58 protein-coding genes and 1 tRNA gene (2 of these 59 running past the window's edge) are annotated in these 57476 nt (G+C 60.2%); 33 read left to right on the top strand and 26 right to left on the bottom strand.

The features are described from left to right. The 11 genes from rfbB to BV911_RS02400 all read left to right on the top strand — a co-directional run. Positions 1-185, top strand: the 3' end of a protein-coding gene (rfbB, locus tag BV911_RS02450) for a dTDP-glucose 4,6-dehydratase (RefSeq protein WP_086052032.1). Its footprint begins 856 nt before the window's first position; 185 of the gene's 1041 nt are visible here — the last part of the coding sequence; its start codon lies beyond the left edge, outside the window; it ends in the stop codon at positions 183-185. Then, positions 182-1045, top strand: coding sequence for a dTDP-4-dehydrorhamnose reductase (gene rfbD / locus BV911_RS02445; protein ID WP_086051971.1), 864 nt, complete (start codon positions 182-184; stop codon positions 1043-1045). The genes rfbB and rfbD overlap by 4 nt, the downstream gene beginning before the upstream one ends. Further along, entirely contained in the window at positions 1042-1920 is an 879-nt protein-coding gene (rfbA, locus tag BV911_RS02440; protein ID WP_086051970.1) for a glucose-1-phosphate thymidylyltransferase RfbA, read from the top strand. Before rfbD ends, rfbA begins: the two co-directional genes overlap by 4 nt. A gap of 99 nt (positions 1921-2019) precedes the next feature. After that, positions 2020-2811 carry an ABC transporter permease gene (locus tag BV911_RS02435; RefSeq protein WP_240512110.1) on the top strand — a complete coding sequence of 264 codons (792 nt, stop codon included), beginning with the start codon at positions 2020-2022 and terminating at the stop codon, positions 2809-2811. Between the two features lie 357 nt (positions 2812-3168). Further along, positions 3169-4386 (top strand): capsule biosynthesis protein, encoded by a 1218-nt coding sequence (locus BV911_RS02430; RefSeq protein ID WP_139840017.1) that lies wholly within the window; start codon positions 3169-3171, stop codon positions 4384-4386. 31 nt (positions 4387-4417) lie between these two features. Further along, a complete protein-coding gene (locus BV911_RS02425) occupies positions 4418-5068 on the top strand; it encodes an ABC transporter ATP-binding protein (protein ID WP_371587758.1) in 651 nt (216 codons plus the stop codon). Beyond that, on the top strand, positions 5065-5994 hold the full coding sequence (locus BV911_RS02420; RefSeq protein WP_168183957.1) for an NAD(P)-dependent oxidoreductase: 930 nt from the start codon (positions 5065-5067) through the stop codon (positions 5992-5994). The genes BV911_RS02425 and BV911_RS02420 overlap by 4 nt, the downstream gene beginning before the upstream one ends. Next, positions 5991-6602 carry a sugar transferase gene (locus tag BV911_RS02415; RefSeq protein ID WP_086051965.1) on the top strand — a complete coding sequence of 204 codons (612 nt, stop codon included), beginning with the start codon at positions 5991-5993 and terminating at the stop codon, positions 6600-6602. The genes BV911_RS02420 and BV911_RS02415 overlap by 4 nt, the downstream gene beginning before the upstream one ends. Before the next feature lie 288 nt (positions 6603-6890). After that, positions 6891-8711 (top strand): nucleoside-diphosphate sugar epimerase/dehydratase, encoded by a 1821-nt coding sequence (locus tag BV911_RS02410; protein WP_240512109.1) that lies wholly within the window; start codon positions 6891-6893, stop codon positions 8709-8711. A gap of 59 nt (positions 8712-8770) precedes the next feature. Further along, entirely contained in the window at positions 8771-10924 is a 2154-nt protein-coding gene (locus BV911_RS02405; protein ID WP_139840016.1) for a YjbH domain-containing protein, read from the top strand. Next, positions 10903-11613, top strand: a complete 711-nt coding sequence (locus BV911_RS02400; protein WP_086051962.1) for a YjbF family lipoprotein — start codon at positions 10903-10905, stop codon at positions 11611-11613. The genes BV911_RS02405 and BV911_RS02400 overlap by 22 nt, the downstream gene beginning before the upstream one ends. A gap of 22 nt (positions 11614-11635) precedes the next feature. On the opposite strand, the gene BV911_RS02395 is transcribed toward BV911_RS02400, so the two are convergent. From BV911_RS02395 to fliF, 8 genes are all read right to left on the bottom strand, one after another. Continuing rightward, complete coding sequence (locus BV911_RS02395; RefSeq protein WP_086051961.1) at positions 11636-12199, bottom strand: membrane integrity-associated transporter subunit PqiC; 564 nt, start codon at positions 12197-12199, stop codon at positions 11636-11638. Positions 12200-12203: 4 nt separating this feature from the next. Further along, positions 12204-14582 carry an MlaD family protein gene (locus tag BV911_RS02390; protein WP_086051960.1) on the bottom strand — a complete coding sequence of 793 codons (2379 nt, stop codon included), beginning with the start codon at positions 14580-14582 and terminating at the stop codon, positions 12204-12206. Next, positions 14579-15136 carry a paraquat-inducible protein A gene (locus BV911_RS02385; protein ID WP_240512108.1) on the bottom strand — a complete coding sequence of 186 codons (558 nt, stop codon included), beginning with the start codon at positions 15134-15136 and terminating at the stop codon, positions 14579-14581. Before BV911_RS02385 ends, BV911_RS02390 begins: the two co-directional genes overlap by 4 nt. A 44-nt stretch (positions 15137-15180) precedes the next feature. After that, positions 15181-15825 carry a paraquat-inducible protein A gene (locus BV911_RS02380; RefSeq protein WP_086051959.1) on the bottom strand — a complete coding sequence of 215 codons (645 nt, stop codon included), beginning with the start codon at positions 15823-15825 and terminating at the stop codon, positions 15181-15183. A gap of 65 nt (positions 15826-15890) precedes the next feature. After that, a complete protein-coding gene (gene fliP / locus BV911_RS02375; protein WP_371587756.1) occupies positions 15891-16664 on the bottom strand; it encodes a flagellar type III secretion system pore protein FliP in 774 nt (257 codons plus the stop codon). Beyond that, positions 16651-16953: a FliM/FliN family flagellar motor C-terminal domain-containing protein gene (locus BV911_RS02370; RefSeq protein ID WP_086051958.1), complete on the bottom strand. Its 303-nt coding sequence runs from the start codon at positions 16951-16953 to the stop codon at positions 16651-16653. The genes fliP and BV911_RS02370 overlap by 14 nt, the downstream gene beginning before the upstream one ends. Continuing rightward, entirely contained in the window at positions 16946-17554 is a 609-nt protein-coding gene (locus tag BV911_RS02365; protein ID WP_086051957.1) for a hypothetical protein, read from the bottom strand. The genes BV911_RS02370 and BV911_RS02365 overlap by 8 nt, the downstream gene beginning before the upstream one ends. After that, positions 17554-19191, bottom strand: a complete 1638-nt coding sequence (gene fliF, locus BV911_RS02360) for a flagellar basal-body MS-ring/collar protein FliF (RefSeq protein WP_086051956.1) — start codon at positions 19189-19191, stop codon at positions 17554-17556. The genes BV911_RS02365 and fliF overlap by 1 nt, the downstream gene beginning before the upstream one ends. A 372-nt stretch (positions 19192-19563) precedes the next feature. Between fliF and fliL the strand changes: the two genes are divergently transcribed. From fliL to BV911_RS02315, 9 genes are all read left to right on the top strand, one after another. Then, the gene (fliL, locus tag BV911_RS02355; protein ID WP_086051955.1) at positions 19564-20043 is read left to right on the top strand and encodes a flagellar basal body-associated protein FliL; all 480 of its coding nucleotides are present in this window, start codon (positions 19564-19566) and stop codon (positions 20041-20043) included. 12 nt (positions 20044-20055) lie between these two features. Further along, positions 20056-20451 carry a hypothetical protein gene (locus tag BV911_RS02350; protein ID WP_086051954.1) on the top strand — a complete coding sequence of 132 codons (396 nt, stop codon included), beginning with the start codon at positions 20056-20058 and terminating at the stop codon, positions 20449-20451. A 38-nt stretch (positions 20452-20489) separates the two neighbouring features. Continuing rightward, positions 20490-21044: a MotE family protein gene (locus BV911_RS19940; RefSeq protein WP_240512107.1), complete on the top strand. Its 555-nt coding sequence runs from the start codon at positions 20490-20492 to the stop codon at positions 21042-21044. A gap of 72 nt (positions 21045-21116) precedes the next feature. Next, on the top strand, positions 21117-21986 hold the full coding sequence (gene motA, locus BV911_RS02340; protein ID WP_086051952.1) for a flagellar motor stator protein MotA: 870 nt from the start codon (positions 21117-21119) through the stop codon (positions 21984-21986). Next, positions 21983-24379 (top strand): hypothetical protein, encoded by a 2397-nt coding sequence (locus BV911_RS02335; protein ID WP_086051951.1) that lies wholly within the window; start codon positions 21983-21985, stop codon positions 24377-24379. The genes motA and BV911_RS02335 overlap by 4 nt, the downstream gene beginning before the upstream one ends. 178 nt (positions 24380-24557) lie before the next feature. Continuing rightward, on the top strand, positions 24558-26033 hold the full coding sequence (locus tag BV911_RS02330) for a SulP family inorganic anion transporter (protein ID WP_240512117.1): 1476 nt from the start codon (positions 24558-24560) through the stop codon (positions 26031-26033). 23 nt (positions 26034-26056) lie between these two features. Next, entirely contained in the window at positions 26057-26905 is an 849-nt protein-coding gene (locus BV911_RS02325) for a universal stress protein (RefSeq protein ID WP_086051949.1), read from the top strand. 54 nt (positions 26906-26959) lie between these two features. After that, positions 26960-28102 carry a hypothetical protein gene (locus BV911_RS02320; RefSeq protein WP_086051948.1) on the top strand — a complete coding sequence of 381 codons (1143 nt, stop codon included), beginning with the start codon at positions 26960-26962 and terminating at the stop codon, positions 28100-28102. Positions 28103-28174: 72 nt separating this feature from the next. Further along, the gene (locus BV911_RS02315; RefSeq protein ID WP_086051947.1) at positions 28175-29197 is read left to right on the top strand and encodes an aspartate-semialdehyde dehydrogenase; all 1023 of its coding nucleotides are present in this window, start codon (positions 28175-28177) and stop codon (positions 29195-29197) included. 55 nt (positions 29198-29252) lie between these two features. On the opposite strand, the gene BV911_RS02310 is transcribed toward BV911_RS02315, so the two are convergent. Continuing rightward, a complete protein-coding gene (locus BV911_RS02310; protein WP_086051946.1) occupies positions 29253-29939 on the bottom strand; it encodes a carbonic anhydrase in 687 nt (228 codons plus the stop codon). Between the two features lie 123 nt (positions 29940-30062). Here BV911_RS02310 and BV911_RS02305 point away from each other — a divergent pair, with 123 nt between their 5' ends. From BV911_RS02305 to BV911_RS02295, 3 genes are all read left to right on the top strand, one after another. Further along, on the top strand, positions 30063-30446 hold the full coding sequence (locus BV911_RS02305; RefSeq protein WP_139840015.1) for a hypothetical protein: 384 nt from the start codon (positions 30063-30065) through the stop codon (positions 30444-30446). 87 nt (positions 30447-30533) lie between these two features. Continuing rightward, positions 30534-31928, top strand: a complete 1395-nt coding sequence (locus BV911_RS02300) for a M17 family metallopeptidase (RefSeq protein ID WP_086051944.1) — start codon at positions 30534-30536, stop codon at positions 31926-31928. Between the two features lie 53 nt (positions 31929-31981). After that, on the top strand, positions 31982-32746 hold the full coding sequence (locus BV911_RS02295) for a C40 family peptidase (RefSeq protein ID WP_086051943.1): 765 nt from the start codon (positions 31982-31984) through the stop codon (positions 32744-32746). A gap of 21 nt (positions 32747-32767) precedes the next feature. Here BV911_RS02295 and BV911_RS02290 read toward each other — a convergent pair whose 3' ends face one another. The 3 genes from BV911_RS02290 to BV911_RS02280 all read right to left on the bottom strand — a co-directional run bounded on the left by BV911_RS02290 (position 32768) and on the right by BV911_RS02280 (position 35663). Then, positions 32768-33112 carry a DUF2794 domain-containing protein gene (locus BV911_RS02290; protein ID WP_086051942.1) on the bottom strand — a complete coding sequence of 115 codons (345 nt, stop codon included), beginning with the start codon at positions 33110-33112 and terminating at the stop codon, positions 32768-32770. 329 nt (positions 33113-33441) lie between these two features. Beyond that, positions 33442-35127 carry a DNA polymerase Y family protein gene (locus tag BV911_RS02285; RefSeq protein ID WP_086051941.1) on the bottom strand — a complete coding sequence of 562 codons (1686 nt, stop codon included), beginning with the start codon at positions 35125-35127 and terminating at the stop codon, positions 33442-33444. 233 nt (positions 35128-35360) lie between these two features. Further along, positions 35361-35663 (bottom strand): I78 family peptidase inhibitor, encoded by a 303-nt coding sequence (locus BV911_RS02280; protein ID WP_168183956.1) that lies wholly within the window; start codon positions 35661-35663, stop codon positions 35361-35363. Positions 35664-35815: 152 nt separating this feature from the next. Here BV911_RS02280 and BV911_RS02275 point away from each other — a divergent pair, with 152 nt between their 5' ends. From BV911_RS02275 to BV911_RS02265, 3 genes are read left to right on the top strand one after another with little or no spacing between them, the layout of a single operon-like run. Then, the gene (locus BV911_RS02275; protein ID WP_086052029.1) at positions 35816-36928 is read left to right on the top strand and encodes an S-(hydroxymethyl)glutathione dehydrogenase/class III alcohol dehydrogenase; all 1113 of its coding nucleotides are present in this window, start codon (positions 35816-35818) and stop codon (positions 36926-36928) included. Then, positions 36925-37419 (top strand): N-acetyltransferase family protein, encoded by a 495-nt coding sequence (locus BV911_RS02270; protein WP_371587754.1) that lies wholly within the window; start codon positions 36925-36927, stop codon positions 37417-37419. Before BV911_RS02275 ends, BV911_RS02270 begins: the two co-directional genes overlap by 4 nt. Continuing rightward, the gene (locus tag BV911_RS02265; protein WP_086051938.1) at positions 37419-38159 is read left to right on the top strand and encodes an NYN domain-containing protein; all 741 of its coding nucleotides are present in this window, start codon (positions 37419-37421) and stop codon (positions 38157-38159) included. Before BV911_RS02270 ends, BV911_RS02265 begins: the two co-directional genes overlap by 1 nt. Positions 38160-38182: 23 nt before the next feature. Here the strand turns inward: BV911_RS02265 and BV911_RS02260 are convergent, their stop codons facing one another. Then, positions 38183-38800 carry a TetR/AcrR family transcriptional regulator gene (locus BV911_RS02260; RefSeq protein ID WP_086051937.1) on the bottom strand — a complete coding sequence of 206 codons (618 nt, stop codon included), beginning with the start codon at positions 38798-38800 and terminating at the stop codon, positions 38183-38185. A 145-nt stretch (positions 38801-38945) separates the two neighbouring features. Here BV911_RS02260 and fghA point away from each other — a divergent pair, with 145 nt between their 5' ends. The 5 genes from fghA to BV911_RS02235 all read left to right on the top strand — a co-directional run bounded on the left by fghA (position 38946) and on the right by BV911_RS02235 (position 42658). Continuing rightward, positions 38946-39785, top strand: coding sequence for an S-formylglutathione hydrolase (gene fghA, locus BV911_RS02255; RefSeq protein ID WP_086051936.1), 840 nt, complete (start codon positions 38946-38948; stop codon positions 39783-39785). Further along, positions 39782-40240, top strand: coding sequence for a YaiI/YqxD family protein (locus BV911_RS02250; protein WP_086051935.1), 459 nt, complete (start codon positions 39782-39784; stop codon positions 40238-40240). The genes fghA and BV911_RS02250 overlap by 4 nt, the downstream gene beginning before the upstream one ends. A gap of 104 nt (positions 40241-40344) precedes the next feature. Continuing rightward, on the top strand, positions 40345-40755 hold the full coding sequence (locus tag BV911_RS02245; protein ID WP_086051934.1) for a CopG family transcriptional regulator: 411 nt from the start codon (positions 40345-40347) through the stop codon (positions 40753-40755). A 32-nt stretch (positions 40756-40787) separates the two neighbouring features. Next, positions 40788-41972 carry a PHB depolymerase family esterase gene (locus BV911_RS02240; RefSeq protein ID WP_086051933.1) on the top strand — a complete coding sequence of 395 codons (1185 nt, stop codon included), beginning with the start codon at positions 40788-40790 and terminating at the stop codon, positions 41970-41972. Positions 41973-42019: 47 nt separating this feature from the next. Next, positions 42020-42658 carry an HAD family phosphatase gene (locus BV911_RS02235; protein ID WP_086051932.1) on the top strand — a complete coding sequence of 213 codons (639 nt, stop codon included), beginning with the start codon at positions 42020-42022 and terminating at the stop codon, positions 42656-42658. A gap of 24 nt (positions 42659-42682) precedes the next feature. Here BV911_RS02235 and aroC read toward each other — a convergent pair whose 3' ends face one another. From aroC to petA, 4 genes are all read right to left on the bottom strand, one after another. Next, complete coding sequence (gene aroC / locus BV911_RS02230; RefSeq protein WP_086051931.1) at positions 42683-43804, bottom strand: chorismate synthase; 1122 nt, start codon at positions 43802-43804, stop codon at positions 42683-42685. Between the two features lie 369 nt (positions 43805-44173). Further along, entirely contained in the window at positions 44174-44974 is an 801-nt protein-coding gene (locus tag BV911_RS02225; RefSeq protein WP_086051930.1) for a cytochrome c1, read from the bottom strand. 19 nt (positions 44975-44993) lie between these two features. Then, on the bottom strand, positions 44994-46343 hold the full coding sequence (gene petB / locus BV911_RS02220) for a cytochrome b (RefSeq protein WP_086051929.1): 1350 nt from the start codon (positions 46341-46343) through the stop codon (positions 44994-44996). Between the two features lie 14 nt (positions 46344-46357). Next, complete coding sequence (petA, locus tag BV911_RS02215; RefSeq protein WP_086051928.1) at positions 46358-46918, bottom strand: ubiquinol-cytochrome c reductase iron-sulfur subunit; 561 nt, start codon at positions 46916-46918, stop codon at positions 46358-46360. Between the two features lie 325 nt (positions 46919-47243). Between petA and BV911_RS02210 the strand changes: the two genes are divergently transcribed. Continuing rightward, positions 47244-47897, top strand: coding sequence for an outer membrane beta-barrel protein (locus BV911_RS02210; protein WP_086052028.1), 654 nt, complete (start codon positions 47244-47246; stop codon positions 47895-47897). A gap of 18 nt (positions 47898-47915) precedes the next feature. Here the strand turns inward: BV911_RS02210 and BV911_RS02205 are convergent, their stop codons facing one another. The 3 genes from BV911_RS02205 to dapF all read right to left on the bottom strand — a co-directional run bounded on the left by BV911_RS02205 (position 47916) and on the right by dapF (position 50817). Continuing rightward, on the bottom strand, positions 47916-48524 hold the full coding sequence (locus tag BV911_RS02205) for a glutathione S-transferase (protein ID WP_086051927.1): 609 nt from the start codon (positions 48522-48524) through the stop codon (positions 47916-47918). A gap of 191 nt (positions 48525-48715) precedes the next feature. After that, positions 48716-49981 carry a tRNA (N(6)-L-threonylcarbamoyladenosine(37)-C(2))-methylthiotransferase MtaB gene (gene mtaB, locus BV911_RS02200; protein WP_086051926.1) on the bottom strand — a complete coding sequence of 422 codons (1266 nt, stop codon included), beginning with the start codon at positions 49979-49981 and terminating at the stop codon, positions 48716-48718. Continuing rightward, positions 49981-50817, bottom strand: a complete 837-nt coding sequence (gene dapF / locus BV911_RS02195; RefSeq protein WP_086051925.1) for a diaminopimelate epimerase — start codon at positions 50815-50817, stop codon at positions 49981-49983. The genes mtaB and dapF overlap by 1 nt, the downstream gene beginning before the upstream one ends. A 184-nt stretch (positions 50818-51001) precedes the next feature. On the opposite strand from dapF, the gene BV911_RS02190 reads away from it, so the two are divergent. Continuing rightward, positions 51002-51077: transfer RNA gene (locus tag BV911_RS02190), tRNA-Lys, on the top strand. An 87-nt stretch (positions 51078-51164) separates the two neighbouring features. Here BV911_RS02190 and BV911_RS02185 read toward each other — a convergent pair. The 6 genes from BV911_RS02185 to BV911_RS02160 form a co-directional block, all read right to left on the bottom strand. Then, positions 51165-52001 (bottom strand): shikimate dehydrogenase, encoded by an 837-nt coding sequence (locus tag BV911_RS02185; protein WP_086051924.1) that lies wholly within the window; start codon positions 51999-52001, stop codon positions 51165-51167. Positions 52002-52069: 68 nt separating this feature from the next. Beyond that, on the bottom strand, positions 52070-52849 hold the full coding sequence (locus tag BV911_RS02180) for an SDR family oxidoreductase (RefSeq protein WP_086051923.1): 780 nt from the start codon (positions 52847-52849) through the stop codon (positions 52070-52072). 22 nt (positions 52850-52871) lie between these two features. After that, on the bottom strand, positions 52872-55103 hold the full coding sequence (locus BV911_RS02175; protein ID WP_086051922.1) for a molybdopterin-dependent oxidoreductase: 2232 nt from the start codon (positions 55101-55103) through the stop codon (positions 52872-52874). A gap of 4 nt (positions 55104-55107) precedes the next feature. Next, positions 55108-56049, bottom strand: coding sequence for a dihydrodipicolinate synthase family protein (locus BV911_RS02170; protein WP_086051921.1), 942 nt, complete (start codon positions 56047-56049; stop codon positions 55108-55110). Between the two features lie 12 nt (positions 56050-56061). Then, the gene (locus tag BV911_RS02165) at positions 56062-57351 is read right to left on the bottom strand and encodes a TRAP transporter large permease (RefSeq protein ID WP_086051920.1); all 1290 of its coding nucleotides are present in this window, start codon (positions 57349-57351) and stop codon (positions 56062-56064) included. Further along, a protein-coding gene (locus BV911_RS02160) for a TRAP transporter small permease (protein ID WP_086051919.1) crosses the window boundary here: on the bottom strand, positions 57348-57476 show its 3' portion. It continues 342 nt past the right edge of the window; 129 of the gene's 471 nt are visible here — the last part of the coding sequence; its start codon lies beyond the right edge, outside the window — the gene reads right to left on this strand; the stop codon is at positions 57348-57350. The genes BV911_RS02165 and BV911_RS02160 overlap by 4 nt, the downstream gene beginning before the upstream one ends.

Here is a 57476-nt window from a genome sequence, read left to right as displayed (position 1 = left end):
CCGGCCACGATTTGCGCTATGCCATTGATCCAACCCGGATCAGGACCGAATTGAACTGGCGACCATCGGTTACGCTGGAGCAGGGGTTGGACAAGACCGTGCAATGGTTCCTCGACAACGAGGACTGGTGGCGCGCGCTGCAGGAACGCGCCGGCGTTGGCGAAAGACTGGGAAAAACAGCATGAAGATATTGGTATTTGGCGAGATTGGCCAAGTCGGGCAAGAACTTCAGCGCCGCGCCGGCGATATTGAGCTTGAAATTCGCGGGTTGGATGAGGCGAATTTCGAAGACCCCGCCGCCTGTGAAGCCTTCATCCTTCAAACCGATGCCGATGCGGTGATCAATGCCGTCGCTTTCACGGCGGTGGACAAGGCCGAAGAGATGCAGGATCTGGCCGAGATCATCAATGGCAGCACGCCGGCGCGTCTGGCGGCTGCTGCCGCGTCGCGCGGCCTGCCATTCGTTCAGATTTCGACCGATTATGTGTTCGACGGCAGCGGCGATCAGCCGTGGTCCGTGGACAGCATGTCGGGGCCGCTTGGCGCCTATGGGCGGACCAAATTGTCGGGCGAATTCGGCGTCCGCGCCGCCGGGGGTACGCATGCCATCCTGCGCACGTCTTGGGTCGTGTCGGCGCATGGCACCAACTTCATCAAGACCATGCTTCGCCTTGGTGCCGACCGCGATCAACTGACGATTGTGGCCGATCAAATCGGTGGGCCGACGCCTGCTGCTGATATCGCCGATGCCTGCCTCAGCATTGCGGCGCAACTGGTGGCGGATCCGTCCAAGACCGGCACCTATCATTTCAGTGGTGGTCCCGATGTCAGCTGGGCTGATTTCGCGCGTGAAATCTTCCGCCAATCTGGACTCAACTGCGACGTGATCGACATCCCGTCGACGGACTATCCTACGCCGGCAAAACGGCCGTTAAACTCTCGCCTCGACAACAGCCTGACGGCAGCGGTTTTTGGTATCCCACGCCCGGATTGGCGGGCCGGCCTTGCCGACATCCTGAAAGACCTAGGAGCAAGCACACAATGACCGATCGTAAAGGTATCATTTTGGCGGGTGGCTCCGGCACCCGCCTGTATCCGATTACCAAGGGTGTCTCGAAGCAACTGCTGCCGATCTATGACAAGCCGATGATCTACTTTCCGATCTCGGTTCTGATGCTGGCGGGGATTCGCGAGATTGCGATGATCACCACGCCGCATGATCAGGCCCAGTTTCAAAGCACCCTCGGGGATGGCAGCCAGTGGGGCGTGTCGATCACCTATATCGTGCAGCCATCGCCTGACGGGCTGGCGCAGGCCTATATTCTGGCCGAAGATTTTCTGGATGGTGCCCCGTCCGCGATGGTCTTGGGGGACAATATCTTCTTCGGACACGGTCTGGTGGACATTCTGGCCAACGCCAGCGCCAAACCAACCGGAGGAACGGTATTCGGGTATCACGTCGCCGATCCCGAGCGCTACGGCGTTGTGAAATTCGACAGCGACGGTCGCGCCGAACAGATCATCGAAAAGCCCGAGGTGCCGCCGTCCAGCTATGCGGTGACGGGCTTGTATTTCCTCGACGGGACCGCGCCCGAGCGGGCCAGAAAGGTACAGCCGTCTGCGCGCGGTGAGCTTGAAATCACCACGCTGTTGGAAATGTATCTGCACGACGGCGCCTTGAGCGTGGAAACCATGGGGCGTGGCTATGCGTGGCTCGATACCGGCACGCATGGCAGTCTGTTGGATGCGGGCAATTTCGTCCGGACCCTCACCTTGCGTCAAGGTCAGCAGGTCGGCTGTTTGGAAGAAATTGCCTTCGACAATGGATGGATCAGCCGGGATGACCTGCTGGCCGCCGCAGAGGTCTATCGCAAGAATGACTATGGGCGTTATCTGGCTGCGATCGCGGCAGAGCACTAACATCCCATCACGGGCAGCCCATTTGAAACTCTTGCCATTGGGGCGTATGGACAGGACTGGGTGGCGCGACAGCCACCCGGAATACTGTCTGGACCGGATATGACATCACGATTGATGCGACGCTTGGATTTCCGCACGCCCCGGGTGATCGCGGCCTTGGTGCTGCGCGAAATGTCGACCACCTATGGACGGTCGGCGGGGGGGTATTTCTGGGCGATTGCGGAACCCGTCGCGGGCACGGTCCTGTTGACTGCGGTGTTCAGCTTTCTTGCTAAGTCACCGCCGTTGGGGAACAATTTCGCGCTGTTCTATGCGAGCGGGTTGGTGCCGTTTTTGATGTATTCGACCGTGGCCAGCAAAGTCGCAATGGCGGTGAAGTTCTCCAAACCCTTGTTGGTCTATCCGAGGGTTACTTATCTGGATGCGATCATTGCGCGGTTTTTGTTGGCGGCTTTAACTCAGATTCTCGTGATGTATCTGCTGTTCACATATCTATTGATGTCGTCGGATACCGCCACGGTGATTGATTTCGATGCCATTGGTCTTGCGATTCTTATGGCGATGGCCCTGGGAGTGTCGATCGGAACCCTGAACTGTTTGTTGTTCTCGGTCTTTCCCGTCTGGGCGAATCTGTGGTCGGTTCTAAATCGACCGCTTTTTCTGCTGTCGGGGGTGATTTTCACCTATGAGTTGCTTCCGGAATCAATGGCAAAAGTGCTGTGGTTCAATCCGTTGCTGCACCTGACCGGCAAGATGCGGGAAGGCTTCTATCCGACGTATTCGCCCAATTACATCTCGCTGCCCTACTATGCGGCTTGGTGTTTTGTGCCGCTCGTGATCGGGCTGTTTTTCCTGCGCCGTTATCACAAGAAAATCTTGAATGAACTATAGCCTGCCTAGCCCCGTCATGATCAGATATTTTTCTTCTTTGACCGGACATGATAGAGCGCGTGGACGGGACGATGATGCCAACGAAAAGGGTGCACAGACGTGACAGGGCCACAACGCGCTGATCAACAGGCCGATGGCGGTCCTGAGGCTAAGGCACCAACTGCTGCGGAAGCTGGGCCTGCGGCGCAGGCTGCGGCAGGTCCGAAGCAAGGCACAGGAGCCAGCCAAAATCCGCCTGCTGCCCGGCCCGCAACTGCGCCGAATGCAGCGGGTCGACCGGCAGCAAAACCAAACCCCAATGTGCCTGCTAAGCGGGCTGGCACGCAGGTCGGTTCGCCGAACAAGCCCGGGGGCAAAATGCCCGCATCTCGGCCGCAGGGTGGTGCGCCATCGCCCGTTCGAAAGGTGCCGTCGCAGATTTCTCTGACGTCGCTGGATGCACAAGCCGGCGTGGCCAAAGCCCGCCCCAAGAAGCGCCACTTCTTTCTGCTGATCAGCTTCGTCCTGATGGTGCTTCTGCCCAGTCTTGCTGTGGTCTCGTATTTGTATTTTCTAGCCGCGGATCGATATGCCTCCAACGCCGCGTTCTCGGTTCATAAGGAAGATGGCGGGGGGGCCGCCGACTTGTTTGCCGGAATGCCAACCATGGGCTTAACCAGCGGTTCAACGCCCGACGCGGATATCTTGTATCAATTTATTCAGTCGCAGCAGATGGTGGAAACCGTCGACAGGGCGGTCGATCTGCGCGCTACGCTTGCCAAACCGTATTCTTCAGACCCAATTTTTGCGCTCGATCCGGATGCGACGCTTGAAGACCTTCTGGAGTACTGGGACCGGGTGGTTTCGATCATATATGAACCGGATTCGGGAATTATTTCCTTGGAGGTGACTGCGTTTGCGCCCGACAATGCGCAAGCGATTGCGCAGGTGATCCTTGATGAAAGCAGTACGCTTATCAATAAGTTGAGTAAGATCGCGCGAGATGACACCATCAGTCAGGCTCAGGAAGAACTGGACATTGCCGGGGGCCGTTTGAAGGAGACCCGACTGGAGATGTCGAAGTTCAGGGATCTGGAGCAGATCATCGATCCGACCGCCGATTTCGCTGGTCAGATGGGCGTCATCAGCGCATTGCAGCAAAGCCTTGCAACGGCGATGATCCGCCGGGATCTTCTGGTGGGCACGACAAGTTCAGCCGACCCCCGTATCCTACAAGCCGAACGCGAGATCGTTGCGATTGAGCATCGAATCGAAGACGAGCGAACCAAGGTCGGCACGCGCGCGACAGACCGTGATAAGGATGCGTTGTCCCGGATTGTGGGCGATTATGAAGGGTTGCTGGTCGATCGGGAATTTGCCGAAAAGTCCTATATCGCGGCGCTAGCGGCCTATGATGCCGCAGTGGCCGAGGCACGCCGCAAAAACCGGTATCTGGCGGTGCACATTGAGCCGACGCTGGCGCAAACTGCGATCTACCCGCGCCGGATGACCCTGAGCCTTGTGGCGATGGCCTTTCTGGCCATGGCTTGGGGGCTGTTTTCGTTGACGGTGTACTCCATCCGGGACCGTCGCTGACGAGGGCGGCAGAATGATTCGACTGGAAAAATTGACCAAATCATTTGCCACCTCAGGCGGTGGGCGAAAGTATTTGGTGCGTGACGTCACGGTGACCTTTCCGACCGGATCGGTCGTCGGGTTGCTTGGTCGCAACGGGGCCGGGAAATCCACTTTATTGCGGATCATCGCCGGAACGCAGGACCCCGACGAAGGCCGGGTCGTGCGGTCGGGAACGGTGTCTTGGCCAATCGGGTTTGCAGGGTCGTTCCATCCTGACCTGACCGGGGCCCAGAATACCCGCTTCGTTGCCCGGGTTTATGGCGCAGACACAGAATCGCTGACGGATTATGTCGAGGACTTCTCGGAATTGGGGGATTTCTTCTACATGCCGGTGCGCACGTATTCGTCAGGCATGAAGGCGCGTCTGGCTTTTGGCGTGTCGATGGGAATTCCTTTCGATACCTATCTGGTGGACGAAGTCACATCGGTTGGGGATCAGCGGTTTCGCGAAAAATGCGCTGAAGTCTTTGACACCCGCCTAAAATCATCCGGTGCTGTCATGGTCAGCCACTCGCTTGGCCAGATACGAGAGATGTGCCAATCGGGTGCTGTCTTAAACGGTGGGCAACTGCAGTATTATCCGGACATTGCCGAGGCGGTGGAGGCTCATATGCGAAATCAGCGCGAGACGCAGCCGTGAGTCCGTCCCAGCGGGTTCTGATTTTGGGCGGCGGGGGACGGGTTGGCCGGTTGCTATGCGGTGCATGGCGGCAGGACCCGTCATTGCCAGAGCTTGTGGTTCAGTCGCGCCACCCGGGGCCAGGCATCACATTTGTGCAAGATCCTGCGCCGGGCAATGAGGCGACGTTTTTAAAGGCGGTTGCTGCGGTTGCGCCGGATACGGTGGTGGCGTTGTGGGGGGTTACCCCGCATTCCACAACCAAAGACCTGTCGGAAAACAGTCGGTTGGCCTTGTTGGCCCTGAAAGCCGCGCAAGTGAGCGGCGCAAGACGGGTGGTGCTGACCTCGACGGGGGCGGTTTACTCGCCCTCCAGCCGCGGACATCGCGAAACAGACCGGGTTGACCCGCCCTCGGCCTATGGGCGGGCCAAATGGCAGATGGAGCAGGCTGCAGCCGACGGGTGCCGGGTTCAGGCGGCGGCCCCCACCGTCACGATTCTGCGTCTGGCCAATGTCATTGGGGCCGATTTGCTGGGCGATGTGGTGCGTCAAGCTGCGGGCCGGTGCGGGACCGACCCGCAGGCCTGCCTTACGCTCGACCGGTTTCCTGATGGCTTCGGTCCGCGCCGCAGCTATCTATCGCCGCGCACCCTTGCGCGCTGCGTGAGCCGCATCGCCGCGAGCGCCAGTTCTGTGGGTGGCGGGGTCTATAATCTCGCGGATGGCAACACGGTTTGGGATATGTCGGCGGTACTGCGCGCGCTGGAACGGGCAGGGTATCCGGTGGCATGGAAATGGGCCGCTGCGCCAGACACCGCTTTGCCGGTGCATGGGTTGAACACCGATCTATTGACGCGCGACTGGCCTGAACTGAAGGCGGATTTCTGCCAAACGCCGGACGCGCTGGTGGCTGACTGGCTGGCGGCAGGCGGCGGTACGCCATGACGTGGGGCAAGAGGTGTCTGGATGTCAGTGTGGCGGCGCTGATGCTGGTTCTGCTCAGCCCGGTCATTCTGATCGTGGCGGTGGCCATTGCCGTGCTGGATGGTCGCCCGATTTTTTACGCCTCCGAGCGCATGAAGACCCGGCATCAGGCGTTTACCTTATTGAAGTTTCGCACCATGCATGCTTCGGGTGCACGGCAAGGGGTCACTGGCGGAGACAAAGCAGGGGCCATCACCCGCACCGGACGCTGGCTTAGGGCCGTTCGGCTTGATGAATTGCCTCAGCTTTTGAACATCTTACGCGGAGACATCAGCTTGGTTGGGCCGCGCCCGCCTTTGCGGCTTTATGTCGAAGCTGCGCCAGAACTATATGATCAGGTTCTGCAAGCACGGCCCGGTCTGACTGGGCTGGCGACCCTGATGTACCACCGTCACGAGGCCGATATTCTGGCCGCCTGTACCACGCCCGCTCAGACACATGAGGCCTATTTGCGTCGATGTGTTCCGGCAAAAGCCCGGCTGGACCTGATTTATCTGCGTCATCAATCGGTCTGTTTTGATTTGTGGCTGCTATGGCGCACCATTTGTAGCGTGTTGCGATTGGGCTGAGGCAGCCCCATTGTCTGCTGCCCCCTGGCCCGCGGCGGTTTGAATGCCGCGGCGCACGCGCGGAAAATTGCCACATCTCCATTTTTTTTTTCGGCTCTATTGGTGTTGGCTAGTGGAAAGTGCTAGGGAAATGAAACGAATAGGGTTTTCTGTCTTTGCGCCAGCCTGGCACAGCCCGGAATTCGCAAGAATCCTTGGTCATAAGGCGGTCGAGATTTGCAGTTGAGTAGCCGGGTTGAACGAGCCTTCCGCTTTGCAACAGTTCTGTCTCGTAGGCAGAAGGCGGCGGTGCTTTTAACGGCAGATGTGTTGGTGGTTCCGCTGACCCTCTATCTGGCGCTGGCGGGGTATGAGAACAGCTTCGTCCTCGAACGCCAACTGCTCAGCGATTGGGAAACTGTGCCGATCCTGATGGGCCTTGCTGGGCTTCTGTCTTATGCCCTGAGTATGCCCTCCATCCAATTGAACGATTACGAAGCCGTCGGTCTACCGGCGGGTGCAGTCTTTGCGGTGCTGATCGGTCTGGCGGCCTTAGGTCTGAATGGGCTTGCCGATGGCGTGGCGCCGTTTTCGGCCTTTGTGACCTTCAGCGTGTTCCTGTTTCTCGGTATTCTTGCCGGACGGCTGACCATGCGCTTTTTGCTGCTCAAGCTGCTACATCTGCAGAATCCGCGCACCAATGTGCTGATCTATGGCGCTGGCCGGACGGGAATGCAGTTGGCCGCGGCACTGCGGCATGACCCGCGGATCATGCCGGTGGCCTTCGTCGATGATAATCCGGCACTGCGCCGGATGACTGTCGTCGGGCTTCCGGTCTTGTCCCCGGCGAAGCTGGAACAGACAATTGCAGAAAAAAACATCCGCCGGGTTCTGCTTGCAATGCCGTCCTTGTCGATGCCGCGCAAAATCCGTCTGTCACGGCGGCTGGAACCCTACGGGGTTGAGGTTCAGGCTTTGCCGTCATTTGCGCAGCTGGTTGGCGAAGAAGAGCTGGTTCATAAGCTGACGTCGGTGAAACCTGCCGATCTTCTGGATCGGTCGCAGTTCGACGCCGGGCTGGAGCATTCCGAGCATCTGTTCAACGGCAAGACAATTTTGATTTCGGGGGCAGGCGGGTCGATCGGGTCCGAGCTGTGCCGGCAAGTTCTGGCGTGTAGCCCGGCGCGGATGATCTTGCTCGATCACAGCGAACTGGCCCTTTACACGATCAACGCTGAGGTCGAAAGCCTGTGCAATTCGGTCGAGGTTGTCCCGGTCTTGGGGTCGGTCTGTGACGCGCGGATGGTTCAGAACCTTCTGGGGACAGAAAAAGTTGATGTGGTGCTGCACGCGGCCGCGTTCAAACATGTTCCGCTGGTTGAAAAAAATCCACTTGCCGGGCTGGCAAACAATGTCTTCGGTACCAAAGTTCTTGCCGATGCGGCCCGGGCATCTGGGGTGTCCCGGTTCATCTTGGTTTCGACGGACAAGGCTGTGCGGCCGATCAATGTGATGGGAGCCTCCAAGCGGATCTCCGAAATGATCGTGCAAGATTTGGCCTCGCGGTCAGAGGGGACTTTGTTCTCGATGGTGCGGTTCGGAAACGTGCTGGGCTCCTCCGGGTCGGTCATCCCGTTGTTTGAGCAGCAGATCGCGAATGGCGGTCCCGTGACCCTCACCCATGAAGATGTCACCCGATATTTCATGACGATACCAGAAGCGGCGCGACTGGTTCTTATTTCCTGCGCGTTGTCGCGCGGCGGTGATGTTTTCGTGCTGGATATGGGGAAGCCGGTTCCGATCCGAAAGCTGGCACACCAGATGATCCAGGCCGCTGGATATACGGTCCGGGACGCTGTGAATCCCGATGGGGATATCGAGATTCAAGTGACCGGTCTGCGCTCGGGCGAAAAGCTGCACGAAGAGTTGCTGATCGGCGAAGAACGTGTCACCACAGCGCATCCGAAGATCACTCGCGCGCTTGAGGATTGCTTGTCCGAGATCGAGATCGCAACCGTCCTTCGCGAATTGCGGACGGCCATCGATACGAATGATGCGATCACGGCGCATGCCGTCCTCAGCCGGTGGATCGAAGGGGCGATGACGCCCGAGAATGTAAAGCTGGGTTAGGCGGACAGTTTGTGAGAGCAGGAAAGACCGGGACGTCCACAGTCAAGAAAGTTGTGCCCTTGGCCAAAATACAGTCGAAGTCGCGCTGGCCGGTCGAAATGCGTTGTGCTGCGGGCGTTGCCTTGGCTGTGGCGGCTGTCTCCCCCGCTGTGGCGCAAAACGTGCCAGGCGCCCGGACGGAGCTAAGCTTTTACGGTCTGCCCGGACTGATCGACATGCCGACGGCGGATATGATGCCGGACGCCGAAATCGCGATGACGATCAGCACCTTTGCCGGCATGACCCGGGGCACATTGGCATTTCAGATTGCCCCCCGGTTGGTCGGTAGCTTCCGGTACTCATCTTTGGATGACTGGAACGCGGGCGGGTTCAGCACCTATTACGATCGCAGCTTTGACCTGCGTTTTCAGGCGATCACAGAAACGGCCACGCGGCCATCGGTGACCATCGGCCTGCAAGACTTTATCGGCACTGGTATTTATTCGGGCGAATTCATCGCCGCGACCAAGACCTTCTCGGAAAAATACAGCGCGACGGGCGGAATTGGCTGGGGCCGCTTGGGCAGTAACAATTCCTTCGGGTCGACCGGAACACGGCCTGAGATGAATTCGGAAACGATCGGGACCGGCGGCCAGTTTAATACTGATACTTGGTTTCGTGGGGACATGGCGCTTTTTGGTGGCATCGCCTACCGTCCCGCCCCGAAATGGACCCTGAAAGCCGAATATTCCTCGGATGCCTATACGTTGGAAAGTGACCAACGCGGCATTTTCGATGTGGATATGCCGTTCAACTTCGGGGTCGAGTATGAGCCGGGTGCCGATTTCCGGGTTGGGGCCTATGCGCTCTACGGCACAGAGGTCGGGGTCAACTTGCAACTGAGCCTGAACCCGTCGCGGCCCAGTTCCCTTGGCAGTCTTGATCGGGCCCCTGCGCCGGTGCTGCAACGCCCGTCCCGGGCCAGCGCGCCGGAATTCTACAGCACCGGTTGGACCGACTCTGACACCATCAAAACCAATGTGCGCGAGCAATTGACCGCGGCGCTGCGGGCCGATGGCATGGATCTTGAGGCGCTGGAGTTGGAGCCGTATTCGGTGACGCTGTATTTGCGGAACCTCAGCTATCAGGTCACACCGCAGGCCATCGGGCGTGCGGCGCGGCTGATGTCGCGCATCCTGCCGTCGTCGATTGAGACCTTCACGATTGTTCAGATGGCTGAAGGGCTGACGCTTCCGTCGGTGACCATGACGCGAACGGACATTGAAACCTATGAGACTCAGCCGGACGGCGCGGAACAGATGTTGCGGGCGGCGTCGATCGATCCACATTCCGTGCGTCCCAAACCCGACGCATACGCCCCCGGGCTGTTTCCACGCTATACGTGGGCCATTAACCCTTACGTGCGTACCAGCCTGTTCGACCCAGATAATCCGTTGCGCGCCGATTTCGGCCTGTCACTGGGCGGCAATATCGAAGTGGCACCGGGACTGTTGTTTGGTGCCTCAGTTCAAAAAAAGCTGGCCGGCAATCTGGATGAAAGCACCCGCGATTCAGATTCGACCCTGCCGCATGTCCGCAGTGATTTTCCGCTGTATGACAAGAACGGCGATCCATCGATGGCGCAGCTTTACGGCAGCTATTTCTTCCAGCCCGCCGACGATGTCTACGGCGCGGTGACGGTCGGCTATTTGGAACGCATGTATGCCGGCGTGTCCTCTGAAATGCTCTGGGCACCGGTCAACAGTCGTTTGGCGTTGGGCGCGCAGCTGAACTACACCCAGCAGCGCGACTACGATGGCGGGTTCGGTCTGCTTGATTACCAAGTGATGACCGGCTTCGGATCGGCCTATTGGCAGTTTGATGATCAGTATTTTGCGCAGGTCGATGTCGGACGCTATTTGGCCGGTGACATTGGCACCACGCTGTCGCTGGCGCGGGTCTTTAACAACGGCTGGCGGATCGGCGCGTTCGCGACGTTCACCGACGTTTCGGCGGAGGAGTATGGCGAAGGGTCCTTTGACAAGGGCATCACCATGACCATCCCGTTGAACTGGTTCCTCGGCAAATCCAGCCGCGTGTCGGAAACCTTCGGCTTCCGGCCTTTGACCCGGGATGGCGGCGCCAAGCTTGAGGTTCCACAGCGGCTGTATCCGTTGGTCGAGCCCGGCAACCGTCCGCGTCAGGACGACCAATGGGGGAGTTTCTGGCGATGATGTCCATGTTCGGCCAACTGCGCGCCGTGTCGCTCCTGCTTGCCGTGGGAGTGGGGCTTTCGGGATGCTCGTCCGAGAACGTGCCCGGCTCCATGGCGGAATATCTGGGCAAACAGGTCGGTGGTGGGGGCGCAGAGCCGGCTGCAGCTGGGCAGCCCAAGGGCCTGTCACAACTTAGCCGCGCGGCAATTGCGAATGTGAACGCTCCCTTCGCGCTGGTGCTGCTTCCCGAAATCGAAACGGCGTCGACAGTTGCCGTTGCGGCGGTGAAGGGCGATGCGGTCACGTGGGTGGGGGTCGATGGATCGACCCTGACCTTCATTGGACCGGTGCTGTTTTCGACGCGTGGGATTGGCCCCGACCTTTTGACCGCCGAAGCGGCGCCGTTGGCAGCGATGTTGCGGGCGAACCGAAGTGGTCAGATCACCCGCAACTTGCGGCACCTCGACACTTTGGGTCAGATCGTGATTTTGCCGCTCGATTGCACCGTTGATGCCCTTGGCCCGGCGACGATTGAAATCCTCGAACGACAGCATCAGACTCGGCAGTTCCGGGAAACCTGTGCTGGCCCAGACGGGCTGAGCGTAGAGAATCTCTATTGGCTGGGTGCGGATGGCACCCAATGGCAGTCTCGGCAGTGGGTCAGCAAAGCTGCGGGCTATCTGGTGTACCAGCGCTTGGTCAAATAGTGGCGCGTTGCGGCGCCACCCCTTATCGCGCCAAGCGCCGTGCGATAATTTCAGACAGTTGGGAAATGGCGGCCCCTTGAGCCCGCGCCAAGGCATCCGGTCCGGTGCCCTCTACCGGAACCACGATATTGAACGACCCCGACCGGTCTGAGATCGACGATGCCACAGCCGAGATCGCATATTGGCCGGTGAATTGCAGTTGTCCGCCCGGTTGTCCCAGCAGGCGGGTGACCGTGACCACAACCTGCGCTTCTGGCGAGGTAGAGAAGGGCCAAGGCTCAGACGCAACCCGCGCCCCGGTGATTGCCCCCAGATTGGTGGCCAAGGACAGCGTAATGCTGCGTTCGGGGGTGTCGGCCCACACAGTGTTTGTGACGGTTTCGACCACGCCATCTTCGCCCAGCACGACCAGATCGTCGGATGCGGCATAGCGGGGCAGGGACAGATCGCGGATTTCAACTGAGGCCACGATCGGACGGATGCGCAGCTCTGGTGCTGTCGAGGTCAAGAGAACCTGTTTCGCCGGCCCCGAGCACGCGGTTGCGACAAGGGCCAGTACCAGAATTGACGCTTTCGAAGTCCACATGAGATTATCGTCCGATCAGAAGGGAATTTGGTTTGCGCTCGATGGCGCGGGAAAGGGAAGTCACCGACCGGGCGGTCTCGCGTAGGTCGTTCAGAAGCGACAGGGTTTGCAGGTTAAACTGCGATTTGGTGCCGTAGGCCGACATCAGTGTTTCCCCCTGAACGACGAGGCTTTCCAATCGGGCAGAAAGTTCCGGCAGGCTGGCGGCGGCGGTCTCGACAGCGGCGGCCGCAGAGCGAGCCGATGCCAGCGTGGCGTTGGTGTTCTCGACTGCGCCACCTTCGCGCAGTTCGGCAAGCGCGGCACCCACTTCGTCCAAGGCCCCGGCAAGGGCCGCCGGTATCTTCGCGGTGTCGGGCGAACTGACCAAGGCATTGGCGCTTTGCACCAAGGTATCCGCCGAGGTCACAAGTTCATTCAGCGGCAGGTTTTCTGCGGTCGAGGCCACAGCGTTGATCCGTGCCATTAAGTCGGGCAGGCCGTCGGTGGCGGTCTCAATTGACTTGGCGATGGTGCCTGTGCGGTCAAGCGCGGCGATCAGGGTGGCCACGGCATCGCTTTGCGCAAACTTCCCGCTGATGTCGCGGACATTGGCAAGCGACGCATTCACATCGTCCATCGCGGTCGCCAGTTGGGTTGGCAGGGCGGTGATCTGGTCTGAGGCCATAAGCTGTTCGGCCGAAGCCACAAGATCGGTTGCCGAGGTCATCAATTGGTCAAGCGGCAGATTCTTGGCCTTGGCAGCCACCGCTTCGATCTCTTTCAGCAGGGGCGGAAGGCCGCTGGCGGTATCTTCGATGGATTTGGCAATCGCGTCACTGCGATCGAGCGCGGTCAGAAGCTTTTTCAAGCCTTCGCTCTCGGCCACTTGATCGACAATGGCCCGCACACTGGCGATGGTTTGGTCGGCCTGACCAGCCAGACTTGTGATCGACTCGGATGAGATCAGATCCCGGGCTTCTTTCAGCAGTGCCACAACTTCTTGCGGTGCTTCCTGAACTTGCGGTGAACTGACCACCTTGTTTAGGTTCTGCACGAGGTTGACGGCGTTCTGCACAAATTCCTCGATCGGAAGGTCATCCAGCCGCTGAAGTGCGCCCTTGGCGGTCACCGCGATATCAGACACCGAAGGGGCCGTGGTCGGCAAGACAAGGTTTCCGTCCGCCGTGGTTTGCAATGTGGCAGCAGGCGCATCGGCCACTTCCAGAATTTCAACTTGTAGGGTGGTGCCCAAGAGTCCCACGCTGGCCAATCGGGCGCGATAGCCCTGCGCCGCAAGATTGGTAAAGAACGCGGTCAGATCATCCTTGCTAGACCCCTCTGGCAGTCCCAGTCTGGCGGGCTGAACCGAGAGATCCGCCCGCATCTTGATGATGTCCTTGCCATCCACAGAATCAACAATCGGCTGCATGGCCGCCACGGTGCCAACCTGAAGCCCGTGAAACGCGACCGCAGACCCCACAGCAAGACCGCTGACGGATCCCTCGAACAACACGCTCAATGCAACATCGGAGACATCGTTCGCCACGAAAGAGGCGCTTTTGGCTTCGTTCTGGTCCTTGTAGACGGTGAAGACGTGGCCGTTCTTGATCGGAGATGCGTTGTGATAGTCGAAGGATGAAAATGTCGTGCCGCCCTGCACGAGGGCAGATAGGTTGGCAACGTCGACCGACAGGCCCTGCGCACCCAGATTGACCGAGAATCCCGAAGTGGCCCAGAAGCGGGACGCATCGGTGACCAAAGTGTCGTGTGGGGCCCGGACAAAGGCGCGGGCCGTCACGGCCGACCCATCCGCGGTCAATGATGGCATATCGATCAAGCCGACCGTCACCCCTTTGAAGACAATCGGGGCACCGGCTTGGATCCGGTTTGCATCTTGGGCCGTTAGATAAAATTCCACGCCCTTGTCGGTGCCGGTGATCAATGGTTGATTGTCGAGGCCTGTAAATGTCGTGGCCGTTGGGCCCGGCGTGTCGTCCCACGCCCCTTCCAGAAAGACCCCACCCAAGACTGTGGTCAGGCCGGTGATCCCGCGGGCCGAGACCTCTGGCCGTACGATCCAGAATTTTGCGTCTTCATTAATGAAGGGAGCAATCGATTTATCCACCCGGACCGACACGATCACCTTTTGCAAATTGTCCGCGAACCGGACGCTTTCGACGGTTCCGACCTTGATTTGGCGATACTTCAGGGCCGTCTCATTGGCCGCAACCCCGTCCCCGTTGGTGAAGGTGATTTCAATCAGGGGACCGCGGCTTGAATAGGTCTGCCACGCAATGAACAGAGAGATGCCCAAGGCAATAAGCGGCACCAGCCAGACGGCGGAGACACGCCGTTTCTTTTCTGGGTCGACGCTCAGTTCGTCAGGTGTCCGCGTGGTCACTGGTTCAGGTCCTCCGTCGCGTCCCAGATCAGGCGCGGGTCCAGGCTAATGGCAGCCATCATAGTGCAGATCACCGAACTGGCGAAGCAGATGGCTGCAACGCCGGGGAAAATATCCGCAACTGACCCAAGATGCACGAGTGCCGAAAGAATGGCCACGACGAAAACGTCAACCATTGACCATCGACCAATGAATTCTACCAGTTCGTGGATCTTGAGCAACGTATGGCTGTTTGCTTTGCGTGGGAACCGGATCGACAAAACCACGTAGGCGATCGCAATGAATTTGGATATCGGGATGATGACCGAGGCAAGAAACACGACGCCGGCAACGAAATAGGCATGATAATGGACCAGTTCGATGACGCCGCCGACAATGGTGCTGGCGCTTTTTGATTTGACGGTATCCGTGATCAGCATCGGATAAAGGTTTGCTGGAATATAGGCTAGAAACCCTGCCAGCCACCAAGCCAGAACCCGTTGCAGACTGTGTGGGGCGCGGCTAGATAACGTCCCGCCACAGCGGGTGCAACGCGCCTGATCGGCGGCCCACACCCGTCCGCAGTGGCGGCAGGCTACCAGACCCGAGTTCCGGGCGGTCAGCGTTTTTGATATGTGTCCAGAGTGCGCCACATTGTTCTTTCACAAAGGACCACGTCCTTGGCCACGATCAGCACGACAAATCCGACAAATGCCCAGAACGCGGGACCAAAACTGACTGTCGCTAGCGAGCCGATTTTCACCAAGGCCACTGCGACCCCAATAATGAAAATTTCCGCCATTGCCCATGGCCGAAGCCGCATGACGATCATGAAGACATTCTTCGCATAGGGCAGGAGTGGTCGATCGAAGAGCATCGGAACGGTCGTATAGATCATTCCGGAAATGCGAATAACCGGCAATAGCACGATCAAGGCCGCCACGACTGCCGAGAGGGGGGCCATCATGCCTGAGTTCTCGGCGAAAGCAAGGATCGCATCAATGACCGAGGCCTTACTGGACAGGCCAGACGTATGAATTTCCAGAAACGGATATCCGATTGCAACCACCATGAGGCTTAGGGCGGCCGCAGAATAGGCGACGATCTTCGCGATGGCGTTGTCCCGGGGGGCGTATAAAATGGCCCGGCAGCGGTTGCATCTGCCGACCCCGCCTGACGGCACCTCGCTGACCGTATAGAGCGCATCGCAGAATGCGCACGCGGTTAGGTCGGCTGTCGGACTGATTTGTATATGCCTGTTCACCCGCCAACAGTGAAGACAATGGTGGCGTTCCGCAAGGGTGCCCAGTTAGAGCAAGGGCTCCCTCGTTAGAAATAGCTGCGGACAAGCGCGCTCGACACCAGCGTCCAGCCATCGGCCACCACGAAAAATGCCAGCTTGAATGGCAGTGATACGATCGCGGGCGGAACCATCATCATGCCCATGGACATCAAGATCGCGGCGACAACCAGATCGATGATCAGAAAGGGCAGGAAGATTAGGAACCCTATTTCAAACGCGCGCGCGATTTCAGACAACAGGAAAGAGGGCACCAATACTGACAAAGGCGCGTCTGGTCCCGGCAAAATTGCTCCCGACGGGTCACGAAGAGCTGACAAAGTTGCGAACGTATCGGGGTCAAGTCTGTTCGACATAAAGCCGCGGAACGGGACGATCGCCAAGTCGAAGGCTTGCCGGACATCGGCAGTCCCTGCCAGAAATGGCTCGACGCCTCGGGCCCAAGCTTCGGTCAGGACCGGGTCCATCACGAAATAGGTCAAGAACAGCGCCAAGCTGACAATCAGCATGTTGGGAGGAGATTGCTGTAAGCCGATGGCTTGTCGCAGAATCGACAAAACGGTTACGATAAATGGAAAACAGGTCACCATGATCGCCAGCCCCGGCGCGAGGCTGAGGACGGTCACCAGTAAAAACAACTGCACCGTGCGTCCGGACACCGAACCGGGCTCAAGTAAGCCTAGGCCGGAATCCAGCCCGGATTGCTGCGCCATTGCCATCAGCGGCAGGCCCGCCAGACCGATGCTGAGCGCCACTAAACCGTACAGCCCCGCACGGCCATGACGACGTTTACAGATCGCCATTGTCCGCCGCGACCTCGGTCAATCTGACAGCCAATTGCCCGGCTTGGTCGCCGGACAATTCTTCCAGTTGCCCGCGGGCGATCAGTTTATCGCCGACAAATAAGTCGACCGGATCTTCGACGCGTCTGTCCAGTTGCAGGATTGAGTCGCGGGTGAGCTGCAACAGCTCCCGAACCGTCGGATGGGCGCGGCCCACTGATACGCGCACTTCAATCGGGACGCGCGTGAACGGATTTGCTGCCCGGTCCTGCCCTGACCCGCTTGCTCGGCTGTCCTGACTGTCACCCATGTGCCTTAAGTCCTTCGCTTAAAGAGAAAAAATCTTCGATTGATGCCCGGATCTCAGAAATGGCGGCTGCCGTGTCGATGGACTCTTCGACCAGGCCCGCCCGCAGGAATGCTTGTCCCTCGGCCAAGGTTGGTTCTTCGCGGATCAGAACTGGAAAGCCGGGGGTCTGCGGCATCGCCGCTTCGACGGCGGCGCGGGAGGCCGGAGCAACCATTAAAATTATCGGGGGCTCAACCGCGCTGGCGAGAAACGTGTGCAGGCGTTCGACCACCAAATCTGGCAGGGTTTGGCTGGCCAAGTCCGGCAGAACGGATTTGACGATCTCTCGTACCAGCGGCTCCACCCCTTTCAGGATATGAAGCCGCGCCTCTTGGAAGGTAAAGGACAGGTCGCGCAGATTGCCGGCAAGATCTGCAGAGATACTACCGTTGTCTTCGGATTGCGCGGTGACGGCGTCGTCCCAACCGGCTTTGTAACCGTGTTCGAATGCAACGAGGCGCTGTTCTTCTGGCAGGATGTGTCCGGGACCGGACGCAGTGCCCCCGGCGGCCGTTGCAGTAAACGGCACGGTGAATTCTTCCAAAATCAAAGGGCGTCCCACTAAACTGATTCCTCTAGGCTGTCGTCTTCAAGCCAACTGCGCAGGATTTCGATGGTGTCGGGGCGGCGATCCTCGATCAGTTTTTTCAGGTTCGCGACGGATTCATGACCGGCATCGATCGGCGTTAACGCGGCTTCAGGCCCGACAGGGTTTTGGATTTGGGCGATTGCTGGGATGCCGCGGTCGCCTGCTGCAGTCGCTGAAACTGCACTACCCTCGACGATCGAAGCGTCTTCGCCAGCGCCGTCCGAGGGCACCGAGCGCATGTTCGACAAAGAGAGTTGCTCTAAATCAGTCTGGGCTGCCTGGCCGGACAGAATCGGGCGTACCACGAACAGGCCCAAGGCTAACGCGACCAAACTTAGCACCCCAAGTTGAAGCAGCCGCATGGGCTCCAGCGCGAGGCGTCCCAGAACACCTGCAGTTGCCTCTGTTCCCAGTTGCGGAACCGCGCCGAACTCCAGCGATTTCAGTGTGATGACGTCACCGCGACTTTCGTCGAAGCCGACGGCCGAAGCGACGAGTTCTCTCAGTGAGTCCAGTTCTGCATCGGGCCGACCCTGCACGCCAGCCTCTGCCGGAAGGCCGTTCAGCAAGACGGCAACCGTAAGGCGTTTGATCGCCCCCGGCGTGCGCGTGATTTCGCGTGTGGTCTCTGAGACTTCATAGTTGGTGCGTTCGCGGGTTTCGCTGTTCTGGCTTTGCGAGTTTCCGTCATTTCCGGCGGCCGCAGCTCCGTCTGGAAGGTTGCTGGCGACCGTGACACCGGCGCCGCCGGCATTCGTTTCGGATGTCGAAATTTCTTCGACGTCGGTGCTGATAGCGACACGGCTTTGAGGATCAAATCGTCGTTCAAGAATTGATTCGCGATCCGTAACCGATTCGATGCTGACCTCGACAATCGCATTGCCCGGGCCGACCCGGGCTTCAAGCAGGCGTTCGACATTTGCCTTCAGGGCGGTCGCCTTGTCGTCACCGGAATTCTGGGCATCGGAGTCGGATTTTGGACCAAGAACGCGTCCCGTGGTGGCATCAATGATGGCAACGTCATCGGGAGAAAGGCCAGCCACGGCTGATGCCACGAGGTATCGAAATGCCGTCGCATTTTCATCTGTCAGCCCGGTTCCCGCGGTGGTGATCGAGACCGATGCCGTTGGATTTTGTGCACGCCGGAAGGGAGTCGCACTTGAATTGGCAATATGGACACGTGCGTTCCGAATTGTCCGGTTGGCCACAATCGTTCGTGCCAATTCACCCTCTTTTGCACGCCAGTATGCAGCATCGAACATCTGTGATGTCGTGCCGAAGCCGGACAGGGTGTCCAATAATTCATAACCTGCGCCCGAATCCGCCGGGAGACCATCACCCGCGAGGGTCATCCGCAGTTGGTCGCGCAGCGACGCGTCCACATAAATGGCGCCGCCGCGCACATCATAGGTCGCACCCTGCTGGTCCAATGCTTGGATGACGTCGCCCGCCTGAGCGTTGTCCAGCCCGGAATATAACAGCGCCATTGATGGAGTGGCGGCCATTCTCGATAGCCCTAAAACAGCAGCGAAAACCGCCACTGTGGCCAGAACCACCAGTCCACGGCGACGGAGATCAAGATGAGACCATAGGTTGAGTAATTGCTGCACGAATCTGCTCCCCGACGATGCGGTCTACGGTTTTACCACTGGGTCCAACCTGCGCGCAGTGAGCTTAACAATCGGTTATCCGTCATCGGCCAATCTTGCCAAACCGCCGTCGAGGGATCGAAGGTCGGGTTTCGGGCCGATCTTTAGCCGGTCTACAACACGAAGAAATTGGACGGCCCTGGCGTGGCTTTCCTGTGGCAGTTCGTTTTGGCCAGCGCATTTCAATGCAGAACTAGGCTGGTCATTGCGGTGCACGATCCGACCGTGCCTTAGCCAAACCTTAACCCTCCGGCCGGTAGTTTTAGACGCGAAGACACCACGTCTTTCGTAAGTTTGGTGACAGGCGGATAACAACTTGGAAGGATCCCGGTGATGGCCGATGACGAGACCCCGCCCAGCAAGAAATCTCGGCTACCTTTGATCCTTGGAGCGGTGATGGCGCTTGTCTTGGGGGGGGGCGGCTTTTTCGCTGTTTACACCGGGCTGGTTCTGGGGGTGTCCCCGGTTTCCGACCATGCTGAGGCTGCGGTTTCGCATCCGGACGCGCTTGAACCGGTCGCCTTCGTCCCGATTGCGCCACTCATGGTCAGCGTGAGTCGCAGCACGCCGGAACAGTTTCTTAGGTTTGAGGGCACTTTAGAGGTCGACCCGGCCTATGCCGCCGACGTCGAAGTGATGATGCCGCGCATTATGGATGTCATGAACAGCTATTTAAGGGCGGTTGAAGTGCGGGATTTGCGCGATCCCTCTGCACTATTGGTGCTGCGGGCTCAATTGCTGCGCAGGGTGCAAATCGTGACCGGAGAAGGCCGCGTGCGGGACCTTTTGGTCACCACGTTCTTGGTAAGCTAGAAAGGCAAGACAATGGCGCTGATCGCCGATTTTTTGATGATCGCCGGGGCTTTGGGAGCCGCGCTCTATTGCGTGGTTCTGTCCCGCCGCCTCAGCAAGTTCACAAATCTTGAAGATGGGATGGGGAGTGCAATCGCGCAAATGTCGGTTCAGGTCACAGAAATGACCACGACCCTCGACCGTGCTCAGGGCTCTGCCGAAACCTCGTCGCGGTCTTTGGAAGACAGCACGCGTCGTGCGGAAGCAGCGGCGCGGCGCCTCGAAATGTTGTTGGCATCGCTTCATGACCTGCCGGAACCTTCGGCAGGCGGTTCGTCAAAGACGGCTGAAAAAGACCCCGCCAAGGTCGCTGGGCCGACATTTCTTCGGTCTGCACGGTCTGACAAACGTGATGAGCCTGCGCGATGAGCTCCAACAGGATCACCAAAAAAAGGCGTGGTGCCAATGTGAGTTTGGTGATTGCCTCACTGTTTTGCGCTTCGGTGGTGGTTCGCCTGCTGGGCGGAACCGCAGAAGCTATCGCGAAAGAGGTGGCAGCGCTTACGCCTTCCGGGCCGAGCATTGATGCGACTACCGCGCCTGATATTTCCGCAGCAGAGGTCAATGATTTGCTTGCCGGGTTGACCCAGAGGGCGCAGGCGCTTGATCAGCGGCGGGATGCCTTAGATGAAAGAGAACGAGACCTTGATGTTATGGCGCGGCTGGCAACCGCCCAGTTGGCGGAACTGCAAAAGGCCGAGTCCAGTCTCTCTGCTATGATCGCCCTCGCCGAAACGGCAGCTGAGGGCGACATTGTGCAGTTGATAACGGTTTATGAGAATATGAAGCCGAAAGAGGCCGCGCAGGTCTTTGAGGAGATGGACCCGCAATTCGCCGCCGGCTTCCTTGGCCGCATGCGCGCGGATACGGCCGCGCAAATTTTCTCTGGGCTGCAACCGGCCACGGCCTATTCCATCAGCGTGATTCTGGCCGGGAGAAATGTCGATGTTCCGACAGAATAAATTTTTGAAGGATATTCTTCACCACTTTCTGACAGCCTGAACGCGTCTCATTAGATCCGTTGGAGAACATGAATGGTTGGCATTATCGGAATTATCGTCATCTTCGTGATGGTCTTCGGAGGATATCTGGCGGCCGGCGGCAAAATGTCGATTATCGTCAAGTCGTTGCCCTATGAACTTGCCATTATCGGCGGCGCGGCAGTCGGCGCGTTTCTGATCTCAAATGACATGGCGGCGGTACGCCACACGCTGAAAGACGTGGGCAAGGTATTCAAGGGCCCGAAATGGAAGGCGACCGATTATCGAGATCTGCTCTGTCTTTTGTCGGAACTGATCCGATTTGCACGGCAAAATCCGGTGGGGCTGGAAGAGCATATCGAAGCCCCGGACCAATCATCGATCTTCACCGGCTATCCCAAAATCCTTGCGGATCGTGAGGCCGTGGAGCTGATTTGCGATACGTTGCGATCAGCCTCGATGAATTTTGACGATCCACATCAGGTCGAGGAAGTTCTGGAGAAACGGATGGACGAAAATTTCCATCACGCAATGCATTCCAGTCATGCGCTCCAGACGATGGCAGATGGCTTGCCCGCATTGGGCATCGTTGCGGCCGTTCTGGGCGTGATCAAGACGATGGGGTCGATCGACCAACCGCCTGAGGTATTGGGGAAATTGATCGGTGGGGCGCTGGTCGGAACCTTTCTGGGTGTGTTCATGGCCTATGGTCTGGTCGGCCCTTTTGCCGCTCGGGTCAAAAGTGTGATCGAGGAGGACGGGCATTTTTATCAACTGATCCGCGAGGTTCTAGTGGCAAACCTGCACAATCACGCGGCGAACATTTGTATCGAAGTTGGCCGTCAGAATACGCCCAGCCATATCCGGCCGTCCTTTTCAGAACTGGAAGAGGCATTGAAAGATGCCCGTCAGAAAGCCGCATGACCCGTCTTGCGTTCCTACTTTCGTTCGTCGTTTTAGCATCGCAGGCCGGGGCGCAGAATGTTGTGACGGTCCGGTCAGGCGAGCACGAGACGTTCTCGCGTCTGGTGCTATATTACGGCGCACCGGTAGACTGGAAATTAGGCCGGATCGCGAAAGGATACGGGCTTGAGGTACTGCCGGTGGCGCCGCCCTACGACCTGTCAGGGGTCTTCGACTTCATCCCAAAGTCGCGGATTCTCGATGCCCAAGTGGAAGCAGGGGTCGTCGTATTGTCGGTCACCTGCCTTTGTCACGCGCAGGCGTTCGAATATAAGCCGGGAATTCTGGTTGTGGACATCAAGGATGGCACTGCGCCGCCCGCATCGCCCTTCGAAACGGGTCTAACGGCCTTGACATCCGTCGATGATCTCACCGATGAGCCGTCAGCGTTTCCGACCTTATTGCCCCTCGGTAGCGTCGGCTCTGCCGCAGGCGAAGTGACCTTTCCGGTTATATTTCCCGGCGCGTCCCGCCCAGGAGGGGCAGTCCTGGTTCCCGCGCAACCGCGCGCCGTACAGGCCGGTTTTGAAGCCGCTTTGGCCGAGCAGTTGGGACGGGCAATGTCCCAAGGCCTTGCGACTGCTGCGCTTCCGGCAGGGCCCGCCGTCAGTTTGACCTCTCGGGACGATGCGTCTTCGGCGCCAAACGTCCCGGCACAAGAGTCGTCCGAGCCGGGCGCGCGGATCGACCTGCCGCCCGCCCGGATGGACCCGGATCAGGCGGACCATGTAGAAATGCGGACGGGAATCGACCTTGCGCGTGCGCAGGCCGAAGGAACTCTGGAACACATCGATCCTCAGTGCCTTCCCGCAAGCGATTTCGCCCTTTGGAATACTGTATCGGACATCGCCCCGGACAAGATGCTTTCGCAGGCCCGCGCGAACCTGATTGCTGCGGGTGATACGCCGGCGCCCGAGGCGGTCATAGCATTGACCGAGGCTTATGCCTATCTCGGCTTCGGTGCCGAGGCGCGATCCGTCCTGGCGGCCTATCCGCAGCCCGGTAGGTACGCGCAAGTCCTTGCGGATATGGCGCTGTTGCTGGATCATCCGAAGGCGGGCGGAAGCGATTTTCTCCAGTCTCAGGTCTCATGCAATTCAGCCGGTGCGCTTTGGGGATTGCTGGCCTGGGGCGAAACGCGCCCGTCGACAGCCGTTGACGAAAAAGCGATCCTGCGCACCGCGTCGGCATTACCTATTCATCTGCGACGGCTGATGGGACCGCTGCTGTCTGAACGGTTGCGAGAGCTTGGACGGAACGACGCCGCCGCATTGGTGCGCGATGCCGTCCTCAGGATAGAAAAAACGCCGGAATCGACCATGGCAATTGAGATTGCCAAAGCTCAACCACATGGGCCAGATTCCGAGACAGCGAAACAGCTTGAACGCGCGGCGGCGGGCAACTCCGAGACTTCGGCAGAGGCCGAAGCGCAACTGTTGCGTGAAATCGCGCGGGTGGGGGTGCCCGTCCCGGTAGAAAAACGGGATCGGGTGACGGCGCTGATTCACCAGACGAAAGGCACGGCTGCAGGACTGGACTTGCTCGCCGCCTATCTGGACGCGCTGGCCGCGGCAGGGCAGCACGAGGACGCTTTGCGCTATCTGACGCGATTTTCCGGGTCGGATTTCGCCAATATGCACGAACTGTCGCCGATGATGGACCGTCTGGCGATGCAAGTTGCTACCGACACCGACGATGGCCATTTTCTAATTCTTGCGGCGGCATATCCGCCCGACGCTCTGCCGTTTCCGCTGCCATTGGCGGCGACCGACGCGATTTCCAACCGATTGTTGCGTTTGGGCTTTTCGGACCTCTCGCGCAAATTCCTTCCGGCAGAGGTGCAGACACAGAATCGGGGAATGGTGGCGGTGCCAGATCCGGCTCGGCAGATCGCCCTCGCGGAAAATGCGCTGCTGAACGGTCGTCCGGTCGAGGCCCTGGCCCGGGTTGTCCAGCTTGAGACATCGGATGCCCGCGCGATCCGCCTGCGAGCGTTGGAGCAGGCCGGGGCATACCGGGAGGCAGGCGCCTTGTCGCAAGCTGATGGTGATGCCGCGACTGCCGCCCGTTTGGCATGGATGGCGGAGGATTGGTCCACAGCCGAAGCGCTGCTGCCCGAAGGGACGCGCAAGCTGCTTGCATCCCAAATGCGGGCTCTGGGGGGGGCTGTGCAGGGTGGGGCAGCAATCTCTGACCCGATCCCGGGCGCCAGTCTGGCGGCGCTGCCAGAAGGCACCGCCGCCGGTGACCCCGGGTCTCCCAGCTTGCGCGAGACCCGCAGCCTAATTGATCGCAGCCAAGCAATCCGCGCGGCAGCGGATGCGCTTCTAGCCGCTCAGAGCGCATCGAATTGACGGTGAACGTGTTTAGGGGCGCACATGCCGCCCGACGTTTTCCCGGCTGTTGTGCGGTCCCACCTGCCGAATGTGTGTTCGATCCCGAAATTGCAGCGTACCTACTGGTCTTTTGCCCTGACCCAGACTAGACCCTTTCGCGATAATGAAGGGAACGCGTCTTTTGGCAAGTGATCGATTGAACAGGCTGCGGGCCGACTGGCTGGGCAATGTTCGGGCTGACCTGCTCGCCGGACTTGTCGTGGCGTTGGCCCTGATTCCTGAGGCCATCGCCTTCTCGATCATTGCGGGCGTTGATCCGAAGATCGGGCTTTATGCGTCGTTTTCCATTGCTGTTGTGACCGCGATCGCCGGTGGGCGACCGGGCATGATCTCGGCGGCGACCGCGGCAACGGCAGTTCTAATGGTCACGCTGGTGCGTGACCATGGGCTGCAATACCTTCTGGCAGCCACCGTTCTGGCCGGTCTGTTGCAGATCGGCGCGGGTTTCCTGAAGCTGGGCTCCGTGATGCGCTTCGTGTCGCGCTCTGTCATGACCGGCTTTGTGAATGCGTTGGCGATCCTGATCTTCATCGCGCAATTGCCGGAACTGATCGGCGTCACGGGAATCACCTATGTACTGGTCGCGGCCGGGCTGGCGATTATCTATCTGCTGCCGCGCCTGACCACGGCGGTGCCGTCTCCGTTGATCGCAATTGTCGTTCTGACCACCTTGTCGGTTGTCCTGAACCTTGATGTGCGGACCGTGGGCGATATGGGCGAACTGCCCTCAACCTTGCCGATTTTCCTGCTGCCAGACATCCCTCTGAACTTCGAAACCTTGCAGATCATCTTCCCGGTCTCGATCGCAGTCGCGGTGGTTGGCCTGTTGGAAAGCCTGATGACCGCATCGCTTGTCGATGATCTGACCGACACGAAAAGCGATAAGAATCAGGAATGTATCGGGCAGGGGTTGGCCAATACCGTCACCGGCTTCATGGGCGGCATGGCTGGCTGTGCAATGATTGGTCAGTCGATGATCAACGTGAAATCCGGCGGGCGCGGGCGGCTATCGTGTTTCGTGGCCGGTGTCTTTTTGTTGATCCTGATCGTGGGTCTGGGTGATCTGGTGCGGCAAATTCCGATGCCCGCACTGGTGGCAATCATGATCATGGTGTCGATCGGGACGTTCTCGTGGTCGTCGATCCGGTCGTTGCGCGAACACCCGACCAGTTCGTCCATCGTCATGTTGGCGACAGTTGCCGTCACGGTCTACACCCATAACTTGGCGCTGGGCGTGTTGACCGGCGTGCTATTGTCCGGCCTGTTCTTCGCGGGCAAAATTGCGCAGATTTTCCGAGTCACATCGACCTTGTCTGAGGACGGGGTCGAACGGCGCTATGTCATCCAGGGGCAGTTGTTCTTCGCCTCAGCCAACAGCTTCGCCGAATCGTTCGATTATGGCGAGTCGCTGGAGCGGGTGGTCATTGATGTCAGCGGTGCCCATATCTGGGATATTTCGTCGGTGGCAGCGCTCGATATGGCTGTTCTGAAATTTCGCCGCGATGGCGCCGATGTCGAGATCATCGGCATGAATGCGGCCAGCGAAACCATCGTCGACAAGCTTGGGGTTCATGACAAGCCCGGGGCGCTTGATAAGATGATGCAACATTAATGATGCAACACTGAGGGCTGACCATGACTGATTTAATCGCACTGGTTGACGGATCGGCCTATTCGACAAGCGTTTGCGATCATGCCGCATGGATCGCCGGACGCACGGACCGCCGCGTGATCGTCGCCCATATTCTTGGCCACCGGCAAGGGGTTAAGAGCGATCTCAGCGGTAATATCGGGCTGGGCGCGCGGACGGCGCTTCTGGAGGAACTGGCCGAACTGGATGAAGCACGGGCGCGACTGGCGCAAAAGCGGGGCCGCGCCATTCTGGAGGATGCCAAGGCGCGTCTGGAGGCGGATGGCGTGCGCCGCGTTGAAACACGGCTGCGCAATGGCGATCTGGTCGAAACTGTTCAAGGCATGGAAGCCGACGCCGATCTCATCCTGATTGGCAAGCGCGGCGAGGCAGCAGAGACCGCCAAGTTGCACCTTGGCTCCAACGTTGAGCGGGTCGTCCGCGCCAGCACTAAGCCGGTTCTGGTGTGTAATCAGGCCTTTAAGCCAATCAAACGGATCATGGTGGCGTTCGACGGCGGGCCTCAATCGCTGAAGGCGGTGGATCATGTGGCGCGCAGTAAGGTGTTTGCGGGCACCGACTGCCATTTGCTGTTTGTCGGCGCTGAGACTGCCGAGACACGCAGCCGGATCGACGGGGCGGCGGCTTTGTTGCGCGGCGGCGGCTATAACGTCACCACCGGGATTGCTGCGGCGCCGGCCGAAGATGCGATTCCGGCCCAGATCACGGCGGAAAACATCGATTTGTTGATCATGGCGGGCTATCGCCACTCGCGGATCCGCAGCATGATTGTCGGTTCTACCACCTCCGAGGTGATGCGGTCCTCGCCGATCCCATTCTTGCTGTTGCGCTGATCCCGGCGGGCGGTCCGGGGCGGAGCAGCGACAGGCACAGCAACGAGGGCGGCGATGTATTATTATCTGAAAGACGGCAATCCGGAAATCGACGGCATGATGGCCTCGGTTTGCGAGACGGGCGGCGGCGGCACCTGCATTTCCGATCTGCGCTGGCGCTTTCGCGGCTATCCAGAAACCGCAGACCGGGCCCGCGACGCGCTGCGCACCGCCAAGCATCAACCGCGCAGTCGCGGTACGCCGACCTTGAAGAAAATGCTCTATTCGGTGCAGTACAACTGGTTCCGCCACCTGTTCGACACCCATCCTGATGCCGTGGCGGTGGCCTGGAACGGGCTGACCGGCACCCGGCGGGCGTTTATGGCGGCGGCCAAGGATGCCGGGCGGCCCCGGGTCTATCTAGAACGCGCGCCCTTGCCGGGGCGGGTGACCGTCGATCCGGTCGGGATCAATCAGTTGAATTCGCTGCCCCGGGACCCAGCCTTTTACCGGAATTGGGCGGCAGACGCGCCGTCGCGATCCGGGATGGGCTGGATGCAAATGAAAGAAACCCTGACCGCGCGCCAGTCCAAGCGCGCTGATGTGGGCCAAAGCGACGATGCATCGGCTTTGGCCGGGCAGAATTTTATCTTTTGTCCGCTACAAGTGCCGGATGACACCCAGATTCGCCAATTCGCGGGTTGGGTCGGTGATCTGGATGGCTTCATCGCCGCGTTGGTGACCGCAGCGGCGCATCTGCCCCCGGGTTGGCATCTGCGGCTCAAGGAACATCCGTCGTCGAAAATTCCGTTGACCGAGACCTTGTCGGCGGCGATGGCGGCGCATCCAGGCCGGATTGTGATCGACAATGCCACCGACACATTCCGTCAGGTCGAGGCTGCCAAGGCCGTCATTACCTTGAATTCTTCGGTCGGATTGCAGGCGTTCTTCTATGAGCGCCCGGTGCTGGTGCTGGGCGAGGCGTTCTTCCGGATGCCGGGTCTGGTCACGCCGATTGATGGTCCGGCTGACCTTGCCGCCGCGTTTTCTGGCGCTGACGACCTGACCTTTGATGCCGGTCTGCGCGATGTCTTCATGACCTATCTCGATCAGGTTTATTATCCAAAAGTGGTCCCGGGCGCCGGTGGAACGGTCGCCGTGGCACCCGATTTGGTGCGGCCAAAACTGGCGCAAGCGCACAGAACGGTCGCCCAATAATCCCCATTGCCCTTCCCTCGGGCGCGCTGGTGCGATAGGGGACGCCCGATACACACAAAGGAGTCCCGGAATATGGGGTATAATGTCGTCGTCGTCGGCGCCACGGGCAACGTGGGCCGCGAAATGCTAAATATTCTGGCCGAGCGGGCATTCCCGGTCGACAAGATCGCTGTTCTGGCCTCGCGCAAGTCGATGGGCACCGAGGTGAGCTTTGGCGACAAGACTCTGAAAACCCAGGATCTGGAGCAATTTGATTTCACCGGCTGGGATATCGCGTTGTTCGCGGTTGGTTCGGATGCGACCAAAATCTATGCGCCGCGTGCTGCTGGTGCGGGATGCGTCGTGATCGATAACAGCTCGCTCTATCGCTATGATCCGCAGGTGCCGCTGATCGTGCCAGAAGTGAATCCCGAAGCGATCATGGGCTATTCCAAGAAAAACATCATCGCCAATCCGAATTGCTCGACGGCCCAGATGGTTGTCGCCCTGAAGCCGCTGCATGATCGTGCCAAGATCAAGCGCGTGGTTGTTTCGACCTACCAGTCGGTTTCCGGCGCGGGCAAAGAAGCGATCGACGAGCTGTGGGATCAGACCAAGGGCATGTATGTCCCCGGTCAGGAAAAAGCGCCGAATAAATTCACCAAGCAGATCGCCTTCAACGTGATTCCCCATATCGATGTCTTCCTCGAGGATGGCACGACCAAGGAAGAATGGAAGATGGTGGCCGAAACCAAAAAGATCATCGACCCGTCGATCAAGGTCACCGCGACCTGCGTTCGGGTGCCGGTCTTTGTGGGCCACGCGGAATCGATCAACATCGAGTTCGAAGAGCATCTGGATGAAGAAGAAGCCCGCGACATTCTGCGGGAAGCACCCGGCATCATGGTGATCGATAAGCGCGAAGACGGCGGTTACATCACGCCGGTCGAATGCGTCGGTGATTACGCCACCTTCATCAGCCGCATTCGTCAGGACAGCACCATCGATAACGGGATCAACCTGTGGTGCGTCAGCGACAACCTGCGCAAAGGCGCGGCGTTGAACGCGGTTCAGATTGCAGAAACGCTGGGCAACCGGGTTCTGAAAAAAGGCTAAGCCTTCGCGCCCGGGCCTGTTTTCAGGCCCGGGCGTTGTGCTGGCAAGTGCCGGGTCAGACCGGCGCGAACTTCCGGGTTTCGCCGTCCAGCACTTCCAACTCGCCACTGGCGACATTGACCCACATCCCATGCACGGCCAATTCGCCATTCTCGATGGCGTCGCGCACAAAGGGAAAGGTCATCAGGTTTTCAATGGAAACCACGACCGCCTCGCGTTCCAAGGCCGCTTGTTGCGCGTCGATCCCGTCCAGATCCTTGATCCGCTCATATCCGGGGCGCAGGATGTCCAGCCACCGGCCGATAAAACTGTCCGGATCATCCAATTCGGGGCTGTCGCCCGCACACATCTGATGGCATCCGGCGACTCCGCCGCAGATCGAATGGCCCATGATGATGAGGTTGGCGATCTGCAAATGCCGGACCGCGTATTCCAACGCCGCTGAGGTGCCGTGATGATCCGTATCCGGGGCATAGGGCGGCACCAGATTGGCAATATTGCGGTGAATGAAGAATTCGCCGGGGCCGGCGCCGAACAATTCGGTCACATGAACCCGGCTGTCACAGCAGGAAATCACCATACAGCGCGGCCGTTGGCCCTTTTCCGCAAGCCGTCGATACCAGACCTGATTTTCAACGTGATCGGTCGCTTTCCATCCGCGATAGCGTTGGATCAGATAGCCGGGGGCGGGCTGAATCTTGAGGCCGGTTGTGCTGGTAATGTCGGGCGTTTGGTCGTCCATCGGTCAACTCCCTAAGATTTGCACGATATTTGATGCGGTTTCCCGCAGGGGAACAAGGTCTTGTTCAGGAAGGGCGGGCAAATTGCAAGAGATTGCAGGGGGGCGATGGAAAAGGGGCGTTATGTGACAAGGAATCTGTCTGTTTTACGGCATGTGGAAACCATTCGGCTGGATTCCCGGCGGCTGGACGATCTCTATCGGCATCTCGGGCGGTCGCGGGCGGATGATCTGCTCTGTGCAGGGATGGAAACGCTGGTGCGATGTCTGTCGCAGATAGAGCGGGACCAGAACGCCGTCCAACCTGACCTTTTGGTCCAGACGGCGGCAGAACTGGAATCCACTGCCGAACAGATCGGGCTGCCGTTGCTGCGGCGTGTGGCCCGAAACCTGCAAGATGCGGCCACCTGTGGGGATACGGTGGCGATCATGGCAGTCTGCGCCCGGTTGTCCCGGGTGGGGCATCAGTCGTTATCGGCGTTCTGGAATTCCGATGGCCGGGCGGGTTGAACTTGGCCGGGGGTGGGCGCTTTGACTTGCTACTCGGGTGCACACAGGCGCATAAGATCCCGATAAGCCAGTCATTTTGAGGAAGCCATGTCGTTGAAGTTCGCAGATCCCGAAAGCCCGTCGCGCCCGCTCGTTCTTGTGACCCCTGCCACCTTGGCAGAGTGGCTGGCCACCCAGACCGCACCGGTGGCGACTTGGGTGTCGGATTGTGGCTTCGCCGGGGCTGAGGGCGAATTGTGCCTGCTGCCGGATGCCTCTGGGGCGTGTGTTGGGGCGGTCTTTGGTCTGGGGCCAGACGCCGCACGGCAGCGCAGCCGCTTTGTCGTGGCGCAGGCGGCATCAAGGCTGCCGGTGGGGGCATGGCACATCGCGACGCCCCTTGACCCCCGGGATGCGGACGAGGCGTGTCTGGCGTGGCTTTTGGCCGGCTATGGGTTCACCCGCTATGCTGGCACCTCCCGGGAAACCGCGCAACTGGTCTGCCCTGAGGGCGTGGATGCGGCGCGGCTGGAAGCTTTGGCTGCCGGCGAGGCGCTGACCCGGGACCTGATCAATACACCGGCCTCTGATATGGGCCCAGGCGAGCTTGAACAGGCCGCCCGCGATCTGGCTGCAGACTTTCAGGCGGATTTCAATTGTGTGGTCGGCGACGATCTGTTGGCGGCGAATTTTCCGATGGTCCATGCGGTCGGGCGCGCGTCCAGCCGGGCGCCACGTTTGATCGACATGCGGTGGGGCCAAAGCGGTCCGCGGGTGACCCTTGTCGGCAAAGGGGTGATCTTTGACACCGGTGGTCTCGACATCAAGCCTGCGGCGTCGATGGGGCTGATGAAAAAGGATATGGGCGGGGCGGCCACGGTTCTGGGGCTGGCGCGGATGATCATGGCGCTGAACCTGCCCGTGCGGTTGCGGGTTGTGATCCCGGCGGTGGAAAACGCCATTGCTGGCAATGCGTTTCGGCCGCAGGATATTCTGACCTCTCGCAAGGGCTTGACCGTCGAGATCAACAATACCGATGCGGAAGGTCGGCTGGTTCTTGCCGACGCGTTGACCTTCGCGGGCGAAGAAAACCCCGACCTTCTGGTGTCGATGGCAACCCTGACCGGGGCGGCACGGGTGGCGGTCGGCCCAGATCTGGCGCCGTTCTTTACCGATGATACCGGTCTGGCGCAGGCTTTGTTGCGTGCGGGCGATTTGGTCCGCGATCCGGTCTGGCAGTTGCCGTTTCATGCCCCGTATGAGCCTATGATTGAACCGGGAATCGCGGATTTGGACAATGCGCCGAAGGGCGGATTTGCCGGGGCGATCACCGCCGCGCTGTTCCTGCGCCGCTTTGTCCCCGAGGGCCAGCGCTATGCCCATTTCGATATTTATGGCTGGCAACCGGTCGCGGCCCCGGCCCGGCCCAAGGGTGGCGTCGGTCAAGGGGCCCGCGCCCTGCTTGAGGCGCTTCCGACGGCGCTTGAACTTCCACAGCTATAGGATAGGGAGTCTGCCAAGCAGAAAATGCAGGCACCGATAGCGGGATCGATCACATGAGCGGCAAGGCCCACGGCACCACCCAACGGTTTCAGGTCACAGTTCCTGTGGCCGATTTGCGCAAAACGCCGGGCGGCGCGCGGGTGCGTCAGCTGCTGATGGGCGCGATCGTCACCGCCAGCGGTCAGCGGGATGGGGCCTATATGGTCGAGGCCGAACAGGACGGCTATGCGGGGTTCATTGACCCGGCCCTGCTGGCCCCGGCCCGGCCTGCGACCCACAAGGTCGCGACGCTGGCGACCCATCTTTACAAACGTCCCGACCTGAAATCCGAAGATGTGGTCAGCCTGTCTTTTGGCACGCTGCTGACCCTGACCGACCGGGATGGCGCGTTCTTCCGGACCCAGGACGGTTTGTTCGTACCGGCGGTCCATGTGGCCAAGGCGCATCTGCGATACCGCGATCCGGTGGCCGTGGCCGATCTGTTTCTGGGCACCCCCTATCTTTGGGGCGGCAATTCCCGGCTGGGTCTTGATTGTTCGGGGCTGGTTCAGACGGCGCTTCTGGCCTGCGGCGTGGCCTGCCCGGGGGACAGTGGCGATCAGGAGCGGGTGCTGGGCAAGGCACTGGCCCCGCGGACGGCCCCGCAACGGGGCGATCTGATGTTCTGGCGCGGGCATGTGGCGCTGGTGGTGGACCCGGACCTGTTGATCCACGCCAACGCCCATCATATGGCCGTGGCGCTGGAACCGGTCACCGATGCGATTGCTCGGATCGCCGAGCAGGGCGATGGCGCCGTCACCTCGCATCGTCGGCTCTAGGCGCGGCCCGATCCGGTGGGCTCAGACGGGCCGGATCAGCTTGCGCTCCAGCACCCGCAGCACGGCTTTCAGGTCTTCGCCGCGTTTCAGGATCTGGCCATTCATCCCGACCACGGCATATTGGCCCTGCCGGTTGCGCAGCTTCGGGGTCTTCTCGATCCGATAAAGCGGATTTTCTGCTGTGCGCCGGAAGATCGAAAAGACCGCCCGGTCGCGCAGGCAAGAAATACCATAATCGCGCCATTCGCCAGCGGCCACCATGCGGCCATAAAGCGTCAGGATCAGCCCCAGCTCTAAGCGCTGAAAGGCAACCTGTTCGGTCGTGTGAGGCGGTCCGGGAAACGGGGTCGGGCTTTGCACGGTCATGGCCTAAGCTTGGGCCGCTTGGGACGTGAAATCAAGTCTCTCGCGCCCGCCGGGCCACGACCCCAGCGGTCAGGCCGCTGGGCGAATTTTTCACCAATTCTTCTCTTATTGTTGCGTTTATTCGCGAGATTCGCCATGAAAATGCCCGATTTGTCGGGCAAACCGTGAGGGTAGCCAAGTGCTATGGACCCCGGGGCCGGTTTTCAATTGCCCCCACATTTGCGGCGCCGGGGTCCGATTTTTTCCACCATTTTTCGCGCACGTCCCGCAGGCCGGTGGCTTCTGCGCCGCGCAGGTCAGGCCACCGTCAGGCCATCGCTAGGCCACTGTCAGGCAAAGGCCCCCTGACAGAACCATCCGGCCGACAAGGTGCCGCCATGGGCGTAGTACAGCCACAAGGATGCGCCGTCGGCGGTGGTCACCTGCCAGTAATCGCGCACACCGCTGCGCCAGTTGGGGTCATCAAGCCACCATTCCGGGCAAATCCGCTCGGGGCCACGGGTTGCCACACAGCAGTACTCCCGCCGTCGCCAGACAAACCGCTTGCTCAGTCGGCGCGGGGCATTCTTGGCCGGGGGCGGCCCTTCCTCAATCGGCGTAACCGGTTCTGGCCGCCAGCACAGCAATGGACGCGGCGTCGGCGTCGGCGGCCAATGAGCGGCGGGCGCCGACCACGCCGCCGCCAGCACCTGCGCCGTCTTTTCTGGAATATGGGTGTCGACCGGATGCTTGCGGGTCACGGCCTCTGGGCTTAGCCGCGCCCCAAGGCGACCGATCAGATCGTCCAGCCGGGTGTCGTCGGTTTGCCGGGCCACGGCGTCCCGGGCGGCATCAAGATGGCCCTTGTGCTGGGTGGCGTGAACCGGTTCGGTCACCGGGGCCTCCAGCCGCAGGCAGTCGATCCCCGGTCCGGCGTCGATCTGGCCCAGCTTCAGGATCAGAAGGGGGCGGATCCGGTCGGGATCGGCGCTGGGGCGGGCCAGCCCGATCTCGATCTCTTCCATGCGGCGGTCGCAGCGGAACGCTTGGAACCGGACGGTGCGCGCACCCTGTCCAGCGGCCCGCAGCTTAGTCTCCAGCCGCGCCAGCAACCGGTCGATCCCGGCGATCAGGTCGCTTTCCAGTCCGATCGGTTCCGGCAGGGTCATCCGCAGGGCAAACCGGGGCGGGGCGGCGGCGGGTGACACCGGCTCGGGAACTGCGCCAAAGGCCTGATCCATCCGCATCACCACCCCTTGGCCAAAGCGCCGTGCCAAACCGGCCCGGGGCTGTGCGGCCAGGTCCTCGATTCGACGCAGCCCGAGACGGGCCAAGGCGGCGACATCCCCGGGCTCAAGGCGCAGGGCTGCGATCGGAAGCGGGTTCAACACCTGACGGGTCAGTCCCGGCGGGGCGATTCGCAGCGTTTGTGTGCCTTGCGCAACGGCGGTGGCAGGCGAGGCCCCGCCGCGTTCCCAATGGCGCCGCTTCACGGCGCGGGACCGCGTCGCCCGGGCCTCTTGATCGATGGCATCGCCGCTGCGGACGCTGTCAGCCGTCACCCCGGCAAAGCGGGCCAGTGCCCAAGCCGCCCCCACCGTATCGGCCAGCCCAAGCCGTACGGTCAGGCCCAGATCGGTGCAGTCCGCTTCGATCTGCGTCGCCAGTGCCGCTTCGCCGCCGAACAGATGCGCGCAGCCGGTCAGGTCCAACATCAGCGTCCCGGGCGGGTCTTCTGCCACCCAAGGCGAGAATTTCCCGGCCCACCGGCGCAGCGCTGACAGCAGGGCCAATTCAGCCCGCAGGATGCGGGGCCGGGTCAGCAGGCCGGGGCACAGGGCGCGCGCATCGCTTAAGGGTTGGCCCAGCCGCAATCCCTCCGCTTCGGCCAAGACCGAGAGGCTGGTGATGACCTGACCGTTGGCGTGGTCCCCGATCACGGCCAGCGGCGCCTCAAGGGCGCTCTGTTCCAGACGCAACAGGCGTTCAGCCCCCAAACGTGGGAACCAGAGGGACAAAATCCGACGAGCCGGCATTATTGTGGCAGCAATAATGTTCTCATTATGTTCTGATACGGGCGACTCACCCCTCGTGTCGAGAGGGGTTTTCCCGCCAGCGGCCATGGTCCCGCCTCGTGTGGCGCGGTCCGAACACGGTCCGACGAAAGTCCGATAAAAGTCCGAACAAGGTCCGACGCTTGTTTGTCATGCCAAAAGGGCCGGTGCAGCATACTGCAACCGGCGAGACGGGGGGCGGTCCGTACCGTGATTTAGCCGCAGAAAATCCGGCTGACAGTTCCGTCCGGGCTGGTCGTGAAGGTCAGGCGATTGGCCTCGAAATCCTTGGTGACAAAAGAATCCGCAGCCAGAACCCGGACCTGAACGCCCGTGTTCAGCGTGTCGACCACCGAGATCGGCTCGCCCTTAAGATAGGTGTAAAATGACGCATCACAGGTCACCGGTTCCGGGGCAGCAGGTTGCACCTCAGCCAATTGTGCCGGTTGACAGGCGGCAAGACCAAGGCCGCCAAGGCCGAGTAGAAAGACGGTGTGAAGTTTTCGAACTGAAGACATGCTTTTCCTCATTTTCCGGTAAAGTGCCTAGACTGCCGAAAATCTGCAATGGCTTCTGCAAGAACGTTGAAACCCTGTGTCTTTTCGACCAATATCCGCGCGAATGCAACGCTGGGGCCATCGGTCCAAACCAGTCGAACGAGGGTCATTACATGCGTACCAAAGCAGCTGTAGCACTGAAAGCCGGTGCCCCGCTTGAAGTAATGGAGGTCGAACTCGACGGCCCGAAAGCAGGCGAGGTTCTGGTCGAAATCAAGGCCACCGGTCTATGCCACACCGACGAATTCACCCGGTCTGGTGCCGATCCGGAAGGCCTGTTTCCCGCCATCCTTGGCCACGAAGGCGCAGGTGTGGTTCTGGAAGTGGGGCCGGGCGTTACCACCCTGAAACCCGGCGACCACGTGATCCCGCTGTATACGCCCGAATGCCGGGAATGTGAGTATTGCCTCAATCCCAAGACCAACCTCTGCCAAAAGATCCGCACCACCCAAGGTCAGGGCCTGATGCCTGATGGCACGTCGCGGTTCTCTATGCTCGATGGCACCCCAATCCTGCATTACATGGGGTGCTCGACCTTCGCCAACCACACCGTCCTGCCTGAGATTGCTTTGGCCAAGGTGCGGTCCGACGCGCCGTTCGACAAGATTTGTTATATCGGCTGCGGGGTGACCACGGGCATCGGTGCCGTGATCAATACTGCCAAGGTCGAGATCGGGTCGCGCGCCATTGTCTTTGGTCTGGGCGGCATCGGTCTGAACGTGTTGCAGGGGCTGCGGCTTGCCGGGGCAGACCAGATCGTTGGCGTCGATGTGAACCCAGACAAAATTCCGATGGCGACCCGCTTTGGCATGACCGATTTCGTCAATCCAAAAGAGGTGGAGGGCGATTTGGTGGCGCATCTGGTGGCCCTCACGGGGGGCGGCGCCGACTATACGTTTGATGCCACGGGCAATGTCAGCGTCATGCGGACGGCACTGGAGGCGGCGCATAAGGGCTGGGGCGAGTCGATCATCATTGGCGTGGCGCCAGCCGGGGCCGAGATTTCCACCCGTCCGTTTCAACTTGTGACCGGTCGGTCGTGGCGCGGCACCGCGTTTGGCGGCGCCCGTGGCCGCACCGACGTGCCGAAGATCGTCGATTGGTACATGGACGGCAAAATCGAGATCGACCCGATGATCACCCACACGCTGGCGCTGGAAGACATCAACAAGGGCTTTGATCTGATGCATGAGGGCAAGTCCATCCGGGCCGTCGTGGTCTATTGACCGTTCAGATTCGCCCGGCAACCGCAGGGGATCGACTCGCGCTCTGGTCGATGTTGGAACCGGCATTTCGGGCCGGCGACACCTATACGATTGATCCGGGCGTGTCGGAAGACGACGCGCTTGCTTATTGGACGTCGTCGCCGAAGACGGTGTTTCTTGCAGAAACCACCCGGCCCTTAGGCACGTATTTCCTGACGCCAAATCAGGGCGGCAACGGGGCGCATGTGTGTAATTGCGGCTTTGTCACGGCCGCAGATGCGCAGGGGCAAGGGGTGGCCTCGGCTATGCTAAACCATGCGCTGGCGCTGGCGCCGACGCTTGGTTTTCGCGCCATGCAGTTCAATTTCGTGGTCAGCACCAATGCCGGTGCAATCCGGTTGTGGCACCGCGCCGGATTTGACACAGTGGGTCGGCTACCTGCCGCCTTTCGTCACCCGGCCGCAGGGTATGTTGATGCGTTGGTGATGTACAAGACTCTGCAGGAGGTCTGATGCCTGATCCCACAACCAAGCTGTTGGCCGTTCTGATCGATGCCGACAATGTGCCCGCGAGCTATGCCGAAGCCATATTTGAGGAAATCTCAAGCTTCGGGGAAGCCTCGATCCGGCGCATTTACGGTGATTTTGCGCGGGATGGCCTGAAGGGCTGGTCGAAAAAGCTGGCGCAACTGGCGATCGTGCCAATTCAGGCTCCGTCGAACACACGTGGCAAGAATTCATCGGATATCGCGCTCGTTATCGACGCAATGGACATCCTGCACACCGGTCGGTTCGATGGCTTCGTTCTGGTGTCGTCAGACAGTGATTTCACCCGTCTGGCCAGCCGGATCCGTGAGCAGGGCATCGATATCTATGGCATGGGCGAACAAAAGACCCCGGAAAGCTTTCGCCGCGCCTGCAAGCGGTTCATCTATGTCGAAAACCTGTCCCGTGATCCTTCGGACCCCGATCCTGAGCCCGCACTGCCGGGAGCGTTGGAGCCGGCCGGCGTGGCGCGCAAATTGCAGCCTCTGGATGCCCGTCCATTGATTCTGCGGGCGATGGACGCCATCGAACAGGATGACGAGTGGTATTCTCTGGGCCAGATCGGCCAGTATATTACCGCCGGAAATCCTGATTTCGACGCTCGGAACTACGGTAAGAAAAAACTGAGCGACCTGATGGCCGAGCTGAAAATGTTTGAGATCCGGCGCGGTGCCGGAAATCAGTTCGAAGCGCGCCGTCTGGACTGAACCCGGTCGGGGCGCGAGGCGGGTCAAATCCCGTAGCGGGCCATGAACATCTGAACAGCGCCGTCGATCACCCGGGTGATCTGGGCGGCGCTGACATCGTCAGTCATATTGAAAATCAGCCTGCTGAACAAATCGGCCTTGCAAAGCTCTGCGAACTGATCGGCGGCCAGCCGACAATCGTCGATCTGCAACTCTCCCCGGGCCACGGCCCCTTGCAGATAATTGGCCAACTGGTTGCGGGCTTGCTCGGGTCCAGAGCGATAGAACGTCCGGCCAATTTCGGGAAAGCGGTGGGCTTCGGCGACACAAATCCGGAACACCTGCTGTCCGAAGGCAGACAGGAAAAATCCGGTCATTCGCTCTGCGATCTCGCGCAGGGTGTCTTCGACGCTTCGCCCACTCATGGACAAGACGATCGCGGTTTCAGCTTGGCGACAACATTCTGCTTGGGCAACTTCAAGAAACAGCAATTTCTTGTCGGGGAAGTAGCTGTAGAGCGTCGCTTTTGACACGCCAGCCGATCGCGCAATGGCATCGACTGTCGCGCCTTCAAAGCCTTCGCGCAGAAAGACCTCACGCGCCCCGGACAGGACCTGATCGTACTTCCGGCCCTTTTTGATCTGTGGGATCGGCTGGTCCACTTGGTACTCCTGACACGTCGCATCGGTGATAAACCAAACGGTTTAGTTTCCGCAAGCGCCGGACCTAAACCATAGGCCCACACACAGTCTTGCCGGAACCGGTTCAGTGCCGTAGCCGTTAAAAAAGGGTTTAAAGGGTATTCAAATGGAAATCATTTCGGAAACGCGGTCCTATGGGGGCATACAGGGGGTCTATTGTCATCCGTCCGACGTGTGCGCCTGTGACATGACATTTGGTCTCTTCATTCCGCCCGCAGCGACGCTGAAGCCGGTCCCGCTGCTGTGGTATCTGTCTGGGCTAACCTGTACCCATGCCAATGCGATGGAAAAGGCGGGGGCGCAGGCGCATGCGGCGAAGCATGGCTTTGCTTTGGTGCTTCCTGACACCTCGCCGCGCGGAGCGGCTGTTGCCAACGATCCCGGCTTCGATCTGGGGCAGGGCGCAGGCTTTTATGTCAATGCGGTTCAGGACCCGTGGAAAGCCCACTATCGGATGTGGGACTATATCGTCGACGAGCTGCCGCTACTCTTGGCCGCCCACTTCCCGCTGGACATGACACGCCAGTCGATTTCGGGCCATTCAATGGGGGGGCATGGCGCTTTGACCATTGCGATGGCCCATCCTGAGCGGTTTCAATCGGTGTCGGCCTTTGCCCCGATTTCCCATCCGTCGCGATCACGGTGGGGGCGCAAGCAGTTCATGGCGTATCTTGGAACCGAAGAGTCCGACTGGGCCAAGCACGATTCCAGCCTTCAGATGCGTGATGTGGGGTTTGATGGCCCGGTCCTGATCGATCAGGGGGGCGCGGATCAGTTTCTGGATTTGCTGATGCCCGAGGCATTGGCACAGGCCATGTTCAAGCGCCGACAAAACGGACAGTTCCGGCTCCATCCCGGCTATGACCACTCTTATTACTTTATTTCGTCGTTCTTCGAGGACCATGCCCAGTTCCATGCGGATGCGTTCTCTGCGGTGCCAGCATGACAACGTTGTACATTGACGCGGATGCCTGCCCGGTTAAGGCCGAGGCAGAGCGGGTTGCGACGCGTCATCGGGTGCCGATGGTTCTGGTGTGTAACGGTGGCTTGCGCCCGTCACAGAACCCGCTGGTCAGTCATGTATTTGTCGAGGCTGGCCCCGATATTGCAGATATGTGGATCGCAGATCGTGCTGCCCCCGGCGATGTGGTGGTCACGTCGGATATCCCATTGGCAGACCGCTGCGTCAAAGCGGGCGCGCGGGTTTTGCAGCATAACGGCGAAGCGTTGACGCAGGCGAATATCGGCCCACGCTTGGCGACCCGCGATCTGATGAGCGATATTCGCGCGGCGGATCCGTTCCATGTCAGTGGCGGGCGGGCGTTTTCCAAAGCTGATCGGTCCCGGTTTCTGCAAGCGTTGGACACGGCCTTGTTGGCTGCAAAGCGCGACGCTGGCTGACCGCGGCGTCGGGGTTGGGTCAGAAATTATGCTGCAGTGCAGAATAACCCTCTTGAAGTCGCGAAATCATCCTCCATATACCATCCATACGGATGGAGAAATGGATGACGGCCGGACAAAGCGTTAAACCTGCTGACAATGAGAAGATCACAATCAACCTCGGTCATGTCGATCTGGGCCGCATTGATCTTCTGGTTCAGGACGGGTTTTATTCCAACCGGACGGATTTTATCCGCACCGCGATCCGCAACCATTTGTCCGCCGAAAGTGATGCGCTGTCCGGTTCGATGGCGCGCCACCAGCTCGAGCTCGGGCTGAGGGTCATCTCGCGGGCCGAATTAGAGGCAGCACTGGCTGCCGGGCGGCATCTTTCGATCAGGGTCGTCGGCTTGGCGCGCATCGCGCCGGATGTCAGTGCGGAACTGGCCCGGGCCACCATCACTTCTCTTAACATACTTGGGGCGCTTCAGGCCTCGGCAGATGTCAAAGCGGCCCTCGCGGACCGCATCCAATAGCGTTGCAAGACGTGTGATCATTAGGACAAATCATGACCGATGACTTCAAAAGTGCGATGCGCCGCGCCTTGGCCCAGACCCGATCGGGGAACTTGGGCGATGCCACCCGAACCCTCCAGTCTGCGCTGAACAGAGGTGGTGCCGCGCAATCACAACCGGGTGCAGCCACACAGCTCGGGACTGGGGCAGGTAAGCCGTCCGGCGATGCCAAAGGCCCGCGGATAGACCCAAATGCGGCTGAGGCAGAAGTGCTTTTCCCCCGCAAAGCCGCAAAGCGCGGCTCATTGCGGGATGTGATGACCCGGTTGCGGGATGGCGTCGGCGGAATGCCGTCGCAGACCGCCTCGCCGACAATTCCCGACAAGGCGCGCTACGACTGGCGGAGCTACAGCAACAGCGCTGGCGCACGCGATTATCGCCTCTATGTGCCGTCCAGCTTGTCGGGGACGCCCCGCGGCCTGATCGTGATGCTGCACGGGTGCACCCAGAGCCCAGATGATTTCGCGGTCGGAACAGGAATGAACGAACTGGCCGAGGCGCATCAGTTGATCGTGGCCTATCCGTCGCAGACACGGGCCTTCAATCCGATGGGCTGCTGGAACTGGTTTCGATCCGGCGATCAGACCGGGACGGCGGGCGAGCCTGCAATCCTGGCCGGACTTGCGACCGAACTGGCGCAGGAATTTGGTCTCGATCACACGCGGGTGTTCGCGGCAGGCCTGTCAGCGGGCGGCGGCATGGCCGACATTCTGGGCCAGACTTGCCCGGACACCTTTGCCGCAATCGGCGTCCATTCTGGCCTGCCTGCTGGCGCGGCCAAGGATGCGACCTCTGCATTCGCGGCCATGCGCGGGGATGCGCCCGCACCGGTGGCAAAGGGTGGACGCGGACGCCCCCGCATCATCGTCTTTCATGGCAGCGCGGATAGCACCGTCGCGCCCGTGAACGGCGACCGCTTGATCGCGCTGGCCCGGGACGGCGACACTGCGCCTGCGACCGTGCTGCAAGGCACCTCGGCGGGCGGGCGCGGCTATACCCGCAGCACGGTCGCGGGGGCGGATGGGATCGCGCAGTCTGAGTATTGGAAAATCGACGGCGCAGGCCATGCCTGGTCCGGGGGGAATTCTGCGGGAACTTACACTGATCCTCAGGGACCGGCTGCATCGGACGAGATGGTGCGCTTCTTTCTGGAACCCTTTACAACCCCGGCAAGGTAACGTCCCTTGCCGGCACCGACGATCGCCACAAATCTTACGAGGGTTCCATGAGTATCGAGGCAGTAATTTTCGACATCGGCAATGTCCTGATCGAGTGGCAGCCAGAGCGGTTCTATGACGCTGCCATCGGTCGCGACCGCCGCGAGGCAATGTTCGCAGCGGTGGACTTGCATGCGATGAACGATCTGGTGGATCGCGGCGAAAATTTCCAGACCACGGTCTATGCCACCGCCGAAGAATATCCGGATTTCGCGGCCGAAATTCGGATGTGGCACGACAATTGGATTGAGATGGCCAGCCCTGCGATTCCGGGCTCGATCGAATTGCTGCGGGCGCTTAAGGCAAAGGGCGTGCCGGTGTTTGCCCTGTCGAATTTTGGCATCGAAAGTTTTGAGTACGCCGAAACCAAGTATGATTTTCTGGGCGAGTTTGATCGGCGCTATGTGTCCGGCCATATGGGGGTGATCAAACCCGATCCTGAAATTTACGAGATTGTGGAACTGGATACGGGCATCAAGCCCGCCGGATTGCTGTTCACCGATGACCGAATGGACAACATCCGGGTGGCCGAGGGCCGTGGCTGGGCCACCCATCTGTTCGAGGGGCCTGAAGGCTGGGCCCGAAAATTGGTCGAGCAAGGGCTCCTGACCACTGCTGAAGCGGGCTTAGCCCCCGGCACTGCCTAAACCATGCAGCAGGCGCAGCGCGCGTCACGCGCGCTGCCGCATTTGGCCAATCTGACCGCGTGGGCCGTCGCCAACTTGCCCGCGATGAAGCAGGACATGGTCGAGCAGGACGCAGGCCATCATGGCCTCGGCCACAGGCACCGCACGTATGCCGACGCAGGGATCGTGCCGCCCTTTGGTGATCAAGGTCGTCTCCTCGCCTGATTTGGTGATCGTCCGGCGCGGGCTGAGGATCGACGAGGTCGGTTTGACGGCAAAGCGCAGCACGACATCCTGACCAGAGGAAATTCCGCCCAGAATGCCGCCGGCATGGTTCGAACTGAACACAGGTCCATCCGGCCCCATGGTGATCTCGTCGGCGTTTTCTGTGCCGGTCAGGGTCGCGGCGGTCATGCCATCGCCGATCTCGACGCCTTTGACGGCATTGATGCTCATCATTGCTGCCGCCAACTCGGTATCGAGCTTGCCATAGACCGGCGCGCCCAGACCGACCGGTACGCCGCGTGCCGTCACTTCGATGATTGCCCCAACCGATTCCCCGGACTTCCGCAGCCCATCAAGGTAACCGGCCCACTCTGTGGCGGCGGTGGCATCGGGCGTCCAAAACGGGTTGGCGGCGATCTGGTCCCAGTCGAACCGGCTGCGGTCAATGCTGTGCGGTCCCATCTGGACCATGTAGCCGGTGATGCTCAGTGCTGGGACCAATTCGGCAAGGGCGGCGCGGGCCACCCCACCGGCGGCAACGCGTGCTGCGGTTTCTCGGGCTGAGGATCGCCCGCCGCCGCGGTAATCGCGGATGCCGTATTTCTGCCAATAGGTAATGTCAGCGTGGCCGGGGCGGAATTTTTCGGCGATGTCGCCGTAATCCTTGGACCGTTGATCGGTGTTGCGGATCATCAGTTGGATAGGCGTGCCCGTGCTAAGCCCTTCAAACACGCCTGACATGATTTCCACCGCATCGGCCTCTTGCCGTTGGGTGGTGAATTTGTTCTGGCCGGGTTTGCGCTTGTCCATCCAGACTTGGATCGCCTCGGCGGTGACCGGGATGCCCGGCGGGCAGCCATCAATGGTCGCACCAAGCGCGGGCCCATGGCTTTCGCCCCAGGTGGTAACACGAAACAAGTGGCCGAAACTGTTGAGGGACATGGGGCGCGCTCCTTTGTGAGAGGTTTAGGCGGCAGGGCACGCGGGCTCAAGAGGGGATCGCGGCAAAACCTTGAGGCGATCCTCGGGCTGTCCGGAATCCCAGACGGCCCGAGTCGAGCAAGGGACAAGCAGGGAACCGTTCGCCTTCGGTCGGCGTTCTTTTCTCGATTGAGGGAAAAGAAAGGACGCATGCTGTGAATAATATTATCTATATCGTCGGCTTGGTTGTGGTCGTGCTCGTCATTCTATCGTTCGTCGGACTGAGCTGAACGTGACCGAATTTCGAAAGTACTGACATGAAGAACGCGCCCCCGGTGATCCGGGGGCGCGTTCTTGTTTGGCTAAAGGCTCTGCGGTTGCGCCGCTAGATTATTCGGCGGCTTGCGCCTTTTTCTTTTTGATCGGTGCCCAGATGCGCTTGTTGGTCAGATACAGCAGCACCGACAACACGGTCAGGAACAACACCGCTTGAAGGCCCACTTGTTTCCGCGCCATCATCTTTGGCTCTGCCGCCCACATCAGGAAGGCTGCAACATCCTGCGACTCGTCGACAAGCGCGGAGGACGCACCGTCGGCAAATTCGATGTCATCGCCCATCAGCGGCGGTGCCATGGCGATCCAGCCACCCGGGAAAGCCGAGTTGCCGTATAGGATCGATCCGGCCTCTTCCTTTTCCTCACCGGTATAGCTGGTGAGGATGTTGGTGATGTATTCTGGACCACCGATGCCGTTGAACAACTGGCTCATACCCGTTCCGTAGGGGCCATGAAACGCAGCGCGCGACTTGGCCATCAGGCTGAGGTCTGGCGCGTTCGACAACGACGAGTGTGGGAAGTGATCGGTCGGCGTCGCGACGCGGAAATCATCGATTTCCGTATCGAACGTTTCCCACTGCTCGGAATAGGCGCGCACCTGATCCTCGGGCAGTTCCGGCCCGCCCGGATCAGCCAGCGTCCGCAATGGCACGAATTTCAACCCGTGGCAGGCCGAGCAGACTTCTGTGTACACTTGAAGCCCGCGCTGCAACTGCATCTGATCGTAGGTTCCGAACGGACCCTCGAACGAGAAGCTGTAGTCGTGCAGGTGATGCGCTTCTTCCGCTGCCGTGGCAGCGCTTGCTGCCAGACCGAGGGCCGCTGCCGCCGCGACGAGGGTGAGTCTCTTGACCATGACTGTCACTTGTCCTTTCTCACTCGGCCGGCTTGGCCGCAGAGCCCGCAGCAGCGGTTCCGTCGGGTTTGCCATAATGGGCCTCGAAATCTTCTTCGATGGTGTTGGGCGTTGCCAGCGGTTTCTCGATGACGCCGAGCAGCGGCAGGATCACCAGGAAGTAGCCGAACCAATAGGCGGAGCCGATCAGCGAAATGTACGGATAAATCCCTTCAGCCGGCATCGCGCCGCCCCACATCAGGACGATGAAGTCCACGCAAAGCAGGGCGAACCACCACTTGAACATCGGACGATAGCGGCCCGAACGGACCGAGGACGTGTCCAGCCACGGGGCCAGAGCCATGACCGCGATCGCGCCGAACATGGCCACAACACCGAAGAACTTCGCGTCGATGATGCCAAACGACAGGAAGCTGGCGATCTGTACGACCCAAACTTCCGAGTCGAACGCCCGCAGAATGGCGTAGAACGGCAGGAAGTACCATTCGGGCACGATATGCGCCGGTGTCGAAAGTGCGTTCGCCTCGATATAGTTGTCCGGGTGGCCAAGATAGTTCGGCATGAAGCCAACGATGGCAAAGAAAACCACCAAGATCACGGCCAGCGCGAACAGGTCTTTCAGTACGAAGTACGGCCAGAACGGCAGCGTGTCTTTCTCGGCATCGGCTTTGGACGTGCGGCGCACTTCAACCCCGGTCGGGTTGTTGTTGCCGGTGGTGTGGAACGCCCAGATATGGACGATCACAAGGCCTGCGATCACGAAGGGCAGCAGATAGTGCAGCGAGAAGAAGCGGTTCAACGTCGCGTTGTCCACTGCGGGTCCGCCCAGCAGCCACGTCTGAATGCTTTCGCCGATCAGCGGGATCGCACCAAACAGGCCGGTGATGACGGTGGCGCCCCAGAACGACATTTGTCCCCAAGGCAGAACGTAGCCCATAAAGCCGGTGCCCATCATCAACAGGAAGATCAGCATCCCGATGATCCATGTGACTTCGCGGGGTGCCTTGTACGATCCGTAATAGAGACCACGGAAAATGTGCAGGTAAACGGCAACAAAAAACAAGGATGCGCCGTTTGCGTGCAGATACCGCAGCATGTAGCCGCCGTTTACGTCGCGCATGATATGCTCGACCGAGGCAAAGGCTGCGGTCGCGCTTGGGGTGTAGTGCATCGCCAAGACGATTCCGGTGGCGATCTGAAGCGCCAGACAGAATGTCAGGATAATGCCCCAGATCCACATCCAATTTAGGTTCTTGGGGGTCGGGATCATCAGGGTGTCATAGAGAAGCCCAATAACGGGCAGCCGCGAATGCAGCCATTTCTCACCGCCAGTGGTCGGCTTGTAGTGGTCGTGCGGAATTCCGGACATCTGCGGTATCTCCCTTAGCCGAGCTTGATGGTGGTGTCGTCGACAAATGCCGAGACCGGGATGTGAAGGTTCTGCGGGGCGGGGCCTTTGCGGATCCGGCCAGCGGTATCGTAGTGCGAGCCGTGGCAAGGACAGAACCAGCCACCAAAATCGCCCGCTTCATTGCCAATCGGCACACATCCGAGGTGGGTACACACACCCATCATCACCAGCCATTCGCCATCTTCGCTGAGGGCGCGGTTTTCATCGGTGGCCGGCAGGTCGGGCTTGTTTTCGTTCCGGTCGATCGGATCGATCAGCTCGCTCATTTCGACAGCGCGGGCGGCCTCAATTTCTTCGGGCGTCCGGCGACGCACGAAAACCGGCTTGCCCAGCCACTTGATGGTGATCTGCGTGCCCGGCTCAACCGAGGAAACATCCACCATGATCGAGGACAGCGCCTGAACGTCGGCACTTGGGTTCATCTGGTTGATCAAAGGCCAGACCGCAGCACCCGCCGTGACAGCACCGGCGCCAGCCGTCGCATAAAAGAGGAAATCCCTGCGGGTCCCTTCGTGATCGTCTGCGTGTGACACGGAAGCTTCTCCATTCTTTTCGTCAGCAAGTGCTGGTGACGCCTGTTGTTGCCGCTAAACCAGCGGCCATACCTTCAAACTTCCTAAACATGGCAAGGTAGTGCGTCCAGCGGACATTCCGGCGCATCACAGTCGTATGGTCGCACCCTATGCCATATGGGCTACGGCGCGATCACAATCTGCCGCGCGGGGATTGCACCCTGCGGACCACAATGCAAAATGAAGAACGGAAATGTAAAGCCTCTGTTTGCCACGTCTTGATAGTGGTAGTTTGGCTTTGGCGGAATTGAAAATTACGGGCCGCAAGATCATGGGTATGCAAAAAATGTCACGGGTTTGGAAACTGGCCGCGGTGCTGTCTGTCTTGGCGGCGGGTCCGGCATTGGCTGAATTTGAACTCAGCGTCTATACCGGTGTTCAGACATCCCCGCACAGTGTGGTCAAAGGCAATGATCCCTCTGGCATCGGTGATTTCGATTTTACCGCAGGCTGGGAAGGTAAATCCCTGTCTATGCCGCCGTATTACGGGATTCGGGGGACATGGTGGCGGTCTGCGACGGTCGGATTCGGCTTAGAGTTCAACCATGCCAAGGTCTACGCGGACAAGGACACCCTGAAAGACAACGATCTTGAAACGTTGGAATTTACCGACGGCCTGAACATTCTGACGGTCAATGCGTTTCGGCGGTTTCCGTCCGAAGATCGGCGTTGGACGCCCTATATCGGCGGCGGGGTCGGAATCTCAATCCCACACGTCGAATTCGAATCGACCGGGGAAGACACCTTCAATTACCAATATGGTGGTCCGGCAGTGCAATGGGTCGCCGGTGTGAAATACCCGCTGACTGAGACGTGGTCGATGTTCGGGGAATATAAGGGGACGTATTCCCGCAACGACGTTGATCTGGAGGGCGGTGGCAACTTGGAAACCAATATCGTCACCAACGCCCTCAATCTCGGCGTCAGTTTTAACTTCTGACGCACGGGTTCTGGATGATCAGCCGGTCGGTAGCGTTGCCTGCAGCGATGGCCGATGGGCGATGTCGGTAAGCCAATTCGCAAGCGCAGGGCTGGATGTACGCCAGTCGCGGTCGGTGAGGCGAAAATCGACGTAGTCGAGTGCGACGGCCACTGCGAAATGCCCCATATCCGGCGTGGAGGACAGGTTCGGCAACCACCGGCTTTCCAGCACCTTGATCGACCGCGCGATCTTATCCCACTGGCCGTTAATGAGGTCCTTGTTTACCTGATTTTCTGGGCGAAGCCGGGTTTCATACACAATGGCGATGGCTGCATCCATGATGCCGTCTGCTGTGGCTTCGATGGTCAGCGTGTCCCACAAGCGTGGCGCGTCTGGGTATAGGGTCGAAGGCACGCGCTTGGCTAAGTATTGGCAGATCACGCGGCTGTCATATAAAGCCGCGCCATCCTCTAAGGCAAGAACCGGCAGCTTTCCCAATGGGGCAAGGTCCACGGGCATGTTGGAACTGTCCAACGGCGTGCCGCTGGCGGAAACAATGTTTACGTCGGCCAGTTGACCCGTTTCGTGGAGGGCAATCATGACCTTCCGGGCATAGGGGGAGGTCGGGCTGTGAAACAATCTCATGGAAAACCTTCTCGATCAGGACGAACGACAAGATGACAGCCTCATCCGCTCTTGCAACGACAAAGTCAGCGGACCCTGCGCTGATCACTGTTCGTCGTGAAATGTTCTTCGACGTGACGGCGAAAGGTCGGCCGAAAAGCACGCCCTGTGGCGCTTGCGGCGAACCCGCAAGCGCCACAGGGCGGCGAGACTCATGCGCAGAGTAGGTGGCCGTCGCCCGCACCAGACATCACCGCCGACACAATTTGGCCTTCTGGTTGCGGGTTGAAAAATTGCACTTCGGCAAATTGGGGGGTGCGGCCCATGGTTGGGCTTTCCATCAACACGTTGTGGGTCTGGCCAACTTGTGCGGTCAGATGTTTGGACACAGCGTCACTGCCAAGGGCCCGCAGGCGTGCGGCGCGCGATTTGATGTCAGGCCCCGGAACCGCAGGCATCCGGGCCGCCGGTGTGCCGGGGCGTGGCGAATAGGGGAACACGTGCAGCCACGTCAGATCGCATTCTTCGACCAGCCGCAGGGAATTGTCGAACATGGCTTCGGTTTCGGTGGGGAAGCCTGCAATCAGGTCGGCGCCAAACGTCATATCTGGGCGCAATTGCCGTGCCTCTTGGCAAAAGCGAATCGCGTCATCGCGCAGGTGGCGACGTTTCATCCGTTTGAGAATCATATCGTCACCCGCTTGCAGGCTGAGATGCAGGTGCGGCATCAAGCGGGGCTCAGTGGCGATGGCCTCCATCAAATCGGGGTCAACTTCAATTGAGTCGATTGAGCTGATCCGAAGTCTGGGCAGATCCGGCACGAGGGTCAGGATGCGGCGCACCAAATTTCCCAAGCGCGGTGTGCCTGGCAGGTCGGCGCCCCAACTGGTCAGATCGACGCCGGTCAGTACGATTTCGCGGTAGCCGCGATCGGTCAGGCGCTTGATCTGGTCGACGACAACACCAGCCGGGACTGAGCGGGAATTGCCGCGCCCGAATGGGATAATGCAAAAGGTGCAGCGGTGATCGCAGCCGTTCTGAACCTGCACATAGGCACGACTGCGGGTGCCGAACCCATCGATCAGGTGCCCGGCGGTTTCGGTCACGGACATAATGTCGTCGACCTGCACCTTTTCAGACCCCGCGATCCAGTCCGCGCCGGCAAGGCGGGTCCAAGTGCTGGCTTGCATCTTTTCGGTGTTGCCGATGACCAGATCGACCTCAGTCATGGCAGCGAAGCTGTCGGGGTCGGTCTGAGCGGCGCAGCCAGTGACGATCAGCTTCGCATCAGGATTGTCCCGGCGCAGGCGTCGGATGTCTTGACGCGCTTTGCGGACGGCCTCGGCGGTGACGGCGCAGGTATTGACGATCACGGCATCGCCAAACCCAGCCTGACCGGCGAGGTCCTTCATGGCCTCGGTCTCATAGGTGTTCAGGCGGCACCCATGGGTGGTGAATACGGGCGGACGACGCTCCATCACTGGGCCTCCAGCACGGCGAGATCAAGCTGTCCGTCAAACACATGCGCGGTGGCGCCGGTCATCCAGACTCCGTCGTCGCGCCAATCAATCGCCAAATCGCCGCCATCGAGGCGGATCGTGACCTGCTTGCCGCACAGCCCGCGCCGATGCGCCGCGACAGCGACCGCACAAGCACCTGACCCGCAGGCCAAGGTGATTCCAGCGCCGCGTTCCCAGACCCGAACCCGCAGGCTGCCATCGGGAAGCTGCTGCACGAATTCGACATTGGTTTTTTCCGGGAATAACGGATCGACTTCCAGCGGTGGGCCTTGGCGCTCCAAATCCACCGCGGTGATATCGTCGACAAAGGTGATGCAATGGGGATTGCCCATCCCAACGGCGGATGGGGCGCCGGGAAGGGGCAGGGCGTCCAGATCCATTGGGCACAGCAAGGGCACGTCGTTCCACGTCAGTTGCGGATGCCCCATATTGACGCTGACCGACCCGTTGTCGCCCCGCGTCGCCCGTAGCAGGCCGCGCTGGGTTTCAATGCGTATGTCCGTTTGGCCGGTGCGGTCCATGATCCGCGCCGCGACACAGCGGGTGGCGTTGCCGCATGCCCCCGCGATGGTGCCGTCCCCGTTCCAGAAATCCAGCGCCAGATCGGCCGTGTCACTGTCGCGAATCTCTGCAAGCTGATCGAACCCTACGCCGCGACGGCGATCGCCTAAGGCGCGGGCCAGTGCCGGGGTGACGCGCGCAGGGGCGCCTCGTGTTTCCACGATGACAAAATCATTGCCCAATCCGTGCATCTTTACGAAGGGCAGTAAGGGGGGAGACTTTTTCAAACTCATGGCGCGGCCTATAAACCTCTCAGCAAAGGGAATCCAGTCTTTCGCAAAAAACTTCCCATTCCCCTCTTGACCCCCCCGTCCCGTGTTTGTAGACGGGCGCTCTGTAGAGGGACGGCACAGAACGCTGCTAAGACGCGGCGCTGACCAGACTTCTCGATAGGCAGCGTATGCGTTGCCATGGTGAGAGCCGGTAGCTCAGTTGGTAGAGCAACTGACTTTTAATCAGTAGGTCCCGGGTTCGAGCCCCGGCCGGCTCACCACTTCCCTCAATGATATCATGATCAAGATCAGATGTGTTGCGGATGTGGTGGTTTCCTGACGGAACCCGCGTTCAGATATTTCTGCTGTCAGGTCGCGAGGGCATCCCGCAGAAGCGCTTCGTCAATATCCCGTCCGTGAAAATGCGAAATGGCGTGCAATCCTTGATAGAAGAACAGATCTGCCCCGCTGTAGATGTGCAGACCTTCGGCTGCTGCATCTTGCAAGAACTGCGTGTCGGGTGGGGTATAGACGGCGTCAAAGGCCCAGATTGCTCCGGCGATCATGTGGCGCGGCACCGGCGTTCCCGGCAGGCCGACCATGCCGACGGGAGTGCAGTTCACCACGCCTTGGACCCCGGCGCAGGCCGTTGCCAGATCACTGGGGGCCGACACGGCAAGGCCGGGGGCTGCAAGTCGCACCCGCGCAGCCAGATCCTGCGCTTTGGACGGGTCACGATCGACAATCCGTAGCCCGCTGACACCAAGGTCCAGCAGGGCAAAGGCGATTGCCCGACCAACGCCACCCGCCCCGATCACGGCCACGTTACCGGCGGGTTGGTCCCGCAGGGTGTTGCGATACCCGGCAATAAAGCCTGACCAATCCGTGTTGTAGCCTTCGGGGCCGTGTGGGCCGAAAATGACCGTGTTGACTGCACCCAATCTTGCGACGCGGGGATCGGCAATCTTAAGCAGCGACACCACCCGTTCCTTGTAAGGATAGGTGATGTTGAGCCCGCGATAGCCGCGGGTTTTGGCCTGATCAAAGACGGCCTCGAAAGACAAGTCCAAGTTGGACGGAACCAACCGGTGATAGCAGACCTCTAAGTTGAGCAAAGCGCCCGCCCGTTCATGCAGGCGCGGCGCTAGCGACTCGGCGATGTTGTCGCCGATCAATCCCAATTGCACAGGCTGCTGTCCGATCATGCGCCGGGTCCTTCACAGTTGCTGGACAGCCCCTCTGCGATTCCCGGTTGGCGCGATCCTATCCCGGATCAGTAAGTGCCCGGATAGCTGCCGCCGTCAATCAGCAGGTTTTGTCCGGTGATAAACCCGGCATGGGCGCTGCACAAAAAGGCGAAATAGGCGCCGATTTCTTCTGGACGGCCATAGCGTTGCGCCGGATTGCCTTTGGCCCGTGCGTCCCAGACCTCGTCAAAGGATTTCCCCATGCTGTCGATCATCCCCGCGATATGTTCGCGCTGGCCATCGCTGTCAAAGATGCCGGGCAACAGGTTATTGACGGTGACATTGTGGGCCATGCCCTGCCGGGCGATCCCGGCGACAAAACCCACCAGACCAGAGCGCGCGCCGTTGGACAGGCCCAATTCCGGTTGGGCGATTTTGACACTGCGCGAGGCGATGTTGATGATTCGTCCGTAGCCGCGATCAATCATCCCGTCCATGGTGGCGCGAATCATCATGATCGGCGGCAGCATCATCAGTTCGATCGCTGCGATCCAGACATCCCGGTCCCAATCACGGAAGTCCCCGGGGGCGGCGCCGCTGGCGTTGTTCAGCAGGATGTCTGGGGCCGGGCAGGCGGCCAGAGCAGCCTCACGTCCGGCTTCGGTGGTGATGTCCGCGGCGACGGCCGTCACTGTCGCACCGGTTTCGCGGCGGATGTCTTCGGCGGTAGCCTGAAGCGTGGCGTCTGTCCGGGCAACGATGGTGATGTCTACACCTTCGCGGGCCAAGGCCGTCGCACAGGCGCGCCCCATGCCCTTGCTTGCACCGGTTAGCAACGCCCGTTTGCCTGAAAGTCCCAGTTCCATTGTCGTCTCCTCGTTAATTTTCTTATAAAGGGGCGGCCCGAGTGACCCGCACAAGCGTACTCAGGGCAGCACAGCCCTGCGCCAGCCGCGAGGTCTGGCGCTGTGCGGTCAGCACGTTCGGGTTGCCGTTTCGTTCGTCTCCGTCAGGGTCTGGATCGAACCAAGCCCCCGTCGCCATGATGGCAACGCCGCGACGCAGGCCGTCATCAAGTTGGACCGTGGCGCGACACGCGCCCCGGGCGTTGAATACCCGCACTATATCGCCGTTGGCCAGACCCCGATCCCCGGCGTCAGCGGGGTGAAGCTGAATGGCTTGCGGCGCTTTCGCCCCGCCGCTTTGATAGAGTTGGCTGTGCAGTTGCCGCGCCGGTTGATTGGTCACGAGATGAAGCTCATCTGGGGCGGCACGGCCAAGCCATTCAGCCGGCTCTAGCCAAGTTGGCTGCGGTGGGCAGTCGTCATAGCCGAACCCGGCCACGGTTTCTGACCAGAGTTCGATCTTGCCTGATGGGGTGCCCAGAGGGTGTGTTTCGGGTGCGCTGCGGAACTCTTGCAGCAACACTTCGGGCGCCTCCAAGGGCGGTACGGCCCATGGTCCGCCGTTCCAGAAGGTGTCGAAATTGGGCATTTTCAGGCCCTCTGACAGGCCATGGGCTTCGCTTCGCCCCCACAGGTGCCGGAGCCAACTCAGATCGTCGCGCCCCTCGTCGAAAGCGGCCCGGCATCCCAAACGATCCGCGATTGCGACGAAGGTTGCGAAGTCGTCGCGGGATTGGCCCACAGGGTCAATCAGCCGGTGCATGGGAAAGACGAACAAATCGCGGGAGGTGCCGCCGATGTCGGTCCGTTCCACTGTCGTCGTGGACGGAAAAACGATATCGGCCCGTTGGGCGGTCGGGGTCCACCACGGTTCGTTGACGATGATGGTTTCCGGTCGCTGCCATGCCGCTTGCAAGGCATTGAGATCTTGACCGTGGTGGAACGGATTGCCGCCAGCCCACCAGATCAGCCGGATATCCGGATAAGTCACGTGTCTGCCGTTGAAGGCGATCTTTTTGCCCGGATGGGCGATGGCGTCGGCAAAGCAGGCGACGGGGATCGGCGATTGCACGGGATTGGCAACCGGAGGCAGCGCTGGCACAAAGCCCCGCCGCCCCGTCGCACCCACCCCATTCATAGAGCCGTAGCCAAAGCAGAAGCCGCCCCCTGGCAATCCGATTTGACCCAACATCGCCGCCAGCGCGATCAGGGCCCAATAGGGTTGTTCGCCGTGATGGGCCCGTTGCAGCGACCAGCTAGCGGTCAACATCACCCGGCCTGTGGCGATCGCGGTCCAGAGGGCGCGCAATGTGGCAACCGGCACATCGGCAAGTCCGGCGGCCCAGTCGAGGGTCTTGGCCTGACCATCCCCGTCGCCGCGCAAATACCCGCAAAACGCATCAGATCCGGTGGTGTAGCGGTCCAGAAAGGCCAGATCGGCGCGACCGCTGATCAGCGCTTCATGGGCCAGCGCCAGCAAGATCGCGGTGTCGCTGCCCGGGCGGGGCTGAATCAGGGTGGCATCCACGCCGGGCGGCAGATCCTGCGCTTGCGGCGAGACCGCGACGAAGCGGACGCCACGTGCGGCAGCGCGGGCGACGGCATCGGGCAGACGATGCGCACCTGCACCGCCAGATGTGACACGCCAGTTCTTCGCATTCAATCCGCCGAAGGCGACGACCACATCGCTGTCGCTGGCGATGGTTTGCCAGTCTGTGGCCGCATGCGATACCGCGCTGTCCGACCCCAGTACATGCGGCAACAGCATTTGCGCCGCGCCCCAACTGTAGTTTCCGGTCACGTTGGTAAAGCCGCCTGCCGCTGCCAGAAACCGCTGCAATTGGCTTCGGGCATGATGGAAACGCCCGGCGCTGGACCAGCCGTAAGAGCCGCCAAAGACCGCCGATGGCCCGTGGTTTTGGTGGACCCTAGACAATTCCGACGCGGCCAGATCCAGCGCCGTGTCCCAATCCACTGGGATCATATCGTCGGTGCCGCGTCCCGCGCCGCCGCAGGAATGACCCCGTTGCAAAAAGGACTTGCGGATATGGGGTTGCCGGATGCGGGTGCTGGAATAGACCAAATCAGGCCAATCACCGATCATCTGCGCGTCGGCGCCGCTGCCGGGTAGGGGGCGCGCGGCGATGAGCCGACCATCGGCGATCTCGGCTTCGAACGCGCCCCAATGGCACAGGCTGATGGGGCGCGTTGTCATCTGCTTATTCTGCGGCGATAGCCGACAGGTTCACGCGCAGGTTGTAGCGATCTTCAAGGCCCAGCTTGAGGAACGCGTCCAGCCCTTTGGCAAGAACGTCAGGCCGCGCTGGCTGCAACGGTTTGCGCAGCGGACCAGATGGCAGGCCCACGGCCCGCATCAGGGTCTTGATCGACACCGGGTTTACGGCGGCATAGGCGAAATGCAGCATGTCGAGATTGTCGAGCCAAGCCGCCCGGCAGGCAAATGCGTCCTCACCGGTTTCCCAAGGCTTTGAGATCACGGCCATTTCACGTGGAATGATGTTTCCGGTCATGTTGGCCGTGCCGTGGCCGCCAAGCGCCATGGTGGGAACGACCAGCCCAAGGTTGGGCGAGCAGCAGCACATGATCGACATATCAGGCTTGGCCGCGCAAACTTGGGCGACCTGACCGACCCGGGTGGTGCTTTCCTTCAGCACGACCATGTTGTCATGCTTGGCCAGACGCAGCAGGTCGTCCCAATGTAGGTCGGTTTTGACCCGGGGTGGGTTGTTGTAAAACCCCATGGCCAGATCGGCGCTGTCCAGCACTTCAAACGCGAAATCGGTGGTCGCGGTATTGTCGGCGCAGATATAGGCCGGGGCGGCAATGATCGCGCCGTCGGCGCCTTCAGCCTTGGCATAGCGCACGTAATCGATGGTGGTCTCGGTGTTATTGCCGGTGCAGCCGTAATACATCTGCATGTTGCCGGGCTTCATTTTGGTGGTGGCCGAGATGATGGCGCGCCGCTCGTCTGGGGACAGCATGGACACTTCGCCGGTCGACCCCATGATCAGAACCGCTTCGGTGCCGTTTTCAGCATGCCAGTTCAGCAGGGTGCGAAAGCCTTCGAAATCAATGCTGCCATCGGCATTCATGGGCGTGACGAGGGCGACGAAGGACCCTTTCGGTTTCAGATGAGTCATTGGAATTCTCCCTCAGAATAATTGTGGAACAAGAAGCTTTGGCAATCCGAGGACGATCCCCGGGAACCAGATAGACAGCACCGCAACCGAAATTGTCAGCAGGCAGATCGGCGCTGCCGCCCACATTGCCCGGCCCAACGGAACATCTCCGATCCGGGCCGCGATCAGCAGGCAGATACCATAGGGTGGGGTGATCAGCCCCACTGACAGGATGACCGTGCTGAGCACGCCCATATGAACCGGGTTGATCCCAGCGGTGTCGCCCAAGCCCTGAATGATCGGCAGGAAGATCAGGGTGGCCGAAATTGGGTTCAGCACCATGCCGACCAGCAGCAGGAAGCCAATCAGCAGCAGGATGATGCCAAAGGGGTTGTCGGTGATCCGCAAGATGAAGCTGACCACGATCTCGGACGCGCCAAGATAGGCGATCATCCAGCCGAAGATGCCTGCGGACGCGACGGTGAACATTGGGATGGCGAAATCGACCACGGCATCAGACAGCAGGCGCGGCACCATCCGTAGGGGGATGTCCCGATAGACCACGAGCGTTAGGAATAGCGCCCAAAGTACCGCGATGATGCCGCCCTCGGTGGGGGTGAACGCGCCGCCCACGATCCCGCCCAACACTAGGACGGGGATCATCAGGGGCGCTGCGCCGCGAACCAGCGCCTTGCCCATGCCGCAGAAGCCGGGGAACGGATTGGCCGGATAGTCATAACGCAGGGCCTGCACATAGGTGTAGCCCATCATGAACAGGCCAACCAACAGGCCGGGCACGACCCCGCCCAGAAACAGCGCGCCGATGCTGACATTGCCGAATGCGCCATAGACAATCAGAATAATCGAGGGCGGAATGATCACGCCCAAGGTGCTGGACGCCGCGGTCAGCGCCACTGAGAACGCCGGATCATAACCGGCTTTTTTCATGGCCGGGATCAGAATGGACCCGACACTGGCGGTATCAGCCGCTGCCGAGCCCGACAGGCTGGCGAAGATCATCGATACGAAGACGTTCACATGGCCCAATCCGCCGCGCACATGACCGACGGTCGCATCGGCCACCGACAGCAGGCGTGTCGTAATGGACCCCGCGTTCAGGATGCGCCCCAACAGCATGAAAAACGGCACGGCCAACAGGGTGAAGCTGTCGATCCCCGCATACATCTGGTTGACGACCGAGGTCATCGGCAGGTCTTCGACCAACATGACCAGAACCGACGACAGGATCAACGAAAAGCCGATATTTACACGCAGGGCAATCAGGACGAAGAACGATCCCAAAAGAAGGACGAGGGGGTTCAACGCAGGCTTCCTTTTATCTGATTTGCGGCGATCTCAATCAGGAACAACATCATCATCGCGCCACTGATCGGGATCGGGACGTATAGCCAAAATCGCGAAATTCCAAGGGACTGGACCTGTCCGGG

The sequence above is a fragment of the Pseudoruegeria sp. SK021 genome (assembly GCF_002119405.1).
Taxonomy (GTDB): Bacteria; Pseudomonadota; Alphaproteobacteria; order Rhodobacterales; family Rhodobacteraceae; genus Meridianimarinicoccus.
Note: the sequence above shows the minus strand (reverse complement) of the source record. Positions and strands in the feature narration are given on the sequence as shown.

Bases quoted from the DNA above. Each gene is read 5' to 3' on its own strand.
- rfbD (WP_086051971.1), top strand. From the start codon at position 182: ATGAAGATATTGGTATTTGGCGAGATTGGCCAAGTCGGGCAAGAACTT.
- rfbA (WP_086051970.1), top strand. From the start codon at position 1,042: ATGACCGATCGTAAAGGTATCATTTTGGCGGGTGGCTCCGGCACCCGC.
- BV911_RS02435 (WP_240512110.1), top strand. From the start codon at position 2,020: ATGACATCACGATTGATGCGACGCTTGGATTTCCGCACGCCCCGGGTG.
- BV911_RS02430 (WP_139840017.1), top strand. From the start codon at position 3,169: ATGCCCGCATCTCGGCCGCAGGGTGGTGCGCCATCGCCCGTTCGAAAG.
- BV911_RS02415 (WP_086051965.1), top strand. From the start codon at position 5,991: ATGACGTGGGGCAAGAGGTGTCTGGATGTCAGTGTGGCGGCGCTGATG.
- BV911_RS02400 (WP_086051962.1), top strand. From the start codon at position 10,903: ATGGGGGAGTTTCTGGCGATGATGTCCATGTTCGGCCAACTGCGCGCC.
- BV911_RS02395 (WP_086051961.1), bottom strand. From the start codon at position 12,199: ATGTGGACTTCGAAAGCGTCAATTCTGGTACTGGCCCTTGTCGCAACC.
- fliP (WP_371587756.1), bottom strand. From the start codon at position 16,664: ATGGCGATCTGTAAACGTCGTCATGGCCGTGCGGGGCTGTACGGTTTA.
- BV911_RS02370 (WP_086051958.1), bottom strand. From the start codon at position 16,953: ATGGGTGACAGTCAGGACAGCCGAGCAAGCGGGTCAGGGCAGGACCGG.
- fliL (WP_086051955.1), top strand. From the start codon at position 19,564: ATGGCCGATGACGAGACCCCGCCCAGCAAGAAATCTCGGCTACCTTTG.
- BV911_RS02350 (WP_086051954.1), top strand. From the start codon at position 20,056: ATGGCGCTGATCGCCGATTTTTTGATGATCGCCGGGGCTTTGGGAGCC.
- motA (WP_086051952.1), top strand. From the start codon at position 21,117: ATGGTTGGCATTATCGGAATTATCGTCATCTTCGTGATGGTCTTCGGA.
- BV911_RS02335 (WP_086051951.1), top strand. From the start codon at position 21,983: ATGACCCGTCTTGCGTTCCTACTTTCGTTCGTCGTTTTAGCATCGCAG.
- BV911_RS02325 (WP_086051949.1), top strand. From the start codon at position 26,057: ATGACTGATTTAATCGCACTGGTTGACGGATCGGCCTATTCGACAAGC.
- BV911_RS02320 (WP_086051948.1), top strand. From the start codon at position 26,960: ATGTATTATTATCTGAAAGACGGCAATCCGGAAATCGACGGCATGATG.
- BV911_RS02315 (WP_086051947.1), top strand. From the start codon at position 28,175: ATGGGGTATAATGTCGTCGTCGTCGGCGCCACGGGCAACGTGGGCCGC.
- BV911_RS02310 (WP_086051946.1), bottom strand. From the start codon at position 29,939: ATGGACGACCAAACGCCCGACATTACCAGCACAACCGGCCTCAAGATT.
- BV911_RS02300 (WP_086051944.1), top strand. From the start codon at position 30,534: ATGTCGTTGAAGTTCGCAGATCCCGAAAGCCCGTCGCGCCCGCTCGTT.
- BV911_RS02295 (WP_086051943.1), top strand. From the start codon at position 31,982: ATGAGCGGCAAGGCCCACGGCACCACCCAACGGTTTCAGGTCACAGTT.
- BV911_RS02290 (WP_086051942.1), bottom strand. From the start codon at position 33,112: ATGACCGTGCAAAGCCCGACCCCGTTTCCCGGACCGCCTCACACGACC.
- BV911_RS02285 (WP_086051941.1), bottom strand. From the start codon at position 35,127: ATGCCGGCTCGTCGGATTTTGTCCCTCTGGTTCCCACGTTTGGGGGCT.
- BV911_RS02280 (WP_168183956.1), bottom strand. From the start codon at position 35,663: ATGTCTTCAGTTCGAAAACTTCACACCGTCTTTCTACTCGGCCTTGGC.
- BV911_RS02275 (WP_086052029.1), top strand. From the start codon at position 35,816: ATGCGTACCAAAGCAGCTGTAGCACTGAAAGCCGGTGCCCCGCTTGAA.
- BV911_RS02265 (WP_086051938.1), top strand. From the start codon at position 37,419: ATGCCTGATCCCACAACCAAGCTGTTGGCCGTTCTGATCGATGCCGAC.
- fghA (WP_086051936.1), top strand. From the start codon at position 38,946: ATGGAAATCATTTCGGAAACGCGGTCCTATGGGGGCATACAGGGGGTC.
- BV911_RS02250 (WP_086051935.1), top strand. From the start codon at position 39,782: ATGACAACGTTGTACATTGACGCGGATGCCTGCCCGGTTAAGGCCGAG.
- BV911_RS02245 (WP_086051934.1), top strand. From the start codon at position 40,345: ATGACGGCCGGACAAAGCGTTAAACCTGCTGACAATGAGAAGATCACA.
- BV911_RS02240 (WP_086051933.1), top strand. From the start codon at position 40,788: ATGACCGATGACTTCAAAAGTGCGATGCGCCGCGCCTTGGCCCAGACC.
- BV911_RS02235 (WP_086051932.1), top strand. From the start codon at position 42,020: ATGAGTATCGAGGCAGTAATTTTCGACATCGGCAATGTCCTGATCGAG.
- aroC (WP_086051931.1), bottom strand. From the start codon at position 43,804: ATGTCCCTCAACAGTTTCGGCCACTTGTTTCGTGTTACCACCTGGGGC.
- BV911_RS02225 (WP_086051930.1), bottom strand. From the start codon at position 44,974: ATGGTCAAGAGACTCACCCTCGTCGCGGCGGCAGCGGCCCTCGGTCTG.
- petB (WP_086051929.1), bottom strand. From the start codon at position 46,343: ATGTCCGGAATTCCGCACGACCACTACAAGCCGACCACTGGCGGTGAG.
- BV911_RS02210 (WP_086052028.1), top strand. From the start codon at position 47,244: ATGTCACGGGTTTGGAAACTGGCCGCGGTGCTGTCTGTCTTGGCGGCG.
- BV911_RS02205 (WP_086051927.1), bottom strand. From the start codon at position 48,524: ATGAGATTGTTTCACAGCCCGACCTCCCCCTATGCCCGGAAGGTCATG.
- mtaB (WP_086051926.1), bottom strand. From the start codon at position 49,981: ATGGAGCGTCGTCCGCCCGTATTCACCACCCATGGGTGCCGCCTGAAC.
- dapF (WP_086051925.1), bottom strand. From the start codon at position 50,817: ATGAGTTTGAAAAAGTCTCCCCCCTTACTGCCCTTCGTAAAGATGCAC.
- BV911_RS02185 (WP_086051924.1), bottom strand. From the start codon at position 52,001: ATGATCGGACAGCAGCCTGTGCAATTGGGATTGATCGGCGACAACATC.
- BV911_RS02180 (WP_086051923.1), bottom strand. From the start codon at position 52,849: ATGGAACTGGGACTTTCAGGCAAACGGGCGTTGCTAACCGGTGCAAGC.
- BV911_RS02175 (WP_086051922.1), bottom strand. From the start codon at position 55,103: ATGACAACGCGCCCCATCAGCCTGTGCCATTGGGGCGCGTTCGAAGCC.
- BV911_RS02170 (WP_086051921.1), bottom strand. From the start codon at position 56,049: ATGACTCATCTGAAACCGAAAGGGTCCTTCGTCGCCCTCGTCACGCCC.